Below are 57,671 nucleotides of genomic sequence, written 5' to 3' on the forward strand. Positions count from 1 at the left end.
AATTAATACCAAGATCCATTACTGCCGCATTCACACTCAATGCATCACCTTCAATGTAACTCATACCGGCAGGATTTGAATAAGCTACCGAGGCATTCTCTGCTAATACCGCACTGCCTGCACCAGCTGTACTGACGGTCATTTTACTCATTTCTTGAATTAGTGTTCCTGCTGCATTCGCTTGAAAAGCCAATAACAAAGCCGAACTTAATAACGTTAATCGGTGCGTGGGTTTCATTCAGAACTCTCGTGTTAACAAATAAAAAAGCACACTGAACTCAATCAGTGCGCTCTTTTAAAAGACAAATAACTTACTGTTTTATTACTTGAGGGAGCGCGTATGTATTATTTAATACCGCTTGTGTTGGTTCATATAAACGCATGTGTAAATAGAAGTCATCCTTTGGTGCCGGTAACCAATTACAACTTGCGTCTGTCGGCTTATTGTTTTGAATACACACGGTTAATGAACCATCTTTGTTGTATGTCAGTTCATCTTTACGATTCGTTGATACTGAGTAGCGATCGATGCTATTTGGTATCATAAAAAGATTTTTCGCGTCATACATCGTTAATGACCAAAACGCTTTTGCAGGTGCATCTGCAGGCATTGTCATACGGTAGTTATTTTGTCCCGATAACGGGTGATCTTTTGAGTCGGTATAACGATTCGGATACAACGCACGCTCTTTGGTGTTTAATCCTGCGGCTCGAAAATTGATGCTCGCTCGACTTAGGTAATCATTCCCATATTTACCTCCTTCAAACATCATTGCCCAACCGTTATTTTTAGTCCCTAAATCACGACTCGCATATTGAATAATTTGAGGCGCAGCATTTAATGCTCGAAGTAGACCTTTTTTCTGTTCAGCCGTTAAGTTATCCGGATTAAACGGTTTATCCCCTCCGATACCAATATATTTAAACTGATCGACGATTGCAGCATCTGCAGCAATTGGGTTTGTACGTAATTCATGATCGATTAACCTGAACCATGCTAATCCTTGAGGACGAGGAACCGGAGATATACCTGTTTTTGCGTGAGTTAATTTAACCGGTTGATGTGTTTGTCCAAGTTCAGAGAGTGGGTAATTAATAAAACCATCGTGCACTTTTAATGCCGTATTTAAATCTTTACTACCAGAAACACCCGTCCGTTGAATGTACCAAACCAATGGCGTTCTTGATTCAAGAATGCCATCAATATCAGCAGGAATCCCGCCCTCTATGCCTTTCCACCCTTTATTTACAAGAAGGTATTTACCTCCTTTCTTACCCGCATTATCTTCAATTAGATTGCCAACCGCTTCAGAATAATCATCAAGCAATTGAACAATAAAATAACGGTTATTTGTCGGTGGAATTTCAATCACCAATGGGCCTGTGTCATTAAGATTAATATGAGATTGTGAATAAAGCGTATCGTTATTAACGGTGGGAACGACTCTGTCTTCAGGCCCTGCAAGTCTGAGGGTTTTTCCCATCATATTTAAAGGCGCTGCCCCATTATCCATTGGTGTTTTTACATTCGTAGAAGCCGCTCTTACTTGAGCAACTGTCAATGGCCCTGCACCATAAATAAAGGCTTGCAACCCTAAATTATACGCCAACTCCTCTTGAGGGTTAATTGGCGTTAACTCATCGGCAAACACGATTGTAGTGCTCAACAAAGTGCTTGCTATTACCGTTGCTATGATCGCTTTTTTCATCGTTGGACCTCAAATAATAAAGACCAATTTAGACTACAGACTCTTAATAAATAAGGACAATTGTAAGAATGAATAATCGCTATTAATAAATGCAATTCGACTGTCATTATATAATTCATTAAATTAATAATGCCCACTTATCATACCTAAATAACGAGGTAATACACTTGATGTCTACATCGACTATCTCCGCCACAACGCCTTACAGTTTGTTCATCAAATCTGAAAGTGCAAAATGCAATTTAGATTGCCACTATTGCTATTACCTCAAAAATGAAGATAAAAAAAAACCAGGCATGAATCACGAAACTTTAGAGAGCATGATCGTAAATCACATGGCATCTCAACCCAAAGAAACTCCCGTGATTGATTTTATTTGGCACGGTGGTGAACCAATGATGAGAGGTTTGGATTTTTATCAATCAGCGCTTCGATTACAACAGCAACAACCATCAAATACGCCAATTCAAAATACAATTCAAACCAATGGCACCTTAATTAATGATCGTTGGGCCGCCTTTTTTGCAGATAATCATTTCATGGTTGGGATCAGTATTGATGGCCCTCAACTTATTAATGATATTGCTCGAATCGATAAATCAGGTAACTCTTCGTTTGAGCGAACCTTACGTGGTATGCGCCATTTAAAAGATCATAATGTAGAGTTCAATACTCTCACCGTGATTAACAACAAAAGTTATCAATATGGAAAAACCATTTATCGATTTTTGAAAGATAATGGCAGCACCTACCTTCAATTCCAACCTTGTATTGATCATGAGATGGATCGCCGATTTGATTACGATTGGACCTTATCAGGTAAACAATGGGGACAGTTTCTGTGTGATGTCTTTGATGAATGGGCAGCCAACGACATAGGTAAAACCTATGTTCAATTCTTTGAAAACTGCTTAATGATTTTAATGGGGCAACAAAGCCAGATGTGTCACCACGCCGATACTTGTGGCCAGCAATTGATGATGGAATCTAATGGGGAAGTGTTCAGTTGTGATCACTACGGATACGACGAATACAAAATTGGCAATATTCACCATGATAATGCGTCACTATCCAAAATGGTTAACTCACCACAGCAAATAAAATTTGGGCAAAATAAACACGATTCTTTGAGCCAAAAATGTCTACGTTGTGATTTTAAGCCATTATGTAACGGCGGCTGCCCAAAAAATCGAGTCAGTAAAACCAACAACGGTGAAGATCATAACGTTTTATGTGAGGGCTATGAGGTTTTCTTTAAGCATGCATTGCCTGTCATGCTTAAAATGGTAGACGCCATGAAGCAAGGGTATTCTCCTCTTCATTATCCAATGTTTTAACGGCTTATTATTTATCAAAAAACTCCCATCAGCCTTATTCTTCACCCATACTAGTAAATACAAGATTACTTATCGGTGGGTGTTGAATGGCAAAAGATCTAAAAATAAAGTTCACAATCTGTTTGTTACTACTGCTGCCCATTTGTCTATGGCGCATTTCTTATCACGTATCCAACATTTGGTGGATTGAAAATATAACGGGGATCCCAAGCGCTATTGCAACCGTTTACTACTCTGGTTTTATTCTTTTCCTCATTTTTCGATATTATTTATATTCATTTTGTTCTTTGCTTTTAGCCTTTCTGTGCTCCTATCAAAACCCAGCACAACTGTATTCAAACATTCCCTGCTCTGACCCTTTAAAGATCGTCCAATATAATCTTTTTTATACTAATCCTGATCTTAGTCCTTTTTTAACTTACCTCACGGAAAACGACATTGATTTAGTCATATTACAAGAAACATCACCTTGGCATGGGGATCGCTTTATGGAGATCACAGACAACTACCCTTATCAATTTGGCGGAACCCCAGGCTTAGGCTATCCAAGCGGACAAATGATCATAAGTAAGCAGCCTATTAACCTAAGGGCACAAAATACCCCAGCAGGACATTTTATGATAAGTGGAGTATGGCAAAGCAGTGAAAAACGTCCAATAAGCTTATATACCGCTCACCCTCCATCACCACGAACAAAGCAACTTTGGTATGAAAGAAATGCATTAATTGAAAGTTTAGAACGATTGGCTGATTATTCCCCTTATTCAGATACACTCATTATTGGAGACTTTAATTTATCTTCAAACACCAAACGTTTTGTGCATACCTTTGAGGAGTATGATACTGCACCGGTGGCAAGCTGGCCGATGGAGATAACAGGAATATCGATACCGAAAACCTTTAGAATTGCGATTGATCATCTCTGGTTAAGAAATATAGACACAAATTCACTCTCTATTTGTAAACGAGAAGTGCTTCCTCAGTTTTCTGGTTCAGACCACCTTGCTGTACTAACCTATTTATCTACAAAAAAAGAAAGCTTTTAGTCAACGTAAACATAACCATTTAACGTTATAAAAAAGAAAGTACCACATGATCCACATAAACATTTTTTACAATTTATTTTAAATAACTTTTCCATTTTCGTTCTTCTTATTCGAAATACAGCAGTCCGTTTATTACATGCTTGACACTTGTACTCAAAAACCATTTTCAAATCCACTATTCAACCAATATTCATCGTCTCATAGTAAATTTTTCATCGTAGCATTACGTTGTCATTTCAATATCCATTTAAAAATAGTCGCCTACTAACTGTCCCTCTCAGCCCACTTATACAGTCCGTTCATAACAAGAGAAAGTACAAAATAGACAGTAAATAAAGGGGAGACCCACCCCATTGAATCAAGAACCCTCCAACTAAAGGAGCAAAGGCAAAACCTAACCCACACTTAAAATAAAGCAGACCATCAACCAAAAAACATTTACGACCAAACTTATTTGAGAGCCAACCTGAATATAAACCAGAAAACGACCCAACGATTACTGAACCCGCTAAAATGGCCCCTACCGTCATCGCACTCACATGAAAATCTTGATAAAGAATAATAATATTGCCAAAATGTAAGTATCATCAAAATAAACTTGTATAAAAATGCTAAAGATACGATATTTAAAGATAAAATATAAATTTATGGTGATAAATATGTTTTCTGAATGCATTAAAGAAATACGTAAAAAACAAAACTTAACCCAGTTAGAGTTCTCAACACATTTAAATTTGATAGATGCTGAATTCCACGCATTAGACGCCGTTACAGTCAGTCGCTGGGAACGAGGGATTACAAAACCATCACTGAAGAAGTGCATCCGCATTTTAAGATTGTTTGATTACGACCTTAAATACTTCTTATTGAATAATGATTATGCCTCTGATATGTCAGCCTTAGATACAATAATGGACAAACGATTTAATGATAGGCTCCTAAAGTTACATAATATCCAACAATATTATTATAATAATATCAATCATGTAGAGTTCAAAATAAAAACAATACCAAAAGATCAAAGAATGATAATAAATCTATTATCAAGTTTATATAATAATTTAGATATTGAAAAAGATTCATTATTTAATATCGATTTATACCTATACCAAACAAGAAACAAACTAATTGGATTAACGTTTCATAATAACGATGACGACCATATATTAGGTCACTCGATTAGCTTTTACTTTAATACTGATGAATTTTCATCACAAATAAAAAATAACAAATGTAAAATAGATTATACAAAAAGCATTGCATATAAAGAAGGGAAAGACATTACCCTTTATAATTGTTCTAGATATTCATCTTCAGAAGAATTATTTAAATTTCAAATAATAAATGATGTTAGTTTATTGTGTAAAAATAGTAGCATCCAATATTACTCCATACGATTAGGATTAAAGATAATGTATGATTTTCTAATCAGTCTTGGCTTCGAACTATCCTCTTATCAAAATGAACATCCTAAAGGAGAAATATCGGTAGGAAGAAAAAAATATCGTGATGTGATTTTATCGGTAAAAGTTGAAAAACTATTATCAAACGTAGAATTGATAACTATATTAAAAGAGGAAAAAGTACAAGGCATCTCAGGTTAAACTTAAAAAAAGAATGCCTATGTGGTATTTATTTTTAAACATAGAATGAATATCTATATATAATTGAGGTATTTATGTTTTCCCTGTATTTAAAGCAGAAAAGAATAGAAAGAAACTTGACTCAAAGTAATCTCGCAGCACAACTTAACTTATACTCAGAAGGCTTCCAAAAACTCGACAGTGTTACGATCAGTCGCTGGGAAAGAGGAACCACGCGCCCACCTATCTATAAAGCCATTCAAGTTGCTCGCTTTTTTGAGCTTGATATTTTTGATTTATTACTTAATCTGAGTGTCGATTCAAAAGAAAAAAAATATGAAGACTTACTTCTAAGCCAATTTAATTCATACAGCAGTAAAATTAAAACCGTAAGTTATGATTCAAATAAGGAAAAAATAGATATTGAACTAATACAAAAACCACTAGACATTGATAATGGATATGAAAGGTTTACGTCTGCTATTGAGCAATATTATCATAGCTTGGACTTTCAAGACGAGAAAGAAAACATAGAAGGCATAGATATTCCACTTTTACACAGTAGAAACAAGTGTGACATTTACCGATACAGTAACTTACATAACAATAAGAAATCAGGGCATAATCTGAATTTTTACTATCTTGTCGATGATATTAAAAATGAATTACGATTAAAAAAAACAAACATATCCTTAACTAACACAACAAGTTATACAAAAACAAAAGAGGATATGGCTTTATATAATTACTCTAGCTTTTCTATTGATAAAGATACGTTTAATTATCTTAATTACAATATACTCGTGAATCTAGCAAGAAAAAGCAACATCACAATGTACTATGTGAAAACCTATGGAAAAGATATGTTTACTCATTTAATTTACTTAGGGTTTCAAATAGAGTGTTACGGAGTGAAATCTGATACTGGCGAATTCAATGTGGGAAACATCTCTTATAGAGAGTGTATATTATCGATTAATACGTCTTTACTTCTAGCCAATAAAGAAGTGCTACGATTTATGCAAGAACAGCATAACAAGGCTTATTTTTCTGAGAAATAATCTTAATCAGTCACACCATAGCGTAAATATTTCCTTAACGTAACATCAATAATAATTAAACTTACTAAACAATAAAAACATGATATCGTTAGTTTTCCTGTGCCTATGAATTATAAACATGACTTTTACTAAACAACATTTATTACGATACTTCCCTTTTTATATTGCTGCTCTTTTAGCACTAACACCATGGGTAAACTCCCCAACGGCTCTTGTCATGGGATTTGCTTTAGCCAGCTTTGGCTTTGTCCCTACCAATTTATCTTTAGGTAAAATCACAAAAAAACTCTTAGCTTATTCTATTGTAGGTTTAGGGTTTGGCATTCAACTAAATGAAGCGATAGAAGCAACGTCGAATGGGATTGGTATCATTCTATCTACGATTGTAGGTACGCTTATTTTTGGTTGGTTCCTCGCTAAAAAAATGAAACTAGATAAAGTTACTGGGCATTTAATTGCATCAGGAACAGCTATTTGTGGTGGCAGTGCCATAGCAGCTGTTGCTCCTGCAATTAATGCCGATGAAGAGTCGACAGGTTTAGCTTTAGCGACGGTATTTGTACTTAACTCTATTGCTCTTTTTATTTTCCCCGTTATTGGGCATGCATTAGAACTCAGTCAACATGCTTTTGGTACATGGGCTGCAATTGCTATTCACGATACTTCATCAGTTGTTGGTGCCGCTTCCGCTTATGGTGAAGAGGCTTTAAAAACAGCAACAACCCTAAAACTTGCCCGAGCACTGTGGATTGTCCCTGTGGCCTTAATCAGTGCCCTATTATTCAAAAGTACGAGTAAAAAAATAACGATTCCTTATTTTATTTTATTTTATTGTTTAGCCATCTTAATCAATGATAACTTACCTCAATTTCATGTCGTTTATGATGATATTTTTAACCTATCAAAAAAACTATTAGCACTTTGTCTGTTTTTTATTGGGTGCAGTATTTCAATTGAGAAGATCAAATCTGCAGGTGCAAAGCCACTGATCTTTGGAGTGACGTTATGGGTGATCATCTCAACCACTTCATTATTTTGGATAATGAATAACATCCCATAGAAATTACAGTATTTCAAACTGCTGTTATGGAATCATATTTTCTATAAATAGACGCAGACTACACATCACCGCTCTCTTATAATGATAACTTAGTCAATAAAAATAAAGAGACGGTGATGTTTTTCTCCTATTCAAAATCAGAAGAAATAAAAGCAATTCAAAAAGGAATACTTCAGCTTTTTATTCAATGCATTTTTGCAACAGTCGCTTATCTAGTTGTTCGCACTGACATTGTTACCTTACATAACGGGTTAAGTGAACATTCACTTACTGAATATTACCAACAACTTCTGCTGCTTATCGTTATATTGTCTTTTAGTTACATTGCTACGACCAATAGCGAAGTACGTTCCTTTGCTATTCTTATCATTGGCTTTTTTACTTGTATACTAATTAGAGAATGTGATGGACTATTCGATGAGGTTTACCATGGATTTTGGCTTATACCGGCCTTATTTACAGTTGCAATATCTTTCTATTTTGCTTTAAAAGACAAAAAAAAATTATTAACGACTTCTTCACGTTTTTTTGATAACCGTTACTTCTACACGCTTAGTTGTGCATTGGTCATTATCCTAGTTTTTTCTAGATTAGTAGGAATGAAGTACCTATGGGAAGTGCTGCTTGAAGGTAAGTATATTCGTACTGTGAAAAATTTAGCGGAAGAAGGTGTCGAGTTGTTAGGCTATTCATTACTTGCTTATAGCGCGCTTGGGTTTGGGATTGAAGTACATAAACTTAAAAAACATTAATTACATACTAAATTACACTAATTAAGCAATGTGAAATTAACTAGTGTAATTTCACATTGCTAACGAATAGACTCAAATTTCATAACAAAATATTTAAGCATTTTAATTAGCTCATCATTTTTAAGCGCTTTCGTTTCAAAAGCTAAATCAAAATCCTTTTGCATTGTTTTAAGAAGTAACTTTTGTTTTAAATCAAAATTTTCCATTATGGTTCCTTAATTTTCTTAACTCTAAAATTCTAAAATATTAGATGCTAAAAAGCACTGGCATAATAAATTGATTTAATTGAAAATATGCCTAAACCATAATCCTACGATATAGGCTTATCTCTTTGATAACCTTTCGCTTTACCTATCTATTTGTCGTGTTTCTTAATAGTGCTCAATTTATGAAGTTAACAACAACTTGTACAGTTCACTAATTTTGTTTTTTTTATCTACGCTTACTTCCATTCGTTGGTAATGTGCGATTGTTTTATCTAAATATTCTCGATGATCTACATCGGTTGAATTCCACATTTCAGACCCCGTTTTAGACAACGGTTTTAGTGCACGATTAGATACATGCATTACTTCATAAAAACGCTTATTCTCTTTTACTAAGGTTTCTGAATTTAATCCAAAACCCATTGTTATAAGCTCTTCTCTCACTCGATAATTGTGCAATACCGGACAAAGAATAAATTCCAACTCTGCATTTTTATTACGTTGTCGAATAGAACGAACAAGTTCAATCAGTAACTCGCCTCCTACCCCAGCAATAATGATAAGATTTTTTTGATCATTGATGATTGATAGTTGGCTTACATCCATGCAATACACCTGCCATCTAGATTGAATCTCAGCGGCATGCTTATCAAGCTGCGCCTCTAGGTTAATCATCAATTCATCTACAACATCAACAAAATGAATCACACTGTGTGGCAGAGATGATAATAGTGCAACACCAAGCTGACCATGGTCACAACAACAATCCCAAATATGATCATAGTGAACGGTCACTTTATTCTTGATGGTATCTAAACGAGTACTTAGTTTCATAGGTCTTAATCGGTAGTAAAAATCAGCCACAGTATATAGTATTTTTTTCACAAAAATCAGGTAAGCTACCTTCAGGTAATTTAAACCACTATGGTGAAAAAGAATGTACAAATTAATTGCTCTTGATATGGATGGCACACTGTTAAATTCAGACAAACAAATCTCACCTGAAAACAAAGCAGCCATCGCTGCCGCTCGAGAACAAGGTGTTGTCGTTGTGCTTGCATCAGGCCGCCCTCTGAATGGCATGAAATCTCAACTTAAAGAATTGGGCATGACGAGTGACGAAGATTACGTTCTTAGCTATAACGCCTCTCTTGTTCAAAGAGTAAAAAGCGAAGAAATCATTCGTAGCCAAATCATCACAGGCAAAGACGCTAAAGTATTGGCTAAATTAGCCAAAGAATTAGGCGTTCACATTCATGCATTCTCTCAAGAAAAGGGACTTATCACTCCAGAATCAAGTTATTACACAGAGCACGAATCAACAATCACTGGCATGCCAATCACTGTAATTAATTTCGAAGCACTCGCTGATGATGAACAAATTCTAAAAGCCATGATGATTGATGATGCAGAACTACTGTCTGCCGCAATAAAGCAATTACCAGAAGCTCTGTATAAACAATTTACGATTGTGCAAAGTGCGCCTTTCTTTCTAGAATTTTTAAACCCTAACAGCAACAAAGGCGTTGGTGTTAAAGCATTGGCCGATCATCTTGGTATTACCGCTGATGAAGTCATCTGCATGGGTGATGCCGGAAATGATTGGCACATGATAAAATACGCGGGTCTAGGTGTTGCTATGGCAAATGCGACTGACGATGTGAAAGAAATTGCAAATCACATAACGGTAAGTAATAACGAACATGGCGTTGCTAAAGTCATTGAAGAATTTGTATTAAACGCATGATTTTTTTAATAGTCGAATAAAAAAAGCCCCGAAACATTTACTGCTTTGGGGCTTTTTGTTATCTCACATTTACACCAACAAAAACTTAAGCTTCTGATTCAATCAACTTACCTTCATTTTTTTTCTTCATTGAGATAAGAATTAACGAGCAAATCATACCTAATATTGCCACAGTTAAACCAATACCAAATATCATCTGATACGCTTGAATCGCAGGGTAAGTATCAATAATCCAACCATTTAATGCATACGCCCAGAATACAGACGCATAAGCTGCAAATGAACCCACACTCATTGCAGAGCCACTGTAATCTTTTGGTACACCCGCTTCAGCAACTGGCGCTAAGATGATGCCTTTAGCAAGGAAAATACTAAATGAGAAACACATTAAAAGAATCATATTAATCATCAACATACCTTCTGTTTTAGGTAAAGCAATCGTCACACCTAAACAAATAGCCGTTAATGCCAATGCAAAGAACATCATTTTAATTGAAGACTTAAAAACAAAATCCGCGATAGAACCCGCAACTAAACCAGCAATAACCCCCATTGCACCAGTATTAATAATACCGAAGATAGCCGCTTGTGCTGTTGATAAACCGAAGACCGCTTGCAGATAAGGAACCGTGTAAATAAGCGTAATATAAATCCAATACACCGTTAGAGAAGTCACGGCAGCTAACCATACGGTTGGCATTTTTAATACATGAAGTAGGCCTTTTAACGCCTCTTTATTTTTACTTTCACCTTGTTTAATTTCCATGTGATTATCAGGCACAAACTTCCAAACACAGAAAATCATCGGTAGAATCAATAATGTATAGAAGACAATCGCACCTTGGAATACAAGAATAGAACCGCCAACAAGTGCCATAATACCAACAATAACGGCGTTCATGCTCATTTCAGCAGCACGACGTACAGATTCTAATAAGCCAAATGCCATGCCCTTATTTTTGTCGCCAGACATTAATGTCACTCCATTCACAACAGAAGGCCAGAATGCCGCATCAACCAAGCCCCAAATACCAGCGATCACAACTAAAACACTGAACCCAGGTTCTAAGAAGATGATTGTCATCATACTAATAAATCGTATTGCCAAACTGGTCATTAAAATGGATTTTACAGAAAAACGGTTATTGACCCAACCAGCTGGGATATAGAAAAACATGGCAGAACCAATCAACGTAAATAATATCCCCATTTGGGTATTATCGATCTGCAACACATCGAGTAATAAATTGTAAAATGTTCCTTTAAAGGCTTCAAACGCAGAGTAAATAATTTGCCCTGACATGACCACAGAGAAAAAACCAAACAGTTGATTCCGACTTGTAAATCCAATTTTTTCAAACACATTCATACTTGTAATCCTTTCACGTTATTGTTTTTATTTATTATTTTTATGCTTTATATTTTGATGGGAACTTATGAGCAATATCCGTACATATCCCATCAACACCCCAATTAAATAATTCATTGGCACGTGCTAAATCATTCACTGTCCAAACATTCACTTTAATGCCTGATGCTTTAAATTTATTCACCATTTCACGCGTCAGTCCTTTTTCTTCTGGGTGAATATAATCGGCTTGGCACCATTCAATAATTGAATTCCAGTCATCCCATAGATTATGGCTTTCAAATAAACAGGCAACCTTACTTTCAGGACTTTTACGTTTAAATTCAGACAACACAAGATGGTTAAAACTTGAAATGATTAACTCACGTTCAGGATTTAATTCTTTTAATGCTGAGATCAAATTATCAATTAATAAATGGCTTAATTTTGCACTTTCAGAGCACGATTTAATTTCAATATTTAAATTGAGTTCTTTTTCGTTCACTAATGCAATCAATTCTTGAATGGTAGGCAAACGCTCACCAATATAGTCATCACTAAACCAACTTCCGGCATCAATTGAAGATAAATCAGCGCTACTGATATCGTATAATCGACCACTTTTATCAGTACAACGATCTAATGTGTCATCATGAGAAATAATAACAGTACCGTCTTGCAGAATATCCACATCGCATTCAAACCATTGAACACCATGCTCTTTACATAGTGAAAAAGCCGATAGAGTATTCTCAGGAGCCAGAGAAGACATGCCGCGATGTGCAATTAATGTTTTCATTGTAAACCTATTTTACGTGTTAGAAGATGAAGAGGATAATAACGCCTAGCCCATTTCATAAATGTGACAGAAACACATAAAATGAGCATTCGAGCGCTCGAATAGGAACTTATTTTCTTTTTTGCCTATGAGTTAACAATATTACTGTCATTAGTCTCATTTCTCCCGAATTAAACCGCTTAAAAATCAAGCAATCCAATACATCTTAAGCTCTTACTTTATATAACCGTCAATAAAAAATAAATCACCGTTAACGCATTTAAATTATATAGATACTTAATTTATATAAGTACATAGATATTAGGCTCAAAATCAATTTACGTACGAATAATGAGCGATAATTCGACCCGGAAACATAAATCAATGAAATTTTAATTGGCACAAAATGGTAAGTATTGTTTTGCAACGAAAAACATAATAGCTCCAAGAAAACACATCACTGATTATTTACTTTTGGAACTAAATTATGAAAAAGACATTCATTAAAACAGCAGCTATCATTATTTTAACAACAACACTAACCGGTTGTATTGGCAGCAATGCAGTGACAGGAAAAGTAATGAAGTTTAATGTTGAAGTTGTGGATAATCGCTACGCTAGAGCAGGTGTTAACTTGCTTCTTGCGCCGGTTTACGGCATTATTACCGCAGCTGATTATGTTGTATTTAACTCATTAGAATTTTGGACAGGAAAAAACCCAATATCTGGTAGTCCACACATATTTGATTCAAAGACAGACACCCATTTTAAAGTAAATGATGAGCTAGACCCATCATTACGTAGTGCTCCCATTGATCCATTAGTAAACCAGAGAACAATCTCTACCGGCGAAATGCAAAAAATTGATGACAATACAATTCAAATGGACATCACTTACGACACAGGAGAAACGGCGATTTTACGCGGAGTGCGTGATGGAGAAAAGATTAGTTACTATATGGATGATGTACTTATTACTCAAACAACCATTGCCAAATTAGAATCTCTACAACAGAGTTAACAGCAAACATTTAAATAAAAAGTCACCCTTTATATAGGGTGACTTGGTATGAGAAACAATCTTATTCTTAGTATAAAATGCGTTATGAATACTACACTTTAAAAAAGGAAAGAATGTCTTTTTGTCTTACTGACAACTCAGATAACTCTTCACTTGCTTTCGCGCTCTGATAAATACCACTCACGTTTTGAGTCACTAACTCAGAAGCAATGTTGATATTCTGTGCAATCTCATTTGTCACACTTGATTGTTCCTCTGATGCCGCAGCAACCAGCGTATTCATGTCTGAAATTTCAGTAACCGAATTAGCAATCCCCGTAAATGCACTCGCCACTTTTTCAGCAACCGCTTGTGATTCAATGATCAATTGAGAATTCGACTTCATATAAATATCCGCTTTATCTGATTGCTCTTGCAACTTAGCAATGATCTCTTGGATATCAACCGTAGATTGTTGTGTCTTCCCAGCTAAAGAACGAACCTCATCTGCAACAACAGCAAAACCTCGACCTTGCTCACCCGCTCTTGCGGCTTCTATAGCGGCATTCAACGCTAATAAATTCGTTTGCTCAGAAATACTATTAATCACATCAATAACACCACCAATTTCTGTTGAGTACTCCTTGAGCTGATTAACTATAATCACAGAGTCCTCAACCGAAGCACCAATCTTAGTTGCAATAGTACTAGAGTTCGACAATGCCTCATGACCTAAAGCGACATTAGTTTGAGCAGCACTCGCCGCCCCTTCAGCATTAGATGCATTAATACTAACCTCAGAAGCCGTACTTGATAATTCACTTACCGCCGTCGCTATTTGCTCTATTTGCGCCGTCTCTTGTTGAGCATTGACTTCTGATTGAGTCATCACAGCAGCAAGCTCAGTTGACGCTGTTGATACATTTTCAGATATCTGGTGACTGCCTTCAATAACACGTTTTAACTCTTTGATCATCGCAACAGCACTGGCATAAATACCCGTATCTTTACTCGATGATGTCAGTTCCATGGTTAAATCACCTTGAGAAATACGTTTAATTATATTCTCAATATGGGCTGGTTCTCCACCTAATGGTTTGTAGATAAAATCCATAATCACTTTATAGATAATCACAGAAAACAACACGATAGAGACTAAAGCAATCACCATTGAGATAAATAAAGTGTCATTGCTTGATTTAAGAATAACCTCATTATATTCAAATGACGCTATCATCCAATTCTGGCTTTTCTCTAAAGATGAAACAACATAAATAGTGTCATCCTGAGTATAAGAATCGTACGTCATTGATGTATTACTAGGGGATAATACCGAATATTGAGGCCTAACATCGTGCATGTTTTTACCAATATATTCAGATTTTTTTGATGATAAAATATAACCATCTTTTCTATACACGTAAACTTGATTGTTAAGTGTTAATTCACTAATAAAATCAGAAAAAGTGGATACAGGAAGAGACGCTGCAAGAACACCGACAATTTGATTATTTCGTTTTACAGGTATAGCAAAAGAGAATACTTGGTTATTATCAGTATCAGTATAAACCTCTGTAATTACTTCGTTTTCACCGGAGAAGATTCTTTGATACCACTCTCTAGATTTACCATTGAAATTAGGGACAATACCTTTACCATCTGAAGAAACCGTTAAACCTGTTTTATCGGCGTAAAATATATTGTCAAAGAGAGCCAATTTCTTATTAATACCTTCTAATATATTCGATGTTTTATCGATATCAATCAGCGTACCATTAGAATCGACATCAACATAAATAGAATTGATTACATTAAAATATTCTTTTATTTTTGATGTTAAATTCGTTGAAATTAACTCTGTTTTTTCTGTCATTGTTCGATTATAAGAAGTAAGACTTTCATCTTTAAAATTGAGATACCCAAATCCAGACAATCCAAAACAAACCACAACACTCATGCTTATAAAAATAAGCAGTAACTTTCCTTTTAAGGTTTTCATATATCCATTCTATTTTATTAATGCGTAAATAAAATACTACCTTATTTAATTGTAATGACAATAAAGTCAATAGAAGAAAAGCAGCAAAAATAAGAATTAACTTAAATATAAGCACAAACCAAAACAATTACTTATTGGTAACAAAAAAATCATACACAAATTGTATATGACTTTTTATTTTCACATTAATAAAACCAATAACAAAATGATAAGTCATTCGTTATATGTAGTTAAATTATCAACTATTACGATTTAATAACGTTATTATTTAGCCATTCATCTAGAGATAATTTTCCGCTACCAGACAGCATTAATGATACACATGCAGCTAAAAGTGCTAAACCAAATTCATACCCACCGTCAGCCATAAATAGACCGTTTGGTAAATGCACGCTAACAATCGCAATAACCATAGTAAATGCTAAAACAAGTGCTGCAGGACGAGTTAACAGACCCAGTAAAATGAATAACCCACCAAAAAATTCTGCACTGCCTGCTAAAAACGCCATTGCTACCCCAGGCGCTAAACCAATTGATTCAAAAAACTGTCCAGTCCCTTCTAAGCCATAACCACCAAACCATGAAAACAGTTTTTGTGAACCATGAGCCATGAAAATAATTCCGATAGGAATACGTAATGCCAACGTGCTAAAGCCTGCAGTCGAAGATAATAGTTGGCTAATTTTTTGTTTCATTGTATTTCCTTTAATAAACTAATTAAAATAGAGAAGACTCCATTTATTCTTTCCACCAGTATAAATATGCTATTCTTTAATGAAATTAGAGAATTTTGACCAAGTTGTTCAATTATTTTGAACTACAGAAATAAGGACATCAATGAACTCCCCGATAACACTTGATGCATTAAGAGCATTAGATGCAATAGACCGAAAAGGCAGCTTCGCTTCAGCGGCAGAGTCTCTGTTTAAAGTTCCCTCGGCCTTAACATATACCATCAAAAAATTAGAAGAAGATCTGAGTGTTACTTTATTTGATCGTTCAAAACAGAAGGCTGTTCTAACTTCTGCTGGGAGACTAATATTAGAACAAGGAAGAGAAATTCTCATTGCGACAGATAAATTGGAATCCGCAGTGAAACAGCTCGATTCTGGCTGGGAAAGAAACATTACCATTTCAAGAGACACAATAATCCCTCTATCTCCTTTATTAGAATCAATTATAGAGTTCAATAAATTAGAACATGGGACAAACATCACAATTTCTGAAGAGTCACTCGGTGGGGGCTGGGATGCCCTTCATAGTAACCGTACCGACATTGCCATTGGTGTCTCAGACCATTTACCAAAAGGGGAGTATCAAATAAAAGAAATTGGTCGAGTCGAGTTTCTGTTTGCTGTAAGCCAGTATCACCCTTTAGCTTTAGTAAATCGAACCATCCAAGCCAGTGATTTATTACTTTATCCCTCTTTAATTGTTTCTGATTCTTCTTTACTACTGCCAACCAGAGACACAGGGCTATTTAAAAGCAAACAACAAATCCGGTTTAAAACTATGCAAGGCAAAATTGAAGCTCAAATGATGGGCGTCGGTGTTGGATTTTTACCTAGGCACTTAATTAGAGAACAACTTAAAACAGGCATATTAATCGAAAAAAAATGCATTGTACCAAGAGTGAATCCCCCTTTATTTATTGCATGGCATAAAGATAATGACGGTAAAGCATGCCAATGGTTAACGAATGAATTAATGCACAAAAAATGGATTGTTTAATTAAAAATTCCAAAATGGAAAAAATATAAATGTTTTACTTTCCATTATGGAAAGTTTATATTTCCTTTAAGATGTTAAATTTAAAGTTACACTGTGAAAGCAAGAGAACATGGATATGTCCGCAGGATGCATTTGGTGACAGTAGTTCAAAAAATAATAAGGTTCACCCATGCCCGCTTCAGAAAAGATCAATGCATTAGTTCTAGATACATTTCCAATTATCGTTGAGTCAATTACTGCTTATTTAAAGAAAAAAGAAACCATTAATAATGTGTTTCATGCAACATCAATGCAAGAAGCACTGGCTATTTTAGCGAATAATAATATAGGATTTATCTCTCTAGACATTAAACAAAATAAATTTAACGGGCTAGAGTTCATTAAAAAAGTCAGGGAGAATCAATTCAAGGGATCTATTCTGGTGATTTCTAGCTACGGATATGAAATGTATTCAGACTCTGCAAAAAAATTAGGGGCAAATGGTTATATTTCGAAAGAAGAATCAACCACGCTTATCAATGATGCGATGAGTAATGTATTACGAGGTTATACATTATTTAAGCAAAGCACATCCATAAAAAAAGATGTCGATTTATCCAATAGAGAAATCATTGTACTTAATTATCTATTGAGAGGTTACAGTAATAAACAAATTTCTGAATTGTTATCATTAAGCGCTAAAACAATCAGTACCTATAAGTCTCGAATTTTAGAAAAGCATAATGCAACGTCATTAATTGATCTATTGAAAGTCAGTGATGCTATTAAACAACAATTATAGACAATCAAACAACCACCAATCGAATGATATCGTCTAATAAGCAGTGTAATGGGCTGTTCCTATTCGCCAATTTCATGCAAGAAACAAAAGGATACTTTCCTTGAAAATTCTCAGGAATAGGGATCAATTTAACATTGTAAGGGCTGATTAATCTCTTCAAGCAAATAAAAACCATGTCTTCTTGCTGAATCAAACGTGTCGCAGTGGCAAAATCATCCGTGCTGACTCTATAATTAAGCGTGATCCCCGCTTTTTTACAATGTTCAATAAAATACTGTCTCGAATGATTAAAGTCATTTACTTTAAAAGAAATCAATGGCGCTCTAATCGCATCTTCCCACGAATTAATCGAACTGTTTGGAGATACCGCAGCAACCATTGTGGTATCCGTTAGTTTTGACTGATAAATACTTTTGACTCGCTCTTCATGCATAAAGCTCACTCCAATATGAACTTTACTATCTAAAATGCGCTGCTCTGTAGATTCCGTCCACGTTTCTAACGCGATCATCGGCTTAGGAAAGGCTTCGCGAATTGCTGTATATATCTCCGTTGAATAATATGACATGACTGCGGAATGAATCGCGACTCGGATCGTCTCGGTATAATTTTCTGAAGAGAAGCTCCCTTTTTCAAACAACGCATTATCAATAACACTTAATCCACTTTCAAAGCTAGGTAACAAAGAAGTTAGTACATGAGTAGGCTCTAAACCATGAGAAGTTCGAACAAATAATGGATCTCCTATTTGTTCTCTCATTTTAGTTAGATATTTGCTTACCGCGCTTTCTGTTTTACCGATAATAAGAGCCACTTTCTTTAGATTACGGTGTTGATTAAGTAACAACAACACTTTCAATAAATTGTAATTTAAATCAGAATTCATGGCATGTCCTTAGTCATTTTCTGGCTATACAACAGCGTATCAGCTCGCTTTATTGCCGTCGCTAATGTCTCTTGTTGCAAAACGGCCGTTACTCCAGCACTCACATCGATCGATAGAAAATGCTTACTAAAAGCGACCGCACTGATATTTTCTTGCAATTTAATCGCAAGTCGTTGGGCAACACTAACATCACAATTAGGCAATATTACAAGAAATTCATCCCCACCAAGTCGCACTAGATAATCGCTCTCTCTAAAGGTCATTCGCATACCGTGAGCAATTTGCTTTATCGCCTCATCACCAATGTGATGCCCAAAATTATCATTGATTGATTTCAATTTATCACCATCAATGACGATCACCGACATGCTACTTTTTTGTTTTGTATTGAGTAAATCTTTGTCTTTTAAAATAGAGCGATTATACAAACCCGTTAATTCATCTCTATTAATCACCGATTCAATACTCGTCAGCTTTAGTTGTTTTTCCTTTAACTCTGACAGCTTCCAAAGGATATAAAACATCAATAACAATAATCCGATTTCAGCCCAAATAAAATCAATAATCAACTTAGTAAAAGGCAGCTTGTAGATAAAGATCGTCCCATTATCTGCAATGTATTCTTTACTATAAGAAAATTGGTGCAATGGGTATGATTGGTCTTCAATCACCATTACATTGTAGTTACCTGTTTTTGATAACGATATGTCTTTTCCAAATAAAAATTCCGAATCTTTCAAATACAGATCAATCGCTAAATCACCAACAATTTTGTTCTTTTTATATATGGGGCTAGATAGCGTGATGACTAAGTGTTTAGTTATCTCATCAGTATATATACCCGAAATCAACATTCTGTCTTTAAGGGCTGCTGCAGTGCTGTATAGCGTGCAAACCGATACCGTTCTACACCGCTCACTTTCAAATACATTCTCATCTAATGTCGAGTTTTTCATTTCTCGGTTTGTGAACACCTTCATCCCAGAGTAAGAACGGTAATAAAGCAGAATATTACTATTACTGAAAAAGCCAGGTAAAAAGTTAGAAATGTAGCGAGACACATTTAGCACCACAATTTCTTCATCATTTAACGGTGTATTTTTAAAGTTGAAAATTCGACCATCAAAATAACCATCCATTGGGAATTCAGGTACATCGTCATGGTCGTCATTTACTTTTGCTTCAATGAGTAATCCCATCAATAAAATATTGTGTTTATATTCATCAATATGAGCAGCCATTAAGTCAAATTCTCTGATTTCATTTTTAACCAAACTGTCAGCAAAAAGGAGGACAAAAGAGAAAAAGAGGATGAAAGAAAGCAAAGCCGAACGAACAACTAATTGATGCGTTTTAGCAACAAACAGATTCATAGTTTGCCTTCACTGATCCTAAGTAAATCAACAATGTTGTTTATATTATACTTATCAAAAATTCGTCTTTTATACGTACTTATCGTCTTTGTGCTAAGCGATAATATGTCCGCAATTTCACTGTTCGTTTTTCCTTGAATTAAATAATTAAACACCACTGTTTCTCTGTTTGACAGAGATACATCAAATTTTGATTTTTCATCATTATGTCTGAATTTAAAGAAAGTATAGCCATTCATTATTCCTTCTAATGACTCTTTTATTAAATTCATGTTTTCTGACTTACAAATATACCCATCGGCACCCAATTTAAACGCCGCATCAGAATACAACTGGCTATCATTTGCAGAAATAAATAATGTTTTGCCCTTATAACCATGTGCGGTAATCCGACGATAAAAATCAAAACCGTCACTGTTTCCTAAATTCACATCCAAGATCAACACATTAATTGATGCCGTTTGAAGTATCTCAAATGCTTTTTTTGTATTAAAACACGTTAATACATTCCCTACGTAGCTGACAGGTTTTATTAAGTTTTCTATCGCAGCACACACCAAAGGATGATCATCTAAAATTAAAATGTTGATGTTATTTTTTATCATTATTTACTTCTCTCAAGTTCAGATATTATTTTTAATACTTCAATTGGCATCGGCTTCCCTGTGTAATATCCTTGGCAAAGATCAAAACCAACGTCTTTCAAATATAGCCACGTTGCTTCATCTTCCACGCCTTCAGCCACAATTATCATGTTCATTTTTTTTACTAACGCACAAGAAAAATCAACAATGATTTTATTTGCATGATCCGTTAAACAGGTCGAAACAAAACTTCGATCAACCTTAACTTCAGAAAAAGGCAATTGAGATAACTTCATTAATGATGAATACCCAGTTCCAAAATCATCAATAGAAACGCCAACCTGATTGATTCTTAGCCTTGTTAAGTTCTCTAAAAGAGTGATTGAATTACTAAATGCTTCTCTTTCTGTTAGTTCCACAGTAAATAAAGCCGGCTTTACTTTGTGGTTATGGCACATAGTTAAAAATCGCTTCGAGAAATCGGCTTTTTCAAGTGATTCTTGAGTGACATTTATTGATGATGGGTATGGCAATAGCCCTTGAGAATAATCAGAGAGCGCATTGGTCATCACCACGTCAAACAATTCATCGGTGAGATTGTTTTTTTCAATGATAGGTAAAAACTCAGCGGGGCTCATTAATCCATATATTGGATGCATCCAACGCGCTAAAATCTCAACAGAAACAATATTCCCCGATGTAAAATCAACTTGAGGCTGATAATAATTTTTGATTTCGCCACAACTCAAAGCTTGTAATACATCGTATATGGATATATCAATATGATATTGAAAGCTATTACTAATATGCTTGAATTCTTGTTTATTTATTTGGGCATCAATGCCTTTTATTATGGGTAATAAATCATTTACCGTTGCTGGTTTTGTCATGATCTCTGTAAATGAAAAATCTAATTTTTTACAAATAGACCCAACGGTTGATAATACAACCAAATCTAACGCACTCAAGATCACGATCCCACCACCGTATTCATGTTCTTTAAGTGCAGTTAATAATTGAATCCCATCCATTTCTGGCATATCTAAATCACAGAAAACCACATCAAATTGGTGTTCTTTTATCGCTTCCAATGCTTGAAAACCAGAGTAGACAGAGCTCACATGCTCAACCCCGATGCTCTTTAAGTTATTTTCGAGTACAAGCGCTTGTAACGGATGATCATCCACAATGAGGATGCTTAATTTAATCATTTTTTTCTTTATACCACGTTGATGCGTCTTCTATGATTGTCTTCATCTCAAGCATTAATTTCTCTAATCCTTTTTCATATTTGTTTGAATAAAAAGCGTCACTTGATATCTCATCAATCAATAATGTTAATGACTCTAACCCGATACTTCCTGCTCCGCCTTTTATGCGATGCAGCATTTCTTGAATTTCTATTTGCGATGACATTTCAGCCAAAGACGTCATGTCTTCTTTCATCGTTTTGATAAAAATGGTCATTAACCCCCTATCATCTAGCTCAATAAACTTATTCAATAACGAAGGAGGCGGCATTAATACTCGGGTCTTTGAGTCTTGTCTTCCACGACTCAAGTACTGACTTAATAATGAATGGAGATCGCTGAGCCCATAAGGTTTAAATAACATGTGATCAAACCCTGATGTCTTGCCGTTTAAGCGTGAGGTACGTAAATCTTCTGCCGTACAACCGATAATGACTTTGTTATCAAACTCAACGATTTCTTGTCTGACTTTTCTTGCCAGAGTAAACCCATCCAAAATAGGCATATGACAATCGGTGATCAACAAATCGTACTTTTCTGGATTTTCTCTCAGTTTATCTAAAGCTTCTTTGCCATTATTTGTCACAACAGGTACAACGCCCAATTCCTCTAGCTGTTTCATTAACAGAACTCGATTAATTTGGTTATCTTCTGCGATTAAGACTGTGCCACATAACGGCATTAACGCTTGATGCTCACACCGTAAAGGCTCTGTCATAATGCTGACCAGTCCCGAATACAGTTCATCAATAAATAAGGGATCGTTGCTAATAGAGCATGTGTCACTATCACACATTTTTTTCTCTTTATTATTGCCATTAAGGCAAATCACCGCAACGTCATTGTTCTCGGTATCGACTTGGCAAGTATCGATGATCTTAACTCGCTTTTTATCAATGCAAGGTAACTTATCCTCCGATTCCGTCCATACACTTATCCATTGATGTAATGCACTGTCGTCAACTTCACACTCAATATGCAATCGCTTAAATGGGTCGTCATAATAAGAAATGACCTCAATAGGAATTGAAAATTCAATCACCGTACCAACCTCTTCGGCACTCTTAATTGAAAACGTCCCTTTCATCAAATAAATCAATTCATTCACGATATTTAGCCCAAGGCCTGTCCCCCCATATTTACGAGCGATGCTGTTATCTGCTTGAGTAAATGGCTTAAATACCGTTTCGAGTTGAGCATCATTCATCCCTAAACCCGTATCGCAAATACGTACCTTCATAACCTCATTATTTAATGACACCCTCGCCTCTACATGCCCTTTTTCCGTAAACTTAACGGCATTAGAGAGTAAGTTATTAACGATTTGACTTAATCGTAATGAATCCACTTTAATCACATTGATCGGATTAGGTTCTATATCAACACAAAAGCGAATTCCCTTTTCAAACGCGGCCGCATTATGCAATCGAAATACATCACCAAGCTCGCGTAAATAATGACAATCTCTTAACTCTAAACTTAATTGCTGAGCCTCTAATTTTGAAAAATCGAGAATATCATTAACCAATAAATGCAAATGACGCATTGAAGAAGAGATGTTGACAACGATCCCTTTTTTTTCAGAGCCTTTTACTCGCTTTGCTAACAACTCAAGTAGACCAGTAATTCCTGCGATTGGAGTTCTTAATTCATGACTCATGCTTGCTAGAAAAAGCTCACGAGAAATAATGGCTTCTTGAGCCACATCGTTCGCTGTAATTAAAGCGGATTCTTGTTTTTTCTGTTCTGTAATGTCGTGGATCACCGTTAACATCGATACTCGTTGTGTGTTTGGATCGGTAATCCTTTTTCTTACTCGATCAACTTGTTCAAACCTTAAATTACAGCCATCGATTAACAACGTATCGCGAATAATAATGTCTTCTGTAATAATCTTTTGATTGTCTTTGAGGGAAGTGATTTCATCTTGACCTTTAGAAAACACACAAGCACTGCATCTATCACTTTGGAATAAAGGACAGTTACTAAGTAACACTCTATTTTTATCATCATGAATAAAAATAATACTTGGCAGCTCATTAATAATACTTTGTAGCCATTCTTTATCAGACTCAGATTGTTTTGCGTCTTTTTCTTTTAACTTCACTTGCAGTTTTAAATTGTTTAACCAAAAATAAATGACTAAACAAGCCAGAAAAACAGCACAAGAAAATAAAAATAAAACTTTATAGACCTGACTTTTTTCATAGCCATAAATAACATTAAATTGCCTGTAACCTCTTTTTAATTTGGTTAATTCTTCATGATCGACAGTGGCTAATACGCCATTAATGACTTCTGACAGCAAGACATTATTTTTAGATACCGCAAATGAAATATCGACAATTCGATCTGGGCTTTTTCCAATTGAAAAATGATCCGTAAAATCTTTAGCAATAACACCTTCAATAAGATCACTGGGTAAATAAGCACAACGAATCTCCCCAAGCTCTAAATCATTTAATAATGACTTAACGTCATCGTACGTTTTTGTCGAGTTAGAAAAAAACGACCTAATTAAACTTGTTTTGGTATTATTTGATGCGATTAACACCCCTGTTGGTTTGTTTGCATCAACATAATCTTTCTTTTCAATCGAGCGATACGTAATAGAGATATAAGGGTGACTTAACGTAATATTACTGTCGTTATTTTCGCCAGGATAAGCAATGGGAACAAGATCAATATCACCATCAGACAAACTGTTCCATGCCGTTTTTCCAATGCTTGGTACGTATTTAAACTTCAAGCCTGTACGAGCCTGAATTAACTTAATAAAATCAAACAAATAGCCCGTTATTTCACCTTTATCATTACGATAAAACAAAGGATAAGAATCTTCTTTCAAACTGTATCTAATCGTTTGCTCTTCCGCGTTCATATTTCGATAAGCCAGATTCAGCAAATCACTTTGATGATAAATATTATCTGATTCTATTTGAGTGTGAGGGGATCTATCTTCTTTCTCATTAAGCACTTTATTTATTATATCAATCAATATTTTATTTTTTTTAGATGCAATAACCCCCGCACTTTCCGGTTCTAGCCATTCTGGTAATTTAGTGGTCCCTTTAACAATATTAGAATCATTTAAGTATTCTGCAATCGTTACATAGTTGGCGATAATTGCATCCGCTTCGCCCTCATTAACAAGATTAATCGCTTCTAAAAAATGCTTTTTCTCATCAATTTGTCGAATCCCTTGTTCTTTCAGTCTTTCGCAGTAAATAGTCCCTGAGACACAAGCCCAAGAAAGGCTTTGAATCGGCATATAAGCCGCTCTGGTTTTTCGATACCAAACGGCAACACTGCCCGTAAAAAAAGGAACAGAAAAAGAGAAAGTGCGATCACGCTCAGGCGTTTGGCTAAAACCCACAGCAATATCAGATTCACCTTCGGCTACGCTTTTTAATAACTCATCGACGGAATCAAACGTATTATATTTAACCTTTACGCCAATAATTGACGTTATATTTTTAATATAATCGATATGAATTCCATTATATTCGCCTACTGGTGTTTTCTCTATATAAGGCGACCAACTCTCCGATAACACGGCAATTGAGATCGTTGGATTTTTCTTTATATACACTTTTTCTATTGGAGTGAGGTTGATCTCGTGTGAATACGCTACCGCAGGCAGAAATAAGATCACAATGAAATTTAATATTTTGCCCATGCTTAAAACACCAAGAACAGTATGTAAAGGCCTAAGCCTAATGCCAAGTTAGTTAATGTCAATATTCTCAACTACAAGAAATACCAATAAGCCATTGAAAAATAATGAATTGACTTACTTTTGTAGGTCAAGACCTACAAAGAAATAATTATTAACCTACAAGCGAGTTAATAAATTACACAAATTATGTACTTAAGCAGTACTATCGCAGATAATTCGTAATTACATAAACAGCATCAATAATATGTAAACTGCGTAATATTAGGCAAATAACGACAATACGAATATCAACACGTATGCTTAGCCACTCTATAAATATAAGAACCTTTTAAAAGGATTGAATCATGCACGACTTTGCAACAATGGCTGTCACCGTATTCATGGGATTCTTTGCAATGATGAACCCAATAGCAAACACTGCCGTCTTCATTGGCATGACGGGTGATCAATCAGAGCCACAACGAAAAAAAACCGCCATTAAAGCATTAACGACGGCTTTCATTATTATTGCGTTATTCTGTATTTTAGGAAAAGGGATCTTTGAACTGTTTGGAATTACATTGCCAGCATTAAGGCTTGCTGGCGGCATTCTTGTTTTCATGGTGGGTTATCACATGTTACAAGGCAATAGCTCAACACTTCACTCCACTTCACCGAACAACAGTAAAGACAAAAACGAAGAAGCATCCAGTGATAATGATATCGCAATATCTCCACTCGCCCTTCCGATTCTGGCAGGACCAGGAACCATAGCAACGGCGATGAATTATTCAGCGTCAGGTGGATTTACTAATATTGTCGTGACTATTTCGTCTTTTGCTATCTTATGTTTAATTACCCTAGTGTGCTTTTTATACGGTCAAAAATTGATCGCAAAAGTAGGTAAAAGTGGTATCGCTATTACGACTCGATTAATGGGGTTAATTTTAACGGTTATCGCTATGCAGATGTTTATTCAGGGTGTTCATGACGCGATCATCCTATTTAGCGTCACTGGAAAGTAATCTCTATTTATCTCGAAAATTAGCCCGTTAGATCGCTCTAATGGGCCATTTTTTATTTACGTGTTTTGTTTTTTGCTATCATCACGACCTGAGGTAATAAAGAAACCACGATCATGCCTGCCATTAAGGCATATTGATGCATAGAAAAGGTTTCGTTCACTAACACTAAACCTGTCACGATGCCTGCTATCGGGTTTGCAATACCACCAAAAGTAAATTCAACCACGGTCATTCTTTGTAAAAGCCATACATACATGCCATAAGCCAACGCAGTGTTCAACGTCAGCAACCAAACAAGCCCTAAGACATTATTCATACTGATATGAGTCACTGCATTAACATACAGCTCTCTGTCGAACTGACTATGAATCAACGCGCCTATCAGCATAAATGTACCACCAATGATAAGTTGCCATGTCAGCACCTTCCACCAATGCATTCTTCCACCTAACGATTTGGTAATCCCACTGCCAACAACAATGCAGCAAATCGCCGTAAGCATTGCCGCCAAACCAACAGGGTTTAACACTATCTGGCTCGGGTCAAACAATTGCCATGCTAAGAAAATCAATAACGCCCCTGAAATAGCTTGAATCGCCGTTGGCATTTTCTTATAAACAACCCAGTGCAGAATCATCGCAAAAACAGGAACCGAGATCATTCCGACCCCAGAAATAGCAGAAGGAAGCGTCAACGCCATCACAAAAATCAAACTAAAAAAGGCCGCAATATTAATCGCCCCTAATACAAGTAAAATAGGCCATTCACTTTTCTTTGGTAAACTTGGCTTAATGAATAAAAGAAGTAACCCAGCAGGTAAGGCACGTAAAGCCCCTAGTAATAATGGCGGCCAATCAGGAAGCGTAAACTGAGTGACGGCATAAGTCGTTCCCCAAAAGAAGGCCGGGATCATTGCTAATAGTATATTCATGTTAATTATCTTTATGTGAAGATAGATTTAGCCTCAATTTACGGGATTGGACTCGTCTTGTAAAGTATCTTCATGCTAAGATACTTTCCGGTTGCTATGTTGTGGAATATAAAAAATGGATGCTATCGATAAAGTGGTTGCTCAATGGGCAAATGAAAAACCGACGATGAATACCGGCCCGATGGCAATAATGGGCAGATTACTCCGAATTGCGAAACACCTTGAATGTGATATTTCAGCGTTACATAAACAACACGATCTTAAGATGGGTGAGTTTGATGTTCTAAGTACTTTACGTCGCTCTGGTGCACCTCATAAGCTAACACCCTCAGAGTTAATGAACTCGATGATGCTGACTTCTGGTGCAATGACAAACCGATTAGATAAATTAGAATCAAAAGGGTTAATCATTCGAGATCACAGTAAAGAAGACAGACGCAGTGTGATGATCTCACTGACAGAGAATGGGTTTGCGTTAATTGATGTGTTGATTGAAGAACACGCCGCATTACAAGAAAACCTTTTTTCTGCGCTCGATGAAAAACAACAACAACAAATAAGTCTATTACTTAAACAAACGTTATCTGGCTTTGAATAAAACATAAACATATTAATGGTTTAAAATAAATAAAGAGGAATACCGACATCGACATTCCTCTTTATTTTCATTGATGATCATCAAAAGCACTGTTATTTTTGCTTTTTCTGGTATGCCCTTTTCTCTCGGTACATATGTTCATCAGCAACAGTAAACATCTTAAGTAATTCGGTGTTGTCTGAACATGACCATCCAACAGAATAATGTGCAGGATGCAATTGAGCGTTTTTATCAGAAAACCTCAATTGTTGTTGATGTATTTGCAACTGCTCAAACAGCAATACACACTCATTTTGCGTAGCACCTTTCACCAATAGAGCGAATTCATCCCCTCCAATTCGGTAAAATTTCGAGTTGTTCGATATCGCCTCTGTAATATTATAACCACTGGCCTTTATCAAATCATCACCGACATTGTGACCGTATTGATCATTGATCGCTTTTAAGCCATTCACATCCAAGATAAACAAACCAAAGTTCCAATCTAACTCAGAATCTCGGTATCGTTTCTGGTAATGCAACAAATCTTCATCAAACGCTTTACGGTTCCCTCCCGGTAATAACGCATCACTTCGAGCAATGTCCGCTAACTCTAACCACGAAGACAGTTGTTTAACAAAAAGCTCAAACACAAGTACTTGTTCTTCGAGCTGTGGTGTCGAAATAAAATGCAGACTCGCTAACAACTTATCGTTACTCGATACTATTTGTATCCCTTCTTTTTCACCTAAAGGCTCTGAACGCAATCTCCAATCGATATAAGGAAACAGTTTATTCAGTTGTTGTTCCACTTTTTCAGGAACCTCATGAAAACTCAACGATTTGTATTCTGAGCCAAATTCAATCACCGCCGCTAAGTTATTTTTATTCAACTCTTCTCTAAATAACGCGTCACTGATTTGTGCCGTTTGTTTGTTGACTTGGATCTCAAGCTCTTGATTAAAGGTCGACAGTTTTTCGTTACTCAATTCAACTAAGTTTTTAGATTTATTAAGTTCATCATTTGTGTTCTTTAACTCAAGCAATTGATTTCGAATAGTCACACTCATTTTACTAAGAACCACCGACATTCGGTTAAATTCAGTAAATTGAAAATATGTCTCTTTCGGCGCTTTATTTGATGCGTAACTGACGATCATCTCTTCCATCTCAAGAAGTTCTTTCGATATCCACCGGGTGATCCCCATCGACAGCAATAACACCGCAATAAAAGTCCACCCAATCACGGTAAACAAGGCAACTAATGTTGATTTCATCTCTTTTAAACGAGAGAAATCAGAGAATTGATAACAGATATCCAACGTCAATGCGGACGAGAAAAAATCATTATCTAAGATAAACAAACGCTCTAAAGCTTCATTGTCGCTTTTCGGTAGCGCTTCCAATTCACCGATTACATGCTGCTTAATATTAAAACTTTCATTTTCTAAAAGGAAATGTTGAAAATGCTGCTCAATCGTATCAAATGAGATTAAGACCACTACATAACCAGACGCCCTATAGCGACCAGAGCCTTCTAAATTGTACGCTAGCATTGGAGTGACTAAAGTAATCCCTTCCGACGATGAAAGCCCCTTAATAAGGTTTGGTTCAGTATAAAATCGAACCGCGGTTAACCCTTGCTCATAGATGGACTTATCTTGACTGATTTCTTTTAATAATTGACTGTTTTCGAAATGATATGAACGACCATTCAGATCGTACAATGGTTCCCAATCTTCATTTAATATATACACACTGTTAATTAAACTTGATAGCTCACTAAAGCGCGTCAAATTATGCATCACCACGCTAGAATAAAGAATATTATCAAGTGCTTGAATGTTAAAACGATCACGAGAAAGCCAGTTCAGACTTTGTTGTATACGATCAAATTCAATAACAATCTCTTGAGCAATAGTGGATACCGCATTTTGGATTTGTTGTTCTTTTTGATTCAGTAATTTCTCACCAATACTATTGGTCAAAAAATGACTAATAAAAATCAGTGGAATCAACGCAGTGCACAGCAATACGTAAGTAAATACTTTACGTAAACTTAAAAACGGACGACGGATCACTGCTCCTCCACCTTTTTAGAATATCGGTCTATTAGATTTTCGATATATTCCATGGTTTCCTTTTTTGGCATGCCATCAGAATGTCGAGATGCCCCTCTTGCTAAGGCTTCCCAAATAAAAGAAACACGCAAACTTGTTGGCATCGGTTGAGAGCGCAGATATTGTTGATATACCGAATACATTACGTTTTTATTGGATGACATTGAAACACGATTCACCTCTTCTGATGCTGAGATGTACTGATGTTTATTAATCAATTGAGTTAAAAACGCGTCATCTTGAGATAGCAGCATTAACTGCCTAATCATTTCGCGTTTCTCTGGATTTTGATACCCCCCTCTGGTAATGATTAAGACTTTACCTGCAGACAATGATTTCATCGGGACGCCTTGATAACTCGGCAGCGACGCAATACCAAGGTTGTCACCAAAAGCATCAGACAGATCACTAACAGCCCAATCACCATCGATTAGATAAGACGCTTTACCATCGATAAATTGCTGACGCCCACACACATTACTGCACTCAGGGTGAATATGATTAATCGCAGCGACATCATGATAAAACTGCAATGTCTCCATGCTTTTTTCATCATTAAAGATAATCTTATCAAGCGGTATATCTGGATGGAATAAGCTAAAAAACGCAGAGAAGAAATACATGTCTTTCACACTAAACACAATGTGCGTTTTATCTGGATCTTGTTTTGACAACGCTTGCAGTTGTTCCCAACGAGTTACTGGCTCTGACGTTTTACTTTTGTCATAAAACAGCATGAGGTGATTACCAAGAAACAAGGGTAAACCCATGTACTCATTACCCACCATCGCACTTTGCTTGGCCGCTTTCTCTAATTGATCTTCTTTGATCCACTCTTTAGGAATCGCTTTCAAACCGATAAATTTATGTAAACCTAAAAAATCAGAAGGCACCCATGCAACATCTGGCATGTAGTTTTTTGAGCGAGAGGCTAATAGTAATTCGGCTTTCATTTCATCGATAGAAAACTTGCGTATCATCAATTGATTACCCGTTCTGGCTTCAAACTCTTCAGCCAGTTTTTTATCTACGTTGTCCCCAAAAGCACTCCAAAATTCAAGCATTTTGGCTTCTGACATAAACGAGAAAAAAAGGGGGATTAATATAAAAAATCTACGCATAGTAACTAAATATATCGATTCAAAAGTAAAGAAAGAGGCAATACAAAATACGGCCAGTAACGATTGATAATTATATCAGATAATTCATCGTTTAACCCTTAGCTTTTGTAATGTAATTGTCACAATACGGCTATCCAGCATTTATCTTTGCGTAGCTCATCACTAAGTCCGCCACCGTTTTTGCATCGAATTTTTTCATCAAACTGGAACGATGAACTTCAACGGTTCTAACTGCCACGCACAAATCATTGGCAATCTGTTGATTACGTTTACCTTTTACAATCAACTGTAAAATTTCACGCTCTCTTTCGGTCAGAGACAGTAAGGCAATGCGACTGCCTTGCAATTCATACGCACTAAGAGAATAAGTAATGGCTTTATGAATAGCGACAGCCAATTGCTCACCATCGACGGGTTTTTGAAAGAAATCCACCGCCCCTAACTTTAAGGCATCCACCGCCATTGGTACGTCACCGTGTCCGGTTAAAAATATCACGGATAATGGGCTTTGTTGTTGATTCAAAATGGAATGAACTTCTTGACCACGAAGGATCGGCATTCGGCTATCAAGCACAACACAGCCAGGCTTCATCAAATCCACTTGGTCGATAAACGCTTGCCCATCTTCAAATGAAAAAACAGAAAAATCATGCCCTTCGAGCATAAAAGCTAATGAGTCACGTACCGATTCATCATCGTCCACCACATACACGGGTAACTTTAATTCAGACATTCGATTTCCTTATCCAAAAACATTATTCTTCGATCTCTTTTTTATCGACCGACAGTCTACTTAATCGTGGCAATATTACTGTGACACAACACCCTTGTGGTGATGCCGGTTCTAATAAAAATTGCCCTTGATGCGTTTCAATCACATCACGACAAATCGCAAGCCCAAGCCCTAAACCGTTCTCTTTGGTGGTAAAGAACGCTTTAGATAACAACTCACTGTCTTCTTTAAGCCCAATGCCGTTATCTTGCACTTTAATCACAACATTGGTGTCATCACATTGTGTTTCGATATGTATCTGATGTGTGACATTGCTCTCTTGTTCTTCGCGCTGCGTACAAGCATCTGCTGCATTGTTAAAAACATTAAGCAATACCTGTTGTATGCCTACGGCATCTCCCCACAAAAGACATGGTTCAGCCGCATTATCTCGCGTGAGATGAATTTTTTTCTTTTGAAAGTCGTACTCTAATAACGCTAAGGTATCGCTAATGATGCTATTAATATCACATTCTGCTTTGGCTATTTGCCGCTTATTAATCAGCTTACGTAACCGCTGCACAATGCTATCCGCACGAATTACCTGTTGCTCTATTTTCTCTAAAACGGGAATTAACTCTTGCGCTGGCAGTCCTTTTTTAAGGCGTAACAATCCCCCTTGGCTGTAATTACGGATTGCGGCTAATGGCTGATTAATTTCATGCGCCAAACTGCTTCCTAGCTCTCCAACAATACTCACTCGTTGAGCGTGTTCTAGCATCGAGTTCTTCTCTTTTAAACTATGAAGCGTACTTTCTAGATCTCGTTTACTGCGGCTGAATCGATATTCCAATAGAAAATGATAACCATTAAGTGCAATCACTAAGATGAATAACATCCAGCCCCATTGTTGATTCTGCTTCAGCCACGCTACAGCTTCTTGCCACCACGGTTTTTGCAATGGGTGCATATCCAAACCTTGATACAATTTATCGACGGAGAGCTGACTAATGGGTGACGTCCAACCCAACGAATTTGCAGCAAGGGCAGCAGACTCATGACTGGGTAATGACAACAAAGCTCTCGTGATCGGTTTGGCTAATCGTTCATTTCCTTTCCCTGTTTTAGCAAATGACCAGTTTGGGTAGAGCGGCGTTGAGGTGGCGCAAGAAAAATCGTCTGGTGCGATATTATTGATCACTCGATAGTTAGAGGCGTCGATCAATCCCTCTTTGTTCATTCTCTCAATTAAACACACAGGTACAATCGCCCCCTCAATATGTTTATCACGTAATTGATAAATTAAGGCATCTAACGGGAACCCTAAAAATTGCGTATCTGAAAAGTACGTTGATTGACTTAATCCGAGTTTATTAATCTCAAATCGTAACGTCAGATACCCCCCAAAGGCATTTTCATCGACCGCAGCTAAGGACTGTCCACTTAATGATTCGATGGTCGAAAATGATGAATCGTTACGGACCACTAACGCCGAGCCAATCGCATGGGTGGTTCCATTTTTACGAGTGGTGTTCGCGCTGCTTAATGTCGCAAGCCAAGAGAGTGGGTATTGTCTGCCTAATCGTACCGCTTGACCGGGGTTGGTGATAACAAAATCAACGGTTTGATTCTCGACCGCTTGTTCCATTTGTTGAAGCGTAAAAGGATGCAAAACAAAATGAGTATTAGGAACGCGTTCACTCACCCAATCCATCGTCGGTTGCCAACGATTTTGTGCTTCAGCCCCGCCACGGGTAGCCAATACACCGACATCAACATTAACGGTTTGCACTTGAGCAAAGACCGCATGAGATAACAACAAACACACGCACCCTACCCACAGCGATAGACTGATTTTACGACCTTGTATTTGCCATCCATTGCTCATTATCTTTTCGCTCTTATTTGAAATACTCGCCAAGAATAACAACTTCTGTTTTTTTCCCAACTCTTTTTCTTGTTTTAGATCAACTCACCTTACGCTATGTGGAAAACCACAATAGGCGGAACTGACTTAATTCTTAATAATCCGTTCATATTATGAAATGCACTCTAACTCCTAACCAAAAAGGTGTTTTATGGACAATACCAAACGTCGATTTCTCAGTCGTCTTGGCACCCTTACCGCAGGCGCTGCGATTATTCCTGTCGCTGGCGCAGGCACATTATCAGCCAATACCATTATCCGCAATAATAACCAGCCAGACCGCAAAGGCATGGTAGGTAAACGTTACGCGATGGTTGTTGATTTACGAAAATGTGTTGGCTGCCAAGCCTGTACCGTGGGTTGTTCCATCGAAAACCAAGCACCTATTGGGCAGTTTAGAACAACCGTAAAACAATACGAAGTCACGCTAGATAATGGCGAGACTGAAGTTCAAAACGTCAAATCATTCATGTTACCGCGTTTGTGTAACCACTGTGAAAATCCCCCTTGCGTTAAAGTTTGCCCAGTTCAAGCGACCTTCCAACGTGAAGATGGCATTGTCATGGTGGATAACGAACGCTGCGTAGCCTGTGCTTATTGTGTTCAGGCTTGTCCTTATGATGCCCGCTTCATTAATGAAGAAACCTTAACCGCAGACAAATGCACCTTCTGTGCTCACCGCTTAGAAAAAGGCTTATTGCCCGCTTGTGTCGAAACCTGTGTAGGTGGCGCGCGTGTGATTGGTGATTTGAATGATCCAAGCAGTGAAATTGTGCGCTTAATGGCAGAAAACCAAGCGGACATTAAAGTACTAAAACCGGAAGAAGAAACACAACCGCACGTGTTTTATATCGGCATGGACGAGCGCTTTACGTCTCACATTGAAGGCAAAGCCGCGATTTATGATCCAAAAGGAGAAAACGCATGAACATCACTGAAGTTTTAGTTCAACCACAAGCAACCGCGTGGCTTCCGTGGGCCGTGCAATATTTCTTATACATTGGCTCTGCTTACGCTGCTGCTATTTTGTTTTTACTGAGCTTGATATTTCAACAATTCACAAGCCATAAAATGCGCTCTGCATTGGTATTAACCCTCGCGATTGGCGCAATTGTTGGCCCGTTAGCATTAACCGGTGATCTGCATCAACCAGGTCGTGCTTGGCATTTCTTCTTCCATCTTACGCCTTGGTCTTGGATGTCTCTTGGATCGTTATTCTTGCCTCTTTTCTCAGGGCTAGCAGTACTCACAGCATGGCTATATTTACGTGATGACATTGCCCAATTGAAAAACAGCACCAATCCAATCGCAAAATTAGTGGGCTTACTCACTCTGGGTGATTGGAAAATAAATGCCGTACAAATGAAAATCGTCGCGGCGATCACGGTTTTATCAGGGTTAAGCATCGCGCTTTATACGGGCGCTGAAATTGCGATTGTAGAAAGCCGTCCATTATGGAATCAAGCCGCTTCTCCTCTGCTTTGGTTTATCACCGCTTTCTTAGGTGCGATTGGTTTCTCTGCAATTTTATTGTGGCTGTTCCCATCAGAAAATAACGACGTCATGAAGAGCGGGGATTTATCTCTCATCAAACGCGTGATGACATTAAGCTCACTGCTCGCTTTTATTCTTATGCCGCTTTGGGCTTCAAATAATCCGTACTTTTCATTGTACGAAAACAGCGATTGGATCACTCGGTTAAGCATTGTCAGCATGGGTTTTGTCCTTTGTTTTATTGTGGCTCAAAACATCAAAAAACTGCATCGACTGAGTTTCGCTGTGATTGCATTAACGACCTTGTGTGCGAGCTTTTATTTACGTTGGGTCACCATGATGGATGTACAAACCATACCAAAATTTGATGTGGGTGCTTACCCATACGAACTGCCAATGGGCGGCTCTGGGCTGCTGGGCATTATTGGTATGTTTGGCTTATGGATGGCGTTAGCGCTTGCTGCATCTGAACTCATCAACACAACAAAATCAACCAAGTAAGGAATTGAACATGGATAACAAACGTCGTCAGTTTTTAAAATCAGGTCTTGCTGTTGGTGGTGTTGGTGCTTTTGCGGCAGGCTATGCAACAACAGCAAAACACATGGCTCATGGGGTGATTGAAGGCACCGCAGGTAAGAAAACCAACCACATTCATCATGGTAATTCATTAGAACCAGAATACACGGTGACAGAGGAAGGGAAATTTATCCCTAATCCAAAGCAACGTGTTGCCCCTTCAATGTGTTTTGGTTGTTGGACATTATGTGGCCTACGCGTCCGTATTGATAATGACAGCGATAAGATCTTACGTATCTCTGGCAATCCGTATCATCCATTATCACACGAGCAGCAAATCCCATTCAATACGTCAGTAAAAGACGCGTACATTGGCTTAGCTGGAGAAACTGGCATTGCAGGTCGCTCTACGGCGTGTGCCCGTGGTAATGGCATGATGGAAATTCGCAACAGTCCGTATCGTATTACTCAACCATTAAAACGTGTCGGTAAACGTGGTGAAGGAAAATGGGTGCCCATCAGTTATGAACAATTACTTGAAGAAGTGATTGAAGGAGGCGATTTATTTGGTGAAGGTCATGTTGAAGGATTACGCGCTATTCGAGATCTAAAAACACCTGTTGATCCTAATAACCCAGAATACGGCCCAAAGGCCAATCAACTGTTAGTCACCAACGCGGGTAACGAAGGTCGTGATGACATTTTAAAACGCTTTGCTTTCAACAGTTATGGTACACGTAATTTTGGTCATCATGGTTCATATTGTGGTTATGCTTTCCGCGCAGGCTCTGGCGCATTAATGAATGATCTCGACAAGTTCGCTCACGTAAAACCGGATTTAGAACACACCGAATTTGCAATCTTTATTGGTATGTCGCCAGCCCAAGCCGGTAATCCATTTAAACGTCAGGCTCGCCAATTGGCCGCTGCTCGTACTCGTGGTAATTTTGAATACACGATTATCACACCAAGCTTACCGGCTGGTTCATCAAGCCTAGCGGCGGGTGATAACAACCGTTGGATGCCAATTAACTCAGGCACAGATTCCGCTTTAGTGCTAGGTATGATCCAATGGATCATCACTAACGAGCGTTACAATCACACCTTCTTAGCGCAACCAAGTGTGAATGCAATGAAAAACGCAGGCACTGCTCATTGGTGTAATGCCACTCATCTTGTTATTAGCGATGAATCTCATCCTAGAAATGGCGCATTCTTACGTGCGTCTGAAATGGGATTAGCGTATGAAGGCGAAGCGCTGTCTGACAGTGATCCTTATGTGATTATTGATGCAGAAACGAAGCAGTTAGCCATCAATACACAGAACCAACCAGCGATGTTATTTGTAAGCCAACAAGTAGAAACCATCACTGGCACCGTCACCGTTAAGTCATCATTACAACGCTTAAAAGAAGAAGCGTTTAAATATGACTTGGCGTTCTACAGTGAGCAATGCGGGATCTCAGAAGATGAGATCATTGCATTAGCCACTAAATTTACCAGTCATGGAACTAAAGCTGTCGTCGATACCCACGGCGGTAACATGCACAGTAATGGCTTTTATAACGCTTACACCATTTTGATGTTGAATGCCCTTATCGGTAACATCAATTTAAAAGGTGGAACGATGGCAAAAGCAGGCGGTTACCCTACGTCAGCGGAAGGTCCACGTTATAACTTTGCAAAATTCTCAGGTAAGGTTAAACCACAAGGCGTTTTCTTATCTCGCAGTAAATTCCCATACCAGAAAACCAGTGAATACAAACGTAAAATAGCGGCAGGCCAATCGCCTTACCCAACTCGCTCACCTTGGTACCCTATTTCTGCTCCGTTACTGACAGAGCATTTGTCAGCGGCGATTGATGGTTATCCATACCGTGCAAAAGCATGGATAAACCACATGGCAAACCCGCTTTATGGCGTTCCTGGATTAGATAATTTATTAAGCGATAAAATCAAAGATCCAAAACAATTGGGATTGATTGTCTCTGTTGATGCCTTCATTAACGAAACCACAGCACTATCTGATTACTTAGTACCCGATACCGTTACTTATGAAAGCTGGGGAATGGCAACACCTTGGCATGGCGTACCAACAAAAGCCGTCACAGCTCGTTGGCCTATTGTTGAACCATTAACAGAAAAAACGGCTGATGGTCGCACTATCAATCTTGAAAACTTCTTTATTGATATTGCAAAACAGATGGATCTTGGTGGCTTTGGGGATAACGCGATTTCAGATGCAAACGGCAACTGGCATGGCATTCATTGTGCGGAAGATTTCTATTTACGTTCAGCGGCTAACCTTGCTTATGTGGCCAATGGCGTACCAACCGCCACCGCAGAAGACATGGTGTTGTCAGGGTTAGAACGATTACTACCAGACATGCAACGAGTTTTATCGCCAGAAGAATTAGGCAAAGTAGCCTATATTTTTGCTCGCGGTGGGCGTTTTGAAGACGCAACAGAAGCGTACAAAAACGATGAAATGAAATACAAATGGAAAAAACCATTAGCAATTTGGAACGAGAAACTCGGCACCTCTCGCAACACCATGACAGGTGAGCAATACAGTGGTTGCCCTACGTGGTATCCACAAAAGCTCGCTGATGGCACACCGTTAAGTGATAAATACCCAAAATCAGAATGGCCATTTACGTTAACTAACTTTAAATCTAACATTCACAGCGCGGTGTCTAACTTATCTCCTCGCTTAAATTCAATTAAAGGCGTAAACCCTGTTTATATTCATCCGGCAGACGCACAAAAACTCGGCGTTAAAACTGGCGATGTATTCACAATAACCACACCAAGCAGCTCAACCAACGCGTTAGCGATGTTAGTAGATGGTATTCAACGTGGCACCCTAGGCTTTGAACATGGGTTTGGTCATAAAGAATTAGGCGAACGTGCCCATTGGATTGGCGATACTCAACAACCGGTAAAGTTAAAATCAAACGACGGCGTGAATATTAATGACATTGGCTTGATAGACCCAACTCGTGAAGGCAAAGGCGTTTTACTTGATTGGGTGGTTGGTGCAGCAGCAAGACAAGCGCTTCCTGCTAAAATCAGTCTAAGCTAGCAATTCACTTAAATACGATGACTGGTGTGCTCTACACACCAGTTATTATTCCGTTCTATGAATAAAAATAAGCCCATTCATATCACACGCTGCATAATAAATGTGGAAAACCACAATACCCAAGACTATAAATAATATTGATAATAAAAAGAAAATATCCCTAAAAAAATAAAGTAATTTTTGTGGAGCGAATATGTCATTAACCAGAATAGTTCAAGGCAGCATGGGGTTAGGGGTTTTGCTTCTATCCATCAGCTCAGCCTTTGCAGCACCAATTCCACCCGCAGCAACCGTATGTACCAGTTGCCATATGCCCACCGGCATGGGCTTACCTAACATGGCCCCTATGATTGCAGGGAAAAACGCGGAATACCTTACTCGTCAAATCGATTTATTCATTGCAGGCGAGCGTAGCGACCCTCTGATGACACCAATGGCTGGCCTCATTTCTGATCCAAAAAAGAAAGCCGAAGCCATTAATTACTTCGCTTCTTTATCTGCTCCTGAAATTAAAAATCCAGAACACCGCGGCGACCATGCCATTATCGAAGACCCTGCTCGTAAGCTCGTTTACCAAGGTGATTGGGATCGTAATATTCCAGCCTGCTCTACTTGTCACGGTGCCAGTGGCATTGGGGTACAAGATTTTCCTCGCTTAGCAAATCAACATCCTGATTATCTTGAAGAACAATTAAAAGCATGGAAAAACAAAACCCGCTCAGGTGATCACAATGACGTGATGGGCAGTATCGCACGACAACTCACAGATACTGAGATCTCGCAATTATCTCAATACTTTGCCAACGTGAAATAAGGATGATGACAATGAAAAAATACCTAATCACTCTGGCTGCCGCAACGTTATTATCAAATAACGTTTTAGCAAATACTGATTTACCAGACAAACAAGCAGAATTACCGGCCCATCCAAAAACAGAAAAGTCTGATCACTTAGTTCCACGTGATTTCAGTACGATCCCGAACACCCCTTTTGGTGACAAAGTTAAACAAGGTTATTCTCTATTTGTAAACACGCAAACCTTGCAAGGCAAATACGTTAATAACCAACAGAATTGCGTAAACTGCCATATGCAAGCCGGGATGAAAGCCGATTCAGCGCCACTTTGGGGGGCATTCATGGCCTACCCTGCTTATCGCTCGAAAAATGACAAAGTAAACACCTACGCAGAACGTATTCAAGGGTGTTTCACTTATTCCATGAACGGTACCGCTCCGCCAACAGACTCACCTGAATTAGTCGCATTAAGTGCGTATTCCTACTGGTTAGCCATGGGGGGGTTATTAGACAAATATGGAATGCAAGATACCCCTATTCCTGAGTTATCCGATACCGCAGTTCAACTTGGTGGTAATGATGAAACGTTCATCTTACCTACTGAGATGATGAAAGATTTACCCGCAGGAAAACGAGGGAAATTAGCTGGTCGTAGTTTCCCAAAACTAGATAAACCGGAGCAAGCCCCTTCTATTGAGCGTGGCGAGATCGTTTACAACACTACGTGTGCAAGCTGTCATGGTGCCAATGGCGAAGGCATTAGAGATCACGGCGTGCAATCTTTCCCACCACTATGGGGCAAAGACTCATTTAACTGGGGAGCAGGCATGCACCGTGTTAATACCGCCGCTTTCTTTATTTATGAAAACATGCCACTTGGAAAAAGTATTCAGATCACTAAACAAGAAGCATGGGATGTTGCTGCCTTCATGAACAGTCATGAACGCCCTCAAGATCCTCGCTTTACAGGTGACTTAAAAGCAAACCAAGAGAAATACCATAACCACCAAGGCTACTACGGTAAAACCGTAAACGGAAAAGTATTAGGCGAACATTCATTTTAATAAAAATGCCTAATTAACATTATAAATAGCAACGTCTATTGGCTAAATAAACAAAGCCCTTATTGCCTCGGTAATAAAGGGCTTTTTATTGTGATTTTGTTAACAGGATCTCTGTTAATTGACACCGAATACGCTATATTGCCGCAAAACGTCAACCTTATTGATAATTGAGTCCATAATGAAATTCAGCGTTAACACATTAGTTATTTCTGCTCTCTTTGCTTCTTTTTCTGCTTTTTCTGCTCCTGTTGAATTTCAGAAGATCCCAGAGATCATGACAAAATTCGAATCTGCTCAGCTGTTTGTAAAAAGCTCACCAACCTTGGGCCGATTACCAAAAACCTCTGAACTAGGCAAACAGTTCCCTACTTATGTGTCTGATGGCAAAGGCGGTTATCACCTAGAAACAAGCAATACGATGATCAAAGAGGTTGTTGTCGCTAGAATGCCAACCGCGGTTGTCGATGATATCTATAACGAATGGTTAGTACCTCAAGACGTATGGAAAGGCACTTATGGCGATCTTCCTATCTCAACAGAGTTCGCATCGTTTAAACGAATCAAAAGCATTAAAGCCATCAAAATAGATGACGAAATGTTAACACTGATGGGCAGTGACGATGGTAAAACTGCGACCATTAAAGTGAGCTGGGACGATAAAGGAATGACAGTCTACAAAGACGGTTACCTTGCCGATTATGAATATGGCATCGCACCAGAAGAAATGAAAGAAAACTACGAACTGGCAAAATAAAATAACCAAAGCAATAAAAAAGAGAGGCTATTATCACCTCTCTTTTTATTCATAATCCATTTATTCCCTAGATAACAACATAGTTCCAGCCAATAACGACATTGCTATTAGTACTAACCCTAAATTTCCAATCACACCAGCAAGCCCTAATCCCCCACCAATTAAACTGTAATACAACAACCCTAATACCGCGCCTGCCGTGCCTACTTGGTGTTTATAATTAACTAATGCTGTACTAAATATATTAGGGCTTGCCATACCAAACCCCACCACAACCATAGCCATTCCGACTAAAAACCAAAGACTATCTTGATAAAAATATACCTGAACGGCCCCCATAAAACTGAGTAACACCGCAATCTGAATCAATCGCTGGGAACCCCATTCTTTTGCTAACAAGTGTTTATTCATCGAGCTTCCTATAACGGACGCGCTCGCCAATATCACTCCACTGTAACCAAATTCAATCGAACTTAAGCCAAACTGACTAAACATAAATGGCGCTAAAGAATAATAGCTAAACATCATGACGTTAAAGCAAGCAACCAAAATCGCACTTTTCCAAATATCCCCATCTTTAAGCATTGCCTTAAAAATACTCATAAAACTGACGGTTTGAATGTGAGCAGGTTTAGTTTCAGGTAAAGAAAAGGCCGATACAGTCAGTAATATAAAAGCCATGAAAAGCAGTAAACTAAACACCACTAAGTGCCCAAAATATTCAGAAAGAAATCCGCCTAACAGTAAACCAACAACGGGACTGATCGATACAGCAACGATTGCTAATGAAAACACTTTTCCTAACTCTTTGCCTTCATAACTATCACGTAATATCGTTTGTCCAATAACAGATCCTACTGCCGCTCCAAACGCTGAAATAACACGTGCAATTAATACCATATCAAAATCAGTTGCCATGATGGCTAACAAACAACCAACGCCATAAGTCAATAAACCACACAGCATGGATTTTCTACGTCCAATCACATCAGAAACCCGCCCCCAAAAAACAACGCCCACAGCAAAAGCAATAAAGTAAATAGACAAGGTTTGACTGGCGCTTGCCATTGATACGCCAAAATAATCGACTAAGTGAGGCAATACTGGACTGTAAATGGTTTCAATAATTTGAGGGAACATCAACAGTATGATGATCAGTCCCATATGAGGTTTTTTATTCATATTATTCTCTTCTAAAATTGGAATAAGAGAAGTATATGGACTTCATTTGTGTTCAAATATCAACAATAGAACAATAAACATCAAAATAAGGACAAGCCATGCTAATCGATGACAACACTCCTTTTTATGTTGATGACATGCCTTATCCTTTTGTTGGTATTGCCGCCCAAGTCGGCAGACACGATTCAGGCATGCACATACACAACCGCGCACAATTGTTGTTTGCCCCACATGGCTGCATGAGTATTACGCTCGACGGGCTGCATTGTGTATTACCGCCAACCAAAGTTGCTTGGATTCCTGCGGGGATTGAACATTGCGCTACCATGACCAATGTCGTTGCCTATCGTTCTCTTTATTTTGATCCTCTCGCTATCGATAATTTACCAACAGAACTGAGTATTTTTAGCGTCACACCATTATTAAAGGAATTGATTGAACGAATGGCCTTTTGGGATTGGGATAAACCCAGCGAAGAGCAAAAAAACACATTGGCATTATGTTGCGAAGAACTTTTTCACGCAGAAAAGAATAAACTCACACTGCCTTTACCCAAAGATAAACGATTAGCATTGTGGTTAGAAAAAGTAAAACAAGGAACACTGTTACCTCAACCATTGAATGAAATGGCAAAGCATATTGGGGCAAGCAGCAAAACCATTAGCCGATTATTCATAAAAGAAACCGGGATGCCTTACCAAGCGTGGCGTCAACAATGGCGACTGCTCACTGCGATTGAACAATTATCAGAGAAAAAGAGTGTCTCTGTTGTCGCCCACGCGTTAGAATTTTCTAGTGACAGTGCGTTTATTCATTTCTTTAAGCAACACACTGGAGAAACCCCGACTCATTATATTAAGTGAGGTAAATGGCAGTGAACGTTTGATTCAATAATCGATTGAATATCTCATGTGATAGGCTTTGTCATCTGATTTTGATTATTTTGAGCAGCTATTTCCGTTACAACGCGAAGTCCCTGTAAGCCAATAAGAGACACGATAACGGTTTCTAGCAAAGCGAAGATAACACCAATCAGCAAATGTCTTAATACCCGGCCAACGTAGAGGCGCATAAAGCCAACCTTTACCGACTAATCTCCATGCCTCATACGTAACATCGAGCCCTAAAAGCAGTTCACCTTTGGCGTTTAATGCATGTAACACAGTATTCGCGGCTGTGGCGTCAATTTGAGGGTATTCCGAAAAGTCTTCACTATAGATATCAATGGTTTTAATCTTGTTTTCTTTATCTTCCTTGGTGAGTGCTCCCATTTCTCTTGCACACAATGGACAGGTTCCATCATAAAAAATCGTTAACTGATGCATTATAGATCCCTATTTTTTAGTCTTACTACACTCTACGTTATTCACTGTTTTTTAGATCAAAATATCCACAAAGAGTATCATCAAAACACATTTGTTCCTTATCTCTTTGGCAAGATCGTTAATTGAACATTTACCGGCGACGTGACTCTCTACATATTATGCACATCTATATTATTTTTATCTCTTCGTGATTTCCAAAAAAGAAAAGACTCTTTGCTTTAATTTCACTAACTGAAAATTAGTTATTCACCTAAAATAAACCCATACTAATTAAAAGGGTTTTATCATGAGTCAATCACGCTTTTATAGCATCATCACAGATGCCAACCTGTCTCCAAAACAAAAATCACAATATTTGGCATTAGAAGCAGAGGCAAGCTTACCTTATATGGAGATTGACTCAGACACTCAGCAAGCTCTAAAAGATGGCGTGTTATGCGACATGTTTGAAGGTCACGCCCCTTATAAACCTCGCTATGTATTGCCAGATTACGCAAAGTTTTTAGCTCAAGGTTCTGAATTCCTAGAGTTAAATCCTGCCGAAGATTTTGATGATGCATTAAATTTACTCACTATTTTGTATCATCATGTCCCTTCTGTTACCTCTATCCCTGTTTATCTTGGCCAACTTGATACTGTACTTCTGCCTTACGTTGGTGCCCTTAGTGATGAAGAAATTTACCAAAAAATAAAACGTTTCTGGATAATGCTAGATCGCACGCTTCCAGATGCTTTCATGCACGTAAATATTGGTCCAACAGACAATATTATTTGTCGTACTATCTTGCGTGTTGATGCTGAATTAAAGCAAATCGCACCAAACCTAACTTTTATGTATGACGCAGACGTTACGCCTGATGACTTGCTTCGTCACGCCGCATCAAACATTTGTGAATGCAGCAAACCACACATCGCAAACTACCCTGTTCATGCTAAGGCATACCACAATACAGGCTTTGGTATCGTAAGTTGCTACAACTCATTACCTCTTGCTGGTGGATCAAATACGTTAGTGCGTATGAACTTGAAAGAAGCCGCAAATAAAGCAGAAAATAAAGCAGATTTTATTGAAAACGTTCTGCCTCACTACTGCCAAATTATGTTTGGTTTAATGGACACGCGCAGCGAATTCTTGCATAAGAAATCGAACTTCTTTGAAGGTTTCTTAACGAAAGAAGGCTTAATCCATGAAGACCGTTTTGCACCAATGTTTGGTATTTATGGCATGGCAGAAGCCGTAAATATTTTACTTGAGAAAGAAAGCATTACCGCAAAATATGGCCACGATGACGTCGCGAACCAATTAGGTCACGCTATCTCTAAACAGCTTTCTGACATTGTTGATGCGACTGACGTAAAATACGGTTACCACGGCAAAGCATTGCTTCATGCTCAAGGTGGCATTAGCTTAGATATTGATGTAACTCCTGGTGTTCGTATTCCTTATGGTACAGAACCAGATCCAGTGTCTTATGTGCAAGCAACCGCTGGGCATCATCAATATTACACATCAGGCATCAGTGATATTTTGACTATCGATGAAACGGTAAAATCAAACCCAGAAGCGATGTTTAATTTAGCAAAAGGGGCTCTGCACTCTGGCTATCGTGAATTTACAGCAAACGTTGCATCGAATGATTTAGTTCGTGTGACTGGCTATATGATCAAGTTGTCTGATATTGCAAAATTTGACGATGAAGGTTCTCGCACTAATACCACATTCTTAGGTGCCGAAGCGGCAAAGAACACGGGAATATTAAATCGTAAGCCACGTGTAGCGGCATTAGAAATCACACCGACTTACGCAGAATAGTTCATATTATGGTAAACGCTTCCCCATTAAGCAGCGATACCATCAACGATGATAAAACAGGAATGGTCAGCAAAGTGCTGACCTTTTCTTGTGTTGATGGCCCTGGCAACCGCCTTGTGATCTTTCTACAAGGCTGTAATTACGATTGCATTACTTGTCACAATCCTCATACCATTAATCACTGTGATCATTGCGGTGACTGTGTTGAGCCTTGCCCTACTGGTGCATTAACGTTTGATTCGCAGAAAAAAGTTATTTGGAATGAATCTCTGTGTACCCAATGTGATAACTGCATTGATGTGTGCCCAAGTAAATCGAATCCAAAAATCACCACGTATTCGGTTCAAACACTAATTGAGCTAACAAAAAGACACTCTCCTTTTTTAAGTGGCGTAACTATCTCTGGGGGTGAAGCAACGCTTCAGTTGCCTTTTATTATTGAGTACTTTAAAGCAATTAAGACCACCCCATCATTAAGCCACTTAACCTGTTTTATCGACAGTAATGGCAGCTTATCAGAGCAAGGTTGGACAAAAGTATTGCCTTATCTTGATGGCACAATGATTGATTTAAAAGCATGGCAGAACGACACGCATTTATGGTTGGTCGGCAGAGAAAATCACCGTGTATTACACTCCATCAATTTTTTACAACAACATAATAAATTGCATGAAGTTCGCTTGTTGTATATCCCCAATAAAACCGATTTACTCACCGAAATAGACGCGATTAGTGCGTACTTAAAAACATTACCAGAATACATTCAAATTCGACTGAATGCATTTCAGCATCATGGTGTGGTTGGTGAAGCGCTAACATGGGATAAGTGCAGTGAAACACAAATGAATGAATTTGAGGCGAGTTTAGTAAAACAATTAGGGCGAAGCGTTATCACCCCTTCGGTTTATACTTAAAATTACGGATCTCACTAGAGATCCACATTTTATTTAAATACAGTTACTTAGAAAACACCGCGGTTAAGTATCGATTATTTAACCCTTTGGTTAATATCGACTGCACTCTAAAAAACAACGCACTTGGCTTTTTAACGTAATGTTTAATGATGTTTCGACCGACACCTTGAGAGCGATTTTCTTTCGACTCTTTTTTAGAAAAAAGCCCTTTAAATTCCCAATACTGGATCTGCTCAAACGTTTCACCTGCTTGATAATCAGAGGCAGAAAACAAACGATAAAAAGAAGCAACCGTAAAATCATGCAGATGATGTGGATTACCATCAACCGTTGGCGTTGTAGGTACAGACGCGATCATCACCCCTTTATCGCTTAATTGTGTCAATAGATGCGTCACCATTTTTTGAGGTTCAGGAACGTGCTCAATGGTTTCTAAACTAATAATGGTATCGAATGTATGTGCTGAATCATCCATTTTTTTCAGAGTGAAACTCATACCATTACCGCACTCATAGCGAAGGTTATCTGCTTGATAATGTATTTTTGCGTATTCAACGGCTTTAGGATCAACATCTACACCAACAAATTGTTTGTCTGGATGCGCTTCTGCCATTAATGCCGTTCCGTAACCACAACCACACGCGATGTCTAGAATGTCGGTTCCGTGTAATTGTTCCGAGGCAAATTGATAACGTTCTAAATGAATATCCAATACCTCTTGATGACTTTTTTCATCTCGATTGAGCTGCTTTGGATAAATACGCTCTAATGAGTGTTCTGCAATACTATTTTCTTGTTGTAAATCCATGTGAACACCTTGGTAAATAGAGTCTATATCATGTCATATCGATGAAAGAGAAAGGTTAACATTATTTCTCTTTTTATATTGGTTCTTCTAATTCTTTATCCGATTCAATAACCAATTCAACGCTTGGTCATTCAAACTTAACTTATTATAAACCACACTGTAAACAACCTGTCCGTAACCAAAAGGCAGTGGTTTTTCAATTAAATCTTGCGCTTGTTTTGCTACTTCAAACCACTTTTTAGAACAGGTAAATAAAAAATCAGAATGATGGCACATCGCCGCCGCACTGCCAAAATCAGCCACTGACATTGCCATGTTTCTCGGTTGATGTTGCTGCGTTAGCAACTGCTCAAAATAAGGCTGATTTAATTCTTTATCAAAAATACCAATGTGCTTATACGTTAAGTAATTCTCAACCGTAAGGGGTTTTGTCGCTAATGGATGATTTGATTTCATTAAGCACACCATTTCATCGTCAATCACGGTTTCCCACACTAACTGCTTTTCATTCGTCGGTGGCTGACTTTTATCATGCGGTAGAATAATGGCATCCACTTGCCCACTCAAGAGCGCATCGAAACCAAGTTGTTCTTTAGAGTGAATATCAATGTGAGCATGAGGCGCTTGATTGGATAAAATATCACTGATAATCGGCGCAAAAATTTCAAGCGTACTCTCACGCATAGACAATGAAAACTTCCCCGTAAATGCCTTTGGTTCAAAAGATGACTGATTCAACAATCCATTCATATTGTTTAAAATAAGGTGAACTGTCGGCCCCACTTTTAACGCAAAAGCCGTTGGGATAAGTTGCGTACCATCGCGATAAAAAAGCTCATCACCAAGTAATGATCGTAATTGCGATAACGTTTTACTGACACTCGATGGACTCATGCATAAAATTTCAGCGCTTTGAGTAACACTGTGGGTAGACAGCATTACATGCAGAGCCGTCAGTTGCTTAAAATTAATACGAGAGAGTTGAATAAGATCCATAGCGCCAGTTACATAAGGTGATTGAATGGAACGGATTATAATACGAACCTATAGAAATAGATGCGAAAAAAATGCCACGATGACATGCACAAACTGCATAATTTACACTTTCTAACAATACCCTGACTTGAATCTAGAAGACGATTCCCCTATTATCACGCCCTTACTCTTTGGGGAGTAGCCCGCTTTCTTGTTTTAATTGCTTAGGCAAAATAAGCAGAAAGTTCGTATATCAACATAATTGATGCAAAATCATCATGGTATACGAGACAAGCATGAGCAGCTTGTTCGGCAAGACCTTAGATTAACATCACGAACCATTGGGTGGGCGTGAGGTTTTTCTATGGACTTATAATAATAATCCCGCCCAAATGAGTAATGTCGTGAGTGTACTAGCCATATCAATAACCACCGTCGCCTTAGCGGAAATCGGTGATAAAACCCAACTCCTCTCTTTACTGCTTGCCAGTAGATACCGAAAACCAATCCCTATTATTGCTGCGATCTTTTTTGCGACTCTGTTAAACCACACCTTAGCCGCCTATTTAGGGGTTGTCGTTGCCGATTACCTAACACCTGAAACCTTAAAGTGGGCTCTAATTATCAGCTTTGTCATAATGGCCGGTTGGGTCTTGATACCAGATAAGTTGGATGATGACGAAAAAATCTCAAACCGAGGTCCTTTTGTTGCCAGTTTCATTGCCTTTTTCATTGCTGAAATTGGGGACAAAACTCAAATAGCCACTTCCATTTTAGGTGCTCAAAATGCCGATGCCCTTAGTTGGGTTATTCTGGGTACGACAATAGGTATGTTATTGGCGAATGTGCCCGTTGTTCTAATTGGTAAATTTTCTGCTGATAAGTTGCCATTAACCTTGATTCACCGCGTAACGGCAGTGATTTTCTTAGGGTTAGCCGTAGGCACTTTCTTCGGTATTTAAACAGTAAAAACCCGAAGTAATTCGCTTAGGGTTTTATTTTACATACATTATTTTCTGATAGGCTAAGTTAATATTTGTATATTAACCGCTTCTTTATATGTCAAAATCAGTGAAACTCTATTCTGATTAGTATTAATAACTGAGCGAACCATTTATATTTATAAACAATATATCTACAAGATAAACCCACATTTAATGGTAGTTTAGCCATATAAAAGTTCAGTTTTTTTCTTAAACAATCTAACTTAATATATCAAGTCACATACACTATTACGTACAAAATACAATAATTTCATTAAATAATAAAAATATCAATTGTTTATTTATATATTGCGTTAAATTATACAAATAATTCATTATAAAATCATTACGATTATTAACTAATTCATGACCTAAAGATTAATAATATTTATTGAAATGACTTAAAATAGTAATTGATGAAACAGAAAAATATGGTTAAAGTAAAAAAATGTGCATTTAAGTAACTAGTAGGTAATATGTATAACAATAATCTTATTGAATTATTTGTTGATAATTTTAAGGGAGCAGCCTGTATTCGTCCTATCGATGAAGATTCCATTTTATTTAGTAATAAAATTTGTAAACTAATGATTAATAATGCAAAAAGTCTTTCAGAATCAATTAACTTAGTAAAAACACCATTAGAAGAATCCAGTATCTCATTTTTTGATTTTGTTGATGGTCAATTTAAAAGAACACAAGAACCAACTTTTTCATGTGGTATGTTTAACGGCATTGAATACACAACAATGAGAATAGCTATAGAATATAGTAAAAAACTGTGCATACTAACTTTACTAACCTCTTGTGATGAATGCCCATCAGCAGAACCCACAAATGATTTATATATTTGCAACACAAAAGGTCAAGTTAATTAATATTGGTTATGATTTAAGTATGAAAACTGAATGATATGATAGAAAGAATAAGTCAACGTACTTTATATAATTTAATAAAGTCTCATAATCGTTATGGATATATTTCATTAGAAACTCTATCTACATGGAACACAAAATTAAAAAACAGTGAGACATTCTATGTAAAAAAGCAATATAATCAAATAGATAAATATAATAAATAATAGTATGGTGTTATTACTACTTAATATTTGTTTCAATTTAAAGTCTAACTATTAATACATGCATTTGTTCATGTCTCTTAAGAGCATACTTCAGTAATCTTCATCGCCTTCCTTCTACTTATGGAGGTGATTTCATCCCTCAAAGATATAATGTGATTAACCAAAATACTTTTCCATTAGAGATACCACTTTAAAGTGGTATCTCTTATCAGATTCCTACATAGATAAATTTTAAATGTTCCAATTAAGGAAGTACTAACTTCAATAAACATTCTATTTTTATATCAAGAACATCATTAAGTTAGGTTCATTGACTTTACATCGGTTTAAATCACAACGTACACACTAATCTGCTTTTTATCTTCTCGACTGTCGTAATCTTAAAAATCCTTATCATAACAAATTCACTTCTTATGGAGATAAAAAATTAGATCCATATATTGAACTACAATAGCTGATTCAAAAAAGAGTACTGATTGATGCTACCAACGAATTTACTCTACTCTTTCTAGATTAGATCTGTACTAAACTATCATTTTGTTATAATACTTTATGGTTAAATTTCTAAAGATGAACAATATGCAGCAAATGATTATATGGTCAAAATATCTTCATTTACATTTGGCCAGTCTAAATTAGATCGTAATATTTAGAGATAAACTGATATTTTATACGAAATAATACTATTTTTATATTTATAGTTTATATTTCAAACAAACCATTTATACATAAAAAACACCATGTTTAAATTGAATTAAAATTCAAATAATACTAATTTATTACTAATAAAAATGCATTTTATTCTGCATTTAAAATCAAAAATAGAAAAAAAACAAATGACGATAAATTTATTTTATCGATACGATGAAAAATTCAACTACAAAAGATAAATTGACGTAAGTCATTGTTTGATTACAAATATTCTGTATCAATCTGTAAAAAGTGTGAGCAAATGTAACATTTAGCCCTTGATTAATAACCAATAACTATATTTAATGCCCATTCATTCACTCATAAGCATATCTATGTACAAAAACAATAGAAAAAAAATTAAAGATCTTCTTACTACTTCAAACATAGACACTGTAGAATATTTTTTAACAGTTAATATTACAACGAAAAGTTATATCCATCACAATTTTGACCATGGCAATTTCAAGTATAACTAGCCTACTTGATAGATAATTCCGATTAGTTTGTTTAAATTAACATTAATGTATTCTCAAGTTAATCATTATAAAGTAGAGTCCATTGCTTTTTTATTGTTAGATTTTTCTAATAATTAAAGATTTACAATTATATATGGATAAATATATTCATATAATATATTTAGTTAGGTAAACTCATGATTTATAAAAAAATATCTTTAAAATTTAAGATCTCAACCATTATATTAATTAATATAATCGGATTTTTAATTGTACTTTCAGTAGTATACTACAACTATAATGAAAGTAATAAGCAGGAAAATTTTATTTTTAGTGAAGTGTTTAAAGCAAATCAAAAAATAAATGATATCAAACTTCTTCTAGTCGAGTTAAGACGTTCAGATCTTGTTTTAATTTCTAGTAAATTTAAAGATGACGAAACTAAAAATGAAAGATTAAATATAATAACCGAGATTAATAATAACATATCATTATATAAATCGTATAAAATAGATTTAATTAACGACCAAAAAGATAATATCAAAGATCTAGAGTTAAAATTAAATTCTTATCTTTATATAAGTAATGATTTTGAAACAAAAATAGATACGAGCACGAGACAATTATTGGTATCAAAAAGTATGAATGAATTTAATGATATATTAAAAGTTGACAACATTTTATTAGATTCAATGATTTCTTATTTAGATTCATATAAAATAAACGTCAAGATAAAAAGATTTGAAATGATTAGATTTACTTTTATTATTATTTTATCATTAATATCTCTGTCCATTATTTCTGGTTTTATTATATCTAAAGATATAACGAAAAGAATTAACATTATTAACAAGTCTTTAAATAAATTAATTACATTAAATATATCTAAAGGCGATGTATGCGATTTCATCGATAGTCATAAATTTATACATGATGAAATTGGATCTATCATGCTTTCATTAAAAACGTTTAGAGAAAAAATTGTAGTATCGATGACATCAGTAAAAGAAACAATAGATAATAATGTTTCAGGAATTAATATTATTAATATAAATTCGAATGATAACTCAAACGCAATGATGGAACAAATGAATTCTATTGATATGTTAGCTACTGCTATAAATGAAATGCAATGTGCTGCAAATGAAATAGCTAATAATATAAATAATTCCGCATCCTCTGTTCAAATAGCATCATCTGAATGTAATAAAACCAAATCAATTGTAATTGATTCATCCAATTCAATAAAGTTAGCAGCTAAAGAAATTAATGAGTGTAATAACTTAGTTCATGATTTGAAAATTGATAGTGAAAATATTTCAGCCGTTCTAGACATGATCAGCAATATAGCAGATCAAACAAATCTACTTGCTTTAAATGCAGCAATAGAAGCAGCTAGAGCTGGAGAACAAGGACGAGGTTTTGCTGTTGTTGCAGATGAAGTTAGAGTTTTAGCGCAGAAAACTCAAAGTTCTACAATTGAAATTAATAATATTATTACTAGCCTGCAAAGTAAGACAACATCCGTTAGTGATAAAATAAATCAAAGTCAAATTATTATACAAGAATCTGTAAATAAAGCAGAATTTGCTAAAACAAACATTGAATTAGTCGACGATAACTTAATATCCATATCTGATATGAGTCATCAAATAGCAACAGCAAGTGAGGAACAAAGTTCCGTGATTGAAGAGATTAATAAAAATGCAGTTAGTGTTAGAGATGTAACTCAAGGTAGTTTAGATATATCTCATAGTATTGAAAAACAACTAAATGTAATGAATCAAGATATTGAAAATCTAGCTTTAGAAATTAATGAATTTAAATTAAAATAGAAATATAACATAATAAGAGTTATTACTATTTTAAAAGATTCGTCAATCGAATCAAAAATTCAACTATAAAACGACTCATAACTAGTTTTTAGTTATGAGTCTCCGTAGTATTTTAAAATTAGGCCCATTAGTTAGTGGTTCTAGCTTAATAACTCAACAATCAGTATTGTTCTAAATATACCATTTTCATCTATACCCTCTTGCTCGCTATACTGACAACCTGATTTTTCATTTTAATTATACTGCATAACAGAAGTAACTATCAACACACTTACGTTACTAAAACAAGTCTCCTTCATTATATTATATAGTTATTACAACGACCAAATAACACTAATTAATATTAATATCAGTGATGTTAATCACGAAGAAATTTATTTTATAAAACATTTAATAACTATATTAAATTATACATAACCATCCAACATTACAACAAATTTAATTAATAGAAAGGATAGCATAGTCTATTTGATGATGGATAATAATATAGCTATTATATTTAGACTTATAGTGATTTTTCATCATAAATAAATATTCGAATTAATAGCTTAACAAGATCATTAATAATAAATGATCTCATCACTAATTATAAAAAAGAAGAAGTAACATGGATGCTAAAATATTTCGAACCTTCCTAGAAGTTGCTGACGTTAGACATTTTGGACGAGCAGCAGAAAACTTATACCTAACCCAAGCAGCAGTTAGTGCACGAATTAAACAACTTGAAAATCATTTTGATGTCGAATTATTTACTCGTGATAGAAACAATATTAGATTAACCTCTGCTGGGGAGCGATTAATGCATTATGCAGAAATTATAGTTTCAACCTCACAACAAGCTAAATTAGAATTATCATTACAATCTGGAAAAACACTACAAATTAAATTAGCAGGAACACCAAGTGTTTGGGATGTCTTTTTGCAAAATGCTCTCAGTGTTGTTACCGATTCTTTTAATAACTATGCTTTTATGGCTGAAGTCCAAAGTCTTGAACAAATTAATAGAAAATTACTTGAACGAACTTTAGACATGGCTTTTTCATTCGATCGTATAAAAGGAGATGATCTCCACAGTGAAAAAATAGTTGATATAACCTTAATTCTTGTTTCAACACAAAAAAAAATAATTGATGACATTTTCAGTACAAAATATGTATACGTAGATTGGGGAAGTCGTTTTACTTCTGAATACACAGAGCGTCACCCCAATGTTCCAGAACCATATCTTAGAACATCAACAAGTCGTATTGCTTTAGATTTCATTTTAGAAAAAGGAGGGAGCGCTTACTTACCGTTGAATATGGTCGAGAACTTAATAAAATTAGGGAAGCTTCATCAGGTACATAATGTAGAACAGTGGAATAGAACTATTTATTTAAATTATAGAAAAAATAGCATTTCAATTAAAGCCATCATGTTAATAAAAGAATTATTAATAAAATAATTTGCTATTAATAATAGTGGGTCAATATGGAAACAAACCCACTATTTATTAATATAAAGTTCAGATTATTCACTAATTAATGTATTATTATTTACTTCATAGACCACATCACACGCAGACAATATTGAATCATTATGGCTGACCATTATAATAATAGAATTTGGCACATATTCTTTTAATAACACAATGGATTTTAATATATCGACCTTAGACATATTAATTAATACCTCATCAAAGATATACAACAGTGATTTATCTAATAAAGACATCATAAATAACAATTTACGCCTTTGTCCTGTTGACATCGATATATTTTCTATATCATCGACATACAGAGATTGGTAATCAAATACTCGCTCACCAAAACATTCTTTTAAGATTTTATTAACCACTTTGCTAGAAACACAATTTCTAAATAAGAAATTTTCATATAAAGAGCCCGAGAAAAAATTAGTTTCAGAGGTTAAATAACTTACTTTTGTTTCAAAAAAGTTATTATCTATAATATTTATATCAATGCCATCATATTCAATTTTTCCTTTATAGTTATTATTTATACCAACAATAGCTTTAAGTAATGTAGATTTACCACTACCAACAGGACCTTTAATTCCATATAATATACCTTTATGCAACTTCATATTTACATTAGTAAGTAGATTTTTTTGATCTTGTTTTAATATTAAATTTACTATTTTTATCTTGCTTAACGAATCGATGTTTACCCCTACATTATCAATATTAGATTCTAGAACCTCATCAGAAAAAAGGCTCTCCATTGATTGATTTAAATGTAAAAAACTTGCCTTTAAATATGAAAGCCTTGTTACAATTTGAGCCATTAAGCCTGAAAGTCGAGAACTTATTATAAATAACACGATCATATATGCAGGATTCAATTCAGATTGAGATATTCCAACAAAACTAATTATAAACAATACAAAAAGAGCTAAAAAAGAAACCATTTTTGTCAACTCATCCCAGAAGAAATTAAATGATGCGATTTTATCTTCATAATGCTGAGATACATTGTATATGTTTAAATATTTTTTAAATACATTATATTTATTAATGAATGGAATGTTTTCTCTATGACTAATATTTGAAACCCTTAATTTTAATACATCATTTGACGCACTCTCTAATTCTACTAAATATTTATATAGTCTAGACCTATATAAAAAGAAAATAAAAAAAACAAAGGCATAAAAAATCAAAAAATAAACACTAAGCCAGGAAATGAATATACTAAGAGTAATAAAAAATATTACAAAAGAAAGAATATCAGATGCAATATAAGGAATGAAATCCCATACCATTTTCCTATACTGTTCTACTGTTTTTATACTATGTACCGCAGAAAATCCTTTATAATGAGATGTAAATTTCAAAATATACCGTTCAAAAGTTAATGCGGACACTCCATTCGCAATAAAACATTTATTTTTTATTGCTTTTTTTGCAAAAAATTCGACTACATAAGCAGAAAAGAAAAACAGACTAACAATTAGTAATGTAGTAATGGAACTAGAGTAGATCAATCTTGTATTAAATATATTCGTATAAATAGGTGTAATTAGTGCAAATGGCGTTAATATTAATAATAACATCGACCATATCGGTGTAAAATTTACAACTTCAGATACTAGATCTTTTGCATTTTTCTTTTTTACCACTTCTCTAAGTTCAAAGTATCTACAGCTAATATAACTATCTAAAGAGACCTGACCTTTATTATCATAATAAAGTCCATTTATATATTTTATTAAAACATAAGATCCATCGATACTAATAACAAAAGGAGTGTTTATTATTGTACTTTTAGATATTTGACCTGAAATGAATTTATAATAAAACAGATTGTTATCTAATTCCTTCTCCATTTGTTTAATTACAATTTCTTCCCCAGTTGCATGATTTAATTTTTTAATCAATGATGAGGAATAATTTATGCCTAATTCATGAGCAAGGCTAAGAAAAGAATTTATCATTTAAATACCAACAAAGTAAGAAAGGCCAATAGTGTATTGGCCTTTATATTTATATATTAAAAAGTTTCATGATTATCAACAAGATCAAAACTATCAATGATGGTGTGATTTGGTTGAAATGATTGTACATATTCACTACTTGGCAAATGTTCTATACT

General features: G+C 36.3%; 50 protein-coding genes and 1 riboswitch (2 of these 51 only partly in view). Of the genes, 25 read left to right on the forward strand and 25 right to left on the reverse strand.

Annotation, left to right across the window (positions count from 1 at the left end):
* Nucleotides 1–238 carry the beginning of an OmpP1/FadL family transporter gene (locus tag A6E04_RS15180; protein WP_065611748.1) on the reverse strand. Its footprint begins 986 nt before the window's first position, so the window shows 238 of its 1,224 coding nt (coding positions 1–238); its start codon is at nucleotides 236–238; its stop codon lies off the left edge, out of view.
* A 73-nt stretch (nucleotides 239–311) separates the two neighbouring features.
* Nucleotides 312–1,709 carry a DUF1254 domain-containing protein gene (locus tag A6E04_RS15185; protein ID WP_065611749.1) on the reverse strand — a complete coding sequence of 466 codons (1,398 nt, stop codon included), beginning with the start codon at nucleotides 1,707–1,709 and terminating at the stop codon, nucleotides 312–314.
* Nucleotides 1,710–1,879: 170 nt separating this feature from the next.
* Between A6E04_RS15185 and A6E04_RS15190 the strand changes: the two genes are divergently transcribed.
* Nucleotides 1,880–3,046, forward strand: a complete 1,167-nt coding sequence (locus A6E04_RS15190) for an anaerobic sulfatase maturase (RefSeq protein ID WP_065611750.1) — start codon at nucleotides 1,880–1,882, stop codon at nucleotides 3,044–3,046.
* Nucleotides 3,047–3,132: 86 nt separating this feature from the next.
* The gene (locus A6E04_RS21615) at nucleotides 3,133–4,092 is read left to right on the forward strand and encodes an endonuclease/exonuclease/phosphatase family protein (RefSeq protein WP_065611751.1); all 960 of its coding nucleotides are present in this window, start codon (nucleotides 3,133–3,135) and stop codon (nucleotides 4,090–4,092) included.
* A gap of 299 nt (nucleotides 4,093–4,391) precedes the next feature.
* Here the strand turns inward: A6E04_RS21615 and A6E04_RS15200 are convergent, their stop codons facing one another.
* Nucleotides 4,392–4,631 carry an MFS transporter gene (locus A6E04_RS15200; RefSeq protein WP_139078838.1) on the reverse strand — a complete coding sequence of 80 codons (240 nt, stop codon included), beginning with the start codon at nucleotides 4,629–4,631 and terminating at the stop codon, nucleotides 4,392–4,394.
* A gap of 120 nt (nucleotides 4,632–4,751) precedes the next feature.
* Here A6E04_RS15200 and A6E04_RS15205 point away from each other — a divergent pair, with 120 nt between their 5' ends.
* The 4 genes from A6E04_RS15205 (at nucleotide 4,752) to A6E04_RS15220 (ending at nucleotide 8,548) form a co-directional block, all read left to right on the forward strand.
* Nucleotides 4,752–5,696 (forward strand): helix-turn-helix domain-containing protein, encoded by a 945-nt coding sequence (locus A6E04_RS15205; protein WP_244886284.1) that lies wholly within the window; start codon nucleotides 4,752–4,754, stop codon nucleotides 5,694–5,696.
* 74 nt (nucleotides 5,697–5,770) lie between these two features.
* Nucleotides 5,771–6,736, forward strand: a complete 966-nt coding sequence (locus A6E04_RS15210; RefSeq protein ID WP_017023345.1) for a helix-turn-helix transcriptional regulator — start codon at nucleotides 5,771–5,773, stop codon at nucleotides 6,734–6,736.
* Nucleotides 6,737–6,854: 118 nt separating this feature from the next.
* Nucleotides 6,855–7,796, forward strand: a complete 942-nt coding sequence (locus A6E04_RS15215; protein WP_065611753.1) for a YeiH family protein — start codon at nucleotides 6,855–6,857, stop codon at nucleotides 7,794–7,796.
* Between the two features lie 116 nt (nucleotides 7,797–7,912).
* A complete protein-coding gene (locus A6E04_RS15220) occupies nucleotides 7,913–8,548 on the forward strand; it encodes a hypothetical protein (protein WP_065611754.1) in 636 nt (211 codons plus the stop codon).
* 59 nt (nucleotides 8,549–8,607) lie between these two features.
* Here the strand turns inward: A6E04_RS15220 and A6E04_RS21345 are convergent, their stop codons facing one another.
* Both A6E04_RS21345 and A6E04_RS15225 read right to left on the reverse strand, forming a co-directional pair.
* A complete protein-coding gene (locus tag A6E04_RS21345; RefSeq protein WP_023604241.1) occupies nucleotides 8,608–8,754 on the reverse strand; it encodes a hypothetical protein in 147 nt (48 codons plus the stop codon).
* A gap of 180 nt (nucleotides 8,755–8,934) precedes the next feature.
* On the reverse strand, nucleotides 8,935–9,588 hold the full coding sequence (locus tag A6E04_RS15225) for a tRNA (adenine(22)-N(1))-methyltransferase (protein ID WP_065611755.1): 654 nt from the start codon (nucleotides 9,586–9,588) through the stop codon (nucleotides 8,935–8,937).
* A gap of 103 nt (nucleotides 9,589–9,691) precedes the next feature.
* On the opposite strand from A6E04_RS15225, the gene yidA reads away from it, so the two are divergent.
* Complete coding sequence (gene yidA / locus A6E04_RS15230; protein WP_023604239.1) at nucleotides 9,692–10,501, forward strand: sugar-phosphatase; 810 nt, start codon at nucleotides 9,692–9,694, stop codon at nucleotides 10,499–10,501.
* An 85-nt stretch (nucleotides 10,502–10,586) separates the two neighbouring features.
* On the opposite strand, the gene A6E04_RS15235 is transcribed toward yidA, so the two are convergent.
* Both A6E04_RS15235 and A6E04_RS15240 read right to left on the reverse strand, forming a co-directional pair.
* On the reverse strand, nucleotides 10,587–11,870 hold the full coding sequence (locus tag A6E04_RS15235; protein ID WP_012551694.1) for an MFS transporter: 1,284 nt from the start codon (nucleotides 11,868–11,870) through the stop codon (nucleotides 10,587–10,589).
* A gap of 40 nt (nucleotides 11,871–11,910) precedes the next feature.
* The gene (locus A6E04_RS15240; protein WP_012551693.1) at nucleotides 11,911–12,648 is read right to left on the reverse strand and encodes a glycerophosphodiester phosphodiesterase family protein; all 738 of its coding nucleotides are present in this window, start codon (nucleotides 12,646–12,648) and stop codon (nucleotides 11,911–11,913) included.
* A 466-nt stretch (nucleotides 12,649–13,114) separates the two neighbouring features.
* On the opposite strand from A6E04_RS15240, the gene A6E04_RS15245 reads away from it, so the two are divergent.
* Entirely contained in the window at nucleotides 13,115–13,648 is a 534-nt protein-coding gene (locus A6E04_RS15245; protein ID WP_065611756.1) for a DUF3332 domain-containing protein, read from the forward strand.
* A gap of 91 nt (nucleotides 13,649–13,739) precedes the next feature.
* On the opposite strand, the gene A6E04_RS15250 is transcribed toward A6E04_RS15245, so the two are convergent.
* Together A6E04_RS15250 and A6E04_RS15255 are read right to left on the reverse strand one after the other, a co-directional pair.
* Nucleotides 13,740–15,626: a methyl-accepting chemotaxis protein gene (locus A6E04_RS15250; RefSeq protein ID WP_023604237.1), complete on the reverse strand. Its 1,887-nt coding sequence runs from the start codon at nucleotides 15,624–15,626 to the stop codon at nucleotides 13,740–13,742.
* Nucleotides 15,627–15,871: 245 nt separating this feature from the next.
* Nucleotides 15,872–16,321: a DoxX family protein gene (locus A6E04_RS15255; RefSeq protein WP_017023354.1), complete on the reverse strand. Its 450-nt coding sequence runs from the start codon at nucleotides 16,319–16,321 to the stop codon at nucleotides 15,872–15,874.
* A 142-nt stretch (nucleotides 16,322–16,463) separates the two neighbouring features.
* On the opposite strand from A6E04_RS15255, the gene A6E04_RS15260 reads away from it, so the two are divergent.
* On the forward strand, nucleotides 16,464–17,357 hold the full coding sequence (locus A6E04_RS15260) for a LysR family transcriptional regulator (protein WP_017023355.1): 894 nt from the start codon (nucleotides 16,464–16,466) through the stop codon (nucleotides 17,355–17,357).
* Between the two features lie 169 nt (nucleotides 17,358–17,526).
* Complete coding sequence (locus tag A6E04_RS15265; protein WP_017023356.1) at nucleotides 17,527–18,138, forward strand: response regulator transcription factor; 612 nt, start codon at nucleotides 17,527–17,529, stop codon at nucleotides 18,136–18,138.
* Between the two features lie 4 nt (nucleotides 18,139–18,142).
* Here A6E04_RS15265 and A6E04_RS15270 read toward each other — a convergent pair whose 3' ends face one another.
* The 5 genes from A6E04_RS15270 to A6E04_RS15290 are packed head-to-tail and all read right to left on the reverse strand — an operon-like array spanning nucleotide 18,143 to nucleotide 25,910.
* A complete protein-coding gene (locus tag A6E04_RS15270; RefSeq protein WP_065611757.1) occupies nucleotides 18,143–19,024 on the reverse strand; it encodes a LysR family transcriptional regulator in 882 nt (293 codons plus the stop codon).
* Nucleotides 19,021–20,397, reverse strand: a complete 1,377-nt coding sequence (locus A6E04_RS15275) for a sensor domain-containing diguanylate cyclase (protein WP_017023358.1) — start codon at nucleotides 20,395–20,397, stop codon at nucleotides 19,021–19,023. The genes A6E04_RS15270 and A6E04_RS15275 overlap by 4 nt, the downstream gene beginning before the upstream one ends.
* The gene (locus tag A6E04_RS15280) at nucleotides 20,394–21,002 is read right to left on the reverse strand and encodes a response regulator transcription factor (protein ID WP_017023359.1); all 609 of its coding nucleotides are present in this window, start codon (nucleotides 21,000–21,002) and stop codon (nucleotides 20,394–20,396) included. Before A6E04_RS15280 ends, A6E04_RS15275 begins: the two co-directional genes overlap by 4 nt.
* Complete coding sequence (locus tag A6E04_RS15285) at nucleotides 21,002–22,192, reverse strand: EAL domain-containing response regulator (RefSeq protein ID WP_017023360.1); 1,191 nt, start codon at nucleotides 22,190–22,192, stop codon at nucleotides 21,002–21,004. Before A6E04_RS15285 ends, A6E04_RS15280 begins: the two co-directional genes overlap by 1 nt.
* Entirely contained in the window at nucleotides 22,185–25,910 is a 3,726-nt protein-coding gene (locus A6E04_RS15290; RefSeq protein WP_065611758.1) for a transporter substrate-binding domain-containing protein, read from the reverse strand. Before A6E04_RS15290 ends, A6E04_RS15285 begins: the two co-directional genes overlap by 8 nt.
* 344 nt (nucleotides 25,911–26,254) lie before the next feature.
* On the opposite strand from A6E04_RS15290, the gene A6E04_RS15295 reads away from it, so the two are divergent.
* Nucleotides 26,255–26,914: a MarC family protein gene (locus tag A6E04_RS15295; RefSeq protein ID WP_023604232.1), complete on the forward strand. Its 660-nt coding sequence runs from the start codon at nucleotides 26,255–26,257 to the stop codon at nucleotides 26,912–26,914.
* 52 nt (nucleotides 26,915–26,966) lie between these two features.
* Here A6E04_RS15295 and A6E04_RS15300 read toward each other — a convergent pair whose 3' ends face one another.
* Nucleotides 26,967–27,845 carry a DMT family transporter gene (locus tag A6E04_RS15300; protein WP_065611759.1) on the reverse strand — a complete coding sequence of 293 codons (879 nt, stop codon included), beginning with the start codon at nucleotides 27,843–27,845 and terminating at the stop codon, nucleotides 26,967–26,969.
* Between the two features lie 115 nt (nucleotides 27,846–27,960).
* Here A6E04_RS15300 and A6E04_RS15305 point away from each other — a divergent pair, with 115 nt between their 5' ends.
* Nucleotides 27,961–28,443: a MarR family winged helix-turn-helix transcriptional regulator gene (locus A6E04_RS15305; RefSeq protein WP_065611760.1), complete on the forward strand. Its 483-nt coding sequence runs from the start codon at nucleotides 27,961–27,963 to the stop codon at nucleotides 28,441–28,443.
* A gap of 92 nt (nucleotides 28,444–28,535) precedes the next feature.
* On the opposite strand, the gene A6E04_RS15310 is transcribed toward A6E04_RS15305, so the two are convergent.
* The 4 genes from A6E04_RS15310 to A6E04_RS15325 form a co-directional block, all read right to left on the reverse strand.
* The gene (locus tag A6E04_RS15310) at nucleotides 28,536–30,503 is read right to left on the reverse strand and encodes a GGDEF domain-containing protein (protein WP_065611761.1); all 1,968 of its coding nucleotides are present in this window, start codon (nucleotides 30,501–30,503) and stop codon (nucleotides 28,536–28,538) included.
* A complete protein-coding gene (locus tag A6E04_RS15315; protein WP_023604229.1) occupies nucleotides 30,500–31,606 on the reverse strand; it encodes a sugar ABC transporter substrate-binding protein in 1,107 nt (368 codons plus the stop codon). Before A6E04_RS15315 ends, A6E04_RS15310 begins: the two co-directional genes overlap by 4 nt.
* 187 nt (nucleotides 31,607–31,793) lie before the next feature.
* Complete coding sequence (locus A6E04_RS15320) at nucleotides 31,794–32,396, reverse strand: response regulator transcription factor (protein WP_065611762.1); 603 nt, start codon at nucleotides 32,394–32,396, stop codon at nucleotides 31,794–31,796.
* A gap of 22 nt (nucleotides 32,397–32,418) precedes the next feature.
* Nucleotides 32,419–34,263: a sensor histidine kinase gene (locus tag A6E04_RS15325; RefSeq protein ID WP_244886285.1), complete on the reverse strand. Its 1,845-nt coding sequence runs from the start codon at nucleotides 34,261–34,263 to the stop codon at nucleotides 32,419–32,421.
* A 190-nt stretch (nucleotides 34,264–34,453) separates the two neighbouring features.
* Here A6E04_RS15325 and dsrO point away from each other — a divergent pair, with 190 nt between their 5' ends.
* The 6 genes from dsrO (at nucleotide 34,454) to A6E04_RS15355 (ending at nucleotide 42,014) form a co-directional block, all read left to right on the forward strand.
* Nucleotides 34,454–35,230 (forward strand): sulfate reduction electron transfer complex DsrMKJOP subunit DsrO, encoded by a 777-nt coding sequence (dsrO, locus tag A6E04_RS15330; protein WP_017023369.1) that lies wholly within the window; start codon nucleotides 34,454–34,456, stop codon nucleotides 35,228–35,230.
* Nucleotides 35,227–36,297, forward strand: a complete 1,071-nt coding sequence (nrfD, locus tag A6E04_RS15335) for an NrfD/PsrC family molybdoenzyme membrane anchor subunit (protein ID WP_065611763.1) — start codon at nucleotides 35,227–35,229, stop codon at nucleotides 36,295–36,297. Before dsrO ends, nrfD begins: the two co-directional genes overlap by 4 nt.
* A 10-nt stretch (nucleotides 36,298–36,307) precedes the next feature.
* Complete coding sequence (locus A6E04_RS15340; RefSeq protein ID WP_065611764.1) at nucleotides 36,308–39,400, forward strand: tetrathionate reductase subunit A; 3,093 nt, start codon at nucleotides 36,308–36,310, stop codon at nucleotides 39,398–39,400.
* A 193-nt stretch (nucleotides 39,401–39,593) separates the two neighbouring features.
* Complete coding sequence (locus A6E04_RS15345) at nucleotides 39,594–40,214, forward strand: c-type cytochrome (RefSeq protein WP_017023372.1); 621 nt, start codon at nucleotides 39,594–39,596, stop codon at nucleotides 40,212–40,214.
* A gap of 11 nt (nucleotides 40,215–40,225) precedes the next feature.
* Nucleotides 40,226–41,260: a c-type cytochrome gene (locus A6E04_RS15350; RefSeq protein ID WP_017023373.1), complete on the forward strand. Its 1,035-nt coding sequence runs from the start codon at nucleotides 40,226–40,228 to the stop codon at nucleotides 41,258–41,260.
* A gap of 178 nt (nucleotides 41,261–41,438) precedes the next feature.
* Complete coding sequence (locus A6E04_RS15355) at nucleotides 41,439–42,014, forward strand: hypothetical protein (protein ID WP_023604223.1); 576 nt, start codon at nucleotides 41,439–41,441, stop codon at nucleotides 42,012–42,014.
* 60 nt (nucleotides 42,015–42,074) lie between these two features.
* Here the strand turns inward: A6E04_RS15355 and A6E04_RS15360 are convergent, their stop codons facing one another.
* Nucleotides 42,075–43,196, reverse strand: a complete 1,122-nt coding sequence (locus A6E04_RS15360; protein ID WP_017023375.1) for a multidrug effflux MFS transporter — start codon at nucleotides 43,194–43,196, stop codon at nucleotides 42,075–42,077.
* Nucleotides 43,197–43,294: 98 nt separating this feature from the next.
* On the opposite strand from A6E04_RS15360, the gene A6E04_RS15365 reads away from it, so the two are divergent.
* Entirely contained in the window at nucleotides 43,295–44,059 is a 765-nt protein-coding gene (locus tag A6E04_RS15365) for an AraC family transcriptional regulator (protein WP_023604222.1), read from the forward strand.
* Nucleotides 44,060–44,134: 75 nt separating this feature from the next.
* Here the strand turns inward: A6E04_RS15365 and A6E04_RS15370 are convergent, their stop codons facing one another.
* Nucleotides 44,135–44,521, reverse strand: coding sequence for a thiol-disulfide oxidoreductase DCC family protein (locus A6E04_RS15370; protein WP_065611765.1), 387 nt, complete (start codon nucleotides 44,519–44,521; stop codon nucleotides 44,135–44,137).
* A gap of 286 nt (nucleotides 44,522–44,807) precedes the next feature.
* On the opposite strand from A6E04_RS15370, the gene A6E04_RS15375 reads away from it, so the two are divergent.
* Complete coding sequence (locus tag A6E04_RS15375; RefSeq protein ID WP_065611766.1) at nucleotides 44,808–46,334, forward strand: YjjI family glycine radical enzyme; 1,527 nt, start codon at nucleotides 44,808–44,810, stop codon at nucleotides 46,332–46,334.
* Nucleotides 46,335–46,342: 8 nt separating this feature from the next.
* Nucleotides 46,343–47,248: a YjjW family glycine radical enzyme activase gene (locus tag A6E04_RS15380; protein WP_065611767.1), complete on the forward strand. Its 906-nt coding sequence runs from the start codon at nucleotides 46,343–46,345 to the stop codon at nucleotides 47,246–47,248.
* 43 nt (nucleotides 47,249–47,291) lie between these two features.
* On the opposite strand, the gene A6E04_RS15385 is transcribed toward A6E04_RS15380, so the two are convergent.
* Nucleotides 47,292–48,056, reverse strand: coding sequence for a class I SAM-dependent methyltransferase (locus A6E04_RS15385; protein ID WP_065611768.1), 765 nt, complete (start codon nucleotides 48,054–48,056; stop codon nucleotides 47,292–47,294).
* 87 nt (nucleotides 48,057–48,143) lie between these two features.
* Nucleotides 48,144–49,052, reverse strand: a complete 909-nt coding sequence (locus A6E04_RS15390; protein ID WP_065611769.1) for a LysR family transcriptional regulator — start codon at nucleotides 49,050–49,052, stop codon at nucleotides 48,144–48,146.
* A gap of 160 nt (nucleotides 49,053–49,212) precedes the next feature.
* Nucleotides 49,213–49,342, forward strand: a riboswitch (yybP-ykoY riboswitch).
* A 93-nt stretch (nucleotides 49,343–49,435) separates the two neighbouring features.
* On the opposite strand from A6E04_RS15390, the gene A6E04_RS15395 reads away from it, so the two are divergent.
* From A6E04_RS15395 to A6E04_RS15410, 4 genes are all read left to right on the forward strand, one after another.
* On the forward strand, nucleotides 49,436–49,993 hold the full coding sequence (locus A6E04_RS15395) for a TMEM165/GDT1 family protein (RefSeq protein ID WP_023604216.1): 558 nt from the start codon (nucleotides 49,436–49,438) through the stop codon (nucleotides 49,991–49,993).
* Between the two features lie 497 nt (nucleotides 49,994–50,490).
* Nucleotides 50,491–50,892 carry a hypothetical protein gene (locus A6E04_RS15400; protein WP_023604215.1) on the forward strand — a complete coding sequence of 134 codons (402 nt, stop codon included), beginning with the start codon at nucleotides 50,491–50,493 and terminating at the stop codon, nucleotides 50,890–50,892.
* A 1,548-nt stretch (nucleotides 50,893–52,440) separates the two neighbouring features.
* A complete protein-coding gene (locus A6E04_RS15405; protein ID WP_065611770.1) occupies nucleotides 52,441–54,078 on the forward strand; it encodes a methyl-accepting chemotaxis protein in 1,638 nt (545 codons plus the stop codon).
* Nucleotides 54,079–54,685: 607 nt separating this feature from the next.
* A complete protein-coding gene (locus tag A6E04_RS15410) occupies nucleotides 54,686–55,522 on the forward strand; it encodes a LysR family transcriptional regulator (protein WP_023604213.1) in 837 nt (278 codons plus the stop codon).
* Between the two features lie 65 nt (nucleotides 55,523–55,587).
* Here the strand turns inward: A6E04_RS15410 and A6E04_RS15415 are convergent, their stop codons facing one another.
* Both A6E04_RS15415 and A6E04_RS15420 read right to left on the reverse strand, forming a co-directional pair.
* On the reverse strand, nucleotides 55,588–57,513 hold the full coding sequence (locus A6E04_RS15415; RefSeq protein WP_023604212.1) for an ATP-binding cassette domain-containing protein: 1,926 nt from the start codon (nucleotides 57,511–57,513) through the stop codon (nucleotides 55,588–55,590).
* Nucleotides 57,514–57,569: 56 nt separating this feature from the next.
* On the reverse strand, nucleotides 57,570–57,671 hold part of the coding region annotated (locus A6E04_RS15420; protein WP_139078840.1) for an Ig-like domain-containing protein (this coding region is incomplete at its 5' end). 7,513 nt of the annotated region lie beyond the right edge of the window; 102 of 7,615 annotated nt are visible.

Source organism: Aliivibrio logei (assembly GCF_001691055.1).
Lineage (GTDB): Bacteria > Pseudomonadota > Gammaproteobacteria > Enterobacterales > Vibrionaceae > Aliivibrio > Aliivibrio salmonicida.

Coding starts and splice junctions, on each gene's coding strand:
- A6E04_RS15185 (WP_065611749.1), bottom strand. CDS start 1,709: ATGAAAAAAGCGATCATAGCAACGGTAATAGCAAGCACTTTGTTGAGC.
- A6E04_RS15190 (WP_065611750.1), top strand. CDS start 1,880: ATGTCTACATCGACTATCTCCGCCACAACGCCTTACAGTTTGTTCATC.
- A6E04_RS21615 (WP_065611751.1), top strand. CDS start 3,133: ATGGCAAAAGATCTAAAAATAAAGTTCACAATCTGTTTGTTACTACTG.
- A6E04_RS15205 (WP_244886284.1), top strand. CDS start 4,752: ATGTTTTCTGAATGCATTAAAGAAATACGTAAAAAACAAAACTTAACC.
- A6E04_RS15210 (WP_017023345.1), top strand. CDS start 5,771: ATGTTTTCCCTGTATTTAAAGCAGAAAAGAATAGAAAGAAACTTGACT.
- A6E04_RS15215 (WP_065611753.1), top strand. CDS start 6,855: ATGACTTTTACTAAACAACATTTATTACGATACTTCCCTTTTTATATT.
- A6E04_RS15220 (WP_065611754.1), top strand. CDS start 7,913: ATGTTTTTCTCCTATTCAAAATCAGAAGAAATAAAAGCAATTCAAAAA.
- A6E04_RS21345 (WP_023604241.1), bottom strand. CDS start 8,754: ATGGAAAATTTTGATTTAAAACAAAAGTTACTTCTTAAAACAATGCAA.
- A6E04_RS15225 (WP_065611755.1), bottom strand. CDS start 9,588: ATGAAACTAAGTACTCGTTTAGATACCATCAAGAATAAAGTGACCGTT.
- yidA (WP_023604239.1), top strand. CDS start 9,692: ATGTACAAATTAATTGCTCTTGATATGGATGGCACACTGTTAAATTCA.
- A6E04_RS15235 (WP_012551694.1), bottom strand. CDS start 11,870: ATGAATGTGTTTGAAAAAATTGGATTTACAAGTCGGAATCAACTGTTT.
- A6E04_RS15240 (WP_012551693.1), bottom strand. CDS start 12,648: ATGAAAACATTAATTGCACATCGCGGCATGTCTTCTCTGGCTCCTGAG.
- A6E04_RS15245 (WP_065611756.1), top strand. CDS start 13,115: ATGAAAAAGACATTCATTAAAACAGCAGCTATCATTATTTTAACAACA.
- A6E04_RS15250 (WP_023604237.1), bottom strand. CDS start 15,626: ATGAAAACCTTAAAAGGAAAGTTACTGCTTATTTTTATAAGCATGAGT.
- A6E04_RS15255 (WP_017023354.1), bottom strand. CDS start 16,321: ATGAAACAAAAAATTAGCCAACTATTATCTTCGACTGCAGGCTTTAGC.
- A6E04_RS15260 (WP_017023355.1), top strand. CDS start 16,464: ATGAACTCCCCGATAACACTTGATGCATTAAGAGCATTAGATGCAATA.
- A6E04_RS15265 (WP_017023356.1), top strand. CDS start 17,527: ATGCCCGCTTCAGAAAAGATCAATGCATTAGTTCTAGATACATTTCCA.
- A6E04_RS15270 (WP_065611757.1), bottom strand. CDS start 19,024: ATGAATTCTGATTTAAATTACAATTTATTGAAAGTGTTGTTGTTACTT.
- A6E04_RS15275 (WP_017023358.1), bottom strand. CDS start 20,397: ATGAATCTGTTTGTTGCTAAAACGCATCAATTAGTTGTTCGTTCGGCT.
- A6E04_RS15280 (WP_017023359.1), bottom strand. CDS start 21,002: ATGATAAAAAATAACATCAACATTTTAATTTTAGATGATCATCCTTTG.
- A6E04_RS15285 (WP_017023360.1), bottom strand. CDS start 22,192: ATGATTAAATTAAGCATCCTCATTGTGGATGATCATCCGTTACAAGCG.
- A6E04_RS15290 (WP_065611758.1), bottom strand. CDS start 25,910: ATGGGCAAAATATTAAATTTCATTGTGATCTTATTTCTGCCTGCGGTA.
- A6E04_RS15295 (WP_023604232.1), top strand. CDS start 26,255: ATGCACGACTTTGCAACAATGGCTGTCACCGTATTCATGGGATTCTTT.
- A6E04_RS15300 (WP_065611759.1), bottom strand. CDS start 27,845: ATGAATATACTATTAGCAATGATCCCGGCCTTCTTTTGGGGAACGACT.
- A6E04_RS15305 (WP_065611760.1), top strand. CDS start 27,961: ATGGATGCTATCGATAAAGTGGTTGCTCAATGGGCAAATGAAAAACCG.
- A6E04_RS15315 (WP_023604229.1), bottom strand. CDS start 31,606: ATGCTTGAATTTTGGAGTGCTTTTGGGGACAACGTAGATAAAAAACTG.
- A6E04_RS15320 (WP_065611762.1), bottom strand. CDS start 32,396: ATGTCTGAATTAAAGTTACCCGTGTATGTGGTGGACGATGATGAATCG.
- A6E04_RS15325 (WP_244886285.1), bottom strand. CDS start 34,263: ATGAGCAATGGATGGCAAATACAAGGTCGTAAAATCAGTCTATCGCTG.
- dsrO (WP_017023369.1), top strand. CDS start 34,454: ATGGACAATACCAAACGTCGATTTCTCAGTCGTCTTGGCACCCTTACC.
- nrfD (WP_065611763.1), top strand. CDS start 35,227: ATGAACATCACTGAAGTTTTAGTTCAACCACAAGCAACCGCGTGGCTT.
- A6E04_RS15340 (WP_065611764.1), top strand. CDS start 36,308: ATGGATAACAAACGTCGTCAGTTTTTAAAATCAGGTCTTGCTGTTGGT.
- A6E04_RS15345 (WP_017023372.1), top strand. CDS start 39,594: ATGTCATTAACCAGAATAGTTCAAGGCAGCATGGGGTTAGGGGTTTTG.
- A6E04_RS15350 (WP_017023373.1), top strand. CDS start 40,226: ATGAAAAAATACCTAATCACTCTGGCTGCCGCAACGTTATTATCAAAT.
- A6E04_RS15355 (WP_023604223.1), top strand. CDS start 41,439: ATGAAATTCAGCGTTAACACATTAGTTATTTCTGCTCTCTTTGCTTCT.
- A6E04_RS15360 (WP_017023375.1), bottom strand. CDS start 43,196: ATGAATAAAAAACCTCATATGGGACTGATCATCATACTGTTGATGTTC.
- A6E04_RS15365 (WP_023604222.1), top strand. CDS start 43,295: ATGCTAATCGATGACAACACTCCTTTTTATGTTGATGACATGCCTTAT.
- A6E04_RS15370 (WP_065611765.1), bottom strand. CDS start 44,521: ATGCATCAGTTAACGATTTTTTATGATGGAACCTGTCCATTGTGTGCA.
- A6E04_RS15375 (WP_065611766.1), top strand. CDS start 44,808: ATGAGTCAATCACGCTTTTATAGCATCATCACAGATGCCAACCTGTCT.
- A6E04_RS15380 (WP_065611767.1), top strand. CDS start 46,343: ATGGTAAACGCTTCCCCATTAAGCAGCGATACCATCAACGATGATAAA.
- A6E04_RS15385 (WP_065611768.1), bottom strand. CDS start 48,056: ATGGATTTACAACAAGAAAATAGTATTGCAGAACACTCATTAGAGCGT.
- A6E04_RS15390 (WP_065611769.1), bottom strand. CDS start 49,052: ATGGATCTTATTCAACTCTCTCGTATTAATTTTAAGCAACTGACGGCT.
- A6E04_RS15400 (WP_023604215.1), top strand. CDS start 50,491: ATGTATAACAATAATCTTATTGAATTATTTGTTGATAATTTTAAGGGA.
- A6E04_RS15405 (WP_065611770.1), top strand. CDS start 52,441: ATGATTTATAAAAAAATATCTTTAAAATTTAAGATCTCAACCATTATA.
- A6E04_RS15410 (WP_023604213.1), top strand. CDS start 54,686: ATGGATGCTAAAATATTTCGAACCTTCCTAGAAGTTGCTGACGTTAGA.
- A6E04_RS15415 (WP_023604212.1), bottom strand. CDS start 57,513: ATGATAAATTCTTTTCTTAGCCTTGCTCATGAATTAGGCATAAATTAT.